General features: G+C 67.0%; 43 protein-coding genes, 2 pseudogenes and 2 riboswitches (2 of these 47 cut by a window edge). Of the genes and pseudogenes, 20 read left to right on the forward strand and 25 right to left on the reverse strand.

Translation table 11 applies throughout. From position 1 onward, the window contains the following. From murJ to coq7, 5 genes are all read right to left on the reverse strand, one after another. Positions 1 to 1,138, reverse strand: partial view of a murein biosynthesis integral membrane protein MurJ gene (gene murJ / locus ACN6PJ_RS04285; protein ID WP_427994663.1) — the 5' portion only. Its footprint begins 212 nt before the window's first position; only the first 1,138 of its 1,350 coding nucleotides appear in the window; its start codon is at positions 1,136 to 1,138; its stop codon lies beyond the left edge, outside the window. A 1-nt stretch (position 1,139) separates the two neighbouring features. After that, positions 1,140 to 2,165 (reverse strand): SDR family oxidoreductase, encoded by a 1,026-nt coding sequence (locus ACN6PJ_RS04290; RefSeq protein ID WP_427994664.1) that lies wholly within the window; start codon positions 2,163 to 2,165, stop codon positions 1,140 to 1,142. 8 nt (positions 2,166 to 2,173) lie between these two features. Beyond that, positions 2,174 to 3,451, reverse strand: a complete 1,278-nt coding sequence (tviB, locus tag ACN6PJ_RS04295; RefSeq protein ID WP_427994665.1) for a Vi polysaccharide biosynthesis UDP-N-acetylglucosamine C-6 dehydrogenase TviB — start codon at positions 3,449 to 3,451, stop codon at positions 2,174 to 2,176. Positions 3,452 to 3,546: 95 nt separating this feature from the next. After that, positions 3,547 to 4,653: an MraY family glycosyltransferase gene (locus ACN6PJ_RS04300; RefSeq protein WP_056325286.1), complete on the reverse strand. Its 1,107-nt coding sequence runs from the start codon at positions 4,651 to 4,653 to the stop codon at positions 3,547 to 3,549. Positions 4,654 to 5,432: 779 nt separating this feature from the next. Further along, complete coding sequence (gene coq7, locus ACN6PJ_RS04305) at positions 5,433 to 6,110, reverse strand: 2-polyprenyl-3-methyl-6-methoxy-1,4-benzoquinone monooxygenase (RefSeq protein WP_427994666.1); 678 nt, start codon at positions 6,108 to 6,110, stop codon at positions 5,433 to 5,435. A gap of 122 nt (positions 6,111 to 6,232) precedes the next feature. On the opposite strand from coq7, the gene ACN6PJ_RS04310 reads away from it, so the two are divergent. The 4 genes from ACN6PJ_RS04310 (at position 6,233) to ACN6PJ_RS04325 (ending at position 10,717) form a co-directional block, all read left to right on the forward strand. After that, positions 6,233 to 6,676: an OsmC family protein gene (locus ACN6PJ_RS04310; protein ID WP_043546297.1), complete on the forward strand. Its 444-nt coding sequence runs from the start codon at positions 6,233 to 6,235 to the stop codon at positions 6,674 to 6,676. 6 nt (positions 6,677 to 6,682) lie between these two features. After that, positions 6,683 to 7,654 carry a thymidylate synthase gene (locus ACN6PJ_RS04315; protein WP_427994667.1) on the forward strand — a complete coding sequence of 324 codons (972 nt, stop codon included), beginning with the start codon at positions 6,683 to 6,685 and terminating at the stop codon, positions 7,652 to 7,654. Positions 7,655 to 8,089: 435 nt separating this feature from the next. Continuing rightward, positions 8,090 to 10,153: a putative bifunctional diguanylate cyclase/phosphodiesterase gene (locus ACN6PJ_RS04320; protein WP_427994668.1), complete on the forward strand. Its 2,064-nt coding sequence runs from the start codon at positions 8,090 to 8,092 to the stop codon at positions 10,151 to 10,153. Between the two features lie 78 nt (positions 10,154 to 10,231). Next, positions 10,232 to 10,717 carry a dihydrofolate reductase gene (locus ACN6PJ_RS04325; RefSeq protein ID WP_427994669.1) on the forward strand — a complete coding sequence of 162 codons (486 nt, stop codon included), beginning with the start codon at positions 10,232 to 10,234 and terminating at the stop codon, positions 10,715 to 10,717. A gap of 12 nt (positions 10,718 to 10,729) precedes the next feature. Here ACN6PJ_RS04325 and ACN6PJ_RS04330 read toward each other — a convergent pair whose 3' ends face one another. Then, a complete protein-coding gene (locus tag ACN6PJ_RS04330) occupies positions 10,730 to 12,145 on the reverse strand; it encodes a PLP-dependent aminotransferase family protein (protein WP_427994670.1) in 1,416 nt (471 codons plus the stop codon). A gap of 160 nt (positions 12,146 to 12,305) precedes the next feature. Between ACN6PJ_RS04330 and ACN6PJ_RS04335 the strand changes: the two genes are divergently transcribed. The 10 genes from ACN6PJ_RS04335 to ACN6PJ_RS04380 all read left to right on the forward strand — a co-directional run bounded on the left by ACN6PJ_RS04335 (position 12,306) and on the right by ACN6PJ_RS04380 (position 27,189). Next, positions 12,306 to 13,631 carry an aspartate aminotransferase family protein gene (locus tag ACN6PJ_RS04335; RefSeq protein ID WP_427994671.1) on the forward strand — a complete coding sequence of 442 codons (1,326 nt, stop codon included), beginning with the start codon at positions 12,306 to 12,308 and terminating at the stop codon, positions 13,629 to 13,631. Beyond that, the gene (locus ACN6PJ_RS04340) at positions 13,628 to 15,121 is read left to right on the forward strand and encodes a CoA-acylating methylmalonate-semialdehyde dehydrogenase (protein ID WP_427994672.1); all 1,494 of its coding nucleotides are present in this window, start codon (positions 13,628 to 13,630) and stop codon (positions 15,119 to 15,121) included. The genes ACN6PJ_RS04335 and ACN6PJ_RS04340 overlap by 4 nt, the downstream gene beginning before the upstream one ends. Before the next feature lie 219 nt (positions 15,122 to 15,340). Further along, positions 15,341 to 16,849, forward strand: coding sequence for a M81 family metallopeptidase (locus ACN6PJ_RS04345; RefSeq protein WP_427994673.1), 1,509 nt, complete (start codon positions 15,341 to 15,343; stop codon positions 16,847 to 16,849). A gap of 81 nt (positions 16,850 to 16,930) precedes the next feature. Beyond that, the gene (locus ACN6PJ_RS04350; RefSeq protein ID WP_427994674.1) at positions 16,931 to 18,496 is read left to right on the forward strand and encodes an ABC transporter substrate-binding protein; all 1,566 of its coding nucleotides are present in this window, start codon (positions 16,931 to 16,933) and stop codon (positions 18,494 to 18,496) included. A gap of 29 nt (positions 18,497 to 18,525) precedes the next feature. Further along, positions 18,526 to 19,467 carry an ABC transporter permease gene (locus tag ACN6PJ_RS04355; protein ID WP_427994675.1) on the forward strand — a complete coding sequence of 314 codons (942 nt, stop codon included), beginning with the start codon at positions 18,526 to 18,528 and terminating at the stop codon, positions 19,465 to 19,467. A gap of 10 nt (positions 19,468 to 19,477) precedes the next feature. Then, the gene (locus ACN6PJ_RS04360; protein ID WP_427994676.1) at positions 19,478 to 20,368 is read left to right on the forward strand and encodes an ABC transporter permease; all 891 of its coding nucleotides are present in this window, start codon (positions 19,478 to 19,480) and stop codon (positions 20,366 to 20,368) included. Next, positions 20,368 to 22,065, forward strand: a complete 1,698-nt coding sequence (locus ACN6PJ_RS04365) for an ABC transporter ATP-binding protein (protein WP_427994677.1) — start codon at positions 20,368 to 20,370, stop codon at positions 22,063 to 22,065. Before ACN6PJ_RS04360 ends, ACN6PJ_RS04365 begins: the two co-directional genes overlap by 1 nt. 27 nt (positions 22,066 to 22,092) lie before the next feature. After that, a complete protein-coding gene (locus ACN6PJ_RS04370; protein WP_427994678.1) occupies positions 22,093 to 23,502 on the forward strand; it encodes an amidase in 1,410 nt (469 codons plus the stop codon). 29 nt (positions 23,503 to 23,531) lie between these two features. Further along, entirely contained in the window at positions 23,532 to 25,007 is a 1,476-nt protein-coding gene (locus ACN6PJ_RS04375; protein WP_427994679.1) for a M81 family metallopeptidase, read from the forward strand. A 235-nt stretch (positions 25,008 to 25,242) separates the two neighbouring features. After that, on the forward strand, positions 25,243 to 27,189 hold the full coding sequence (locus tag ACN6PJ_RS04380) for a DUF945 family protein (protein ID WP_427994680.1): 1,947 nt from the start codon (positions 25,243 to 25,245) through the stop codon (positions 27,187 to 27,189). 110 nt (positions 27,190 to 27,299) lie between these two features. Here ACN6PJ_RS04380 and gcvP read toward each other — a convergent pair whose 3' ends face one another. The 8 genes from gcvP to ACN6PJ_RS04420 all read right to left on the reverse strand — a co-directional run bounded on the left by gcvP (position 27,300) and on the right by ACN6PJ_RS04420 (position 38,140). Beyond that, the gene (gcvP, locus tag ACN6PJ_RS04385) at positions 27,300 to 30,173 is read right to left on the reverse strand and encodes an aminomethyl-transferring glycine dehydrogenase (protein ID WP_427994681.1); all 2,874 of its coding nucleotides are present in this window, start codon (positions 30,171 to 30,173) and stop codon (positions 27,300 to 27,302) included. Positions 30,174 to 30,272: 99 nt separating this feature from the next. Continuing rightward, positions 30,273 to 30,650 (reverse strand): glycine cleavage system protein GcvH, encoded by a 378-nt coding sequence (gene gcvH, locus ACN6PJ_RS04390; RefSeq protein WP_042795177.1) that lies wholly within the window; start codon positions 30,648 to 30,650, stop codon positions 30,273 to 30,275. 101 nt (positions 30,651 to 30,751) lie between these two features. Continuing rightward, positions 30,752 to 31,852, reverse strand: coding sequence for a glycine cleavage system aminomethyltransferase GcvT (gcvT, locus tag ACN6PJ_RS04395; RefSeq protein ID WP_427994682.1), 1,101 nt, complete (start codon positions 31,850 to 31,852; stop codon positions 30,752 to 30,754). A gap of 86 nt (positions 31,853 to 31,938) precedes the next feature. Then, positions 31,939 to 32,062: riboswitch (glycine riboswitch) on the reverse strand. A gap of 32 nt (positions 32,063 to 32,094) precedes the next feature. Beyond that, positions 32,095 to 32,190, reverse strand: a riboswitch (glycine riboswitch). Between the two features lie 98 nt (positions 32,191 to 32,288). Further along, positions 32,289 to 33,182, reverse strand: coding sequence for a ZIP family metal transporter (locus tag ACN6PJ_RS04400; RefSeq protein WP_427994683.1), 894 nt, complete (start codon positions 33,180 to 33,182; stop codon positions 32,289 to 32,291). Positions 33,183 to 33,212: 30 nt separating this feature from the next. Beyond that, complete coding sequence (locus ACN6PJ_RS04405; protein WP_427994684.1) at positions 33,213 to 33,827, reverse strand: superoxide dismutase; 615 nt, start codon at positions 33,825 to 33,827, stop codon at positions 33,213 to 33,215. Positions 33,828 to 33,969: 142 nt separating this feature from the next. Beyond that, positions 33,970 to 35,172, reverse strand: coding sequence for an NAD(P)/FAD-dependent oxidoreductase (locus tag ACN6PJ_RS04410; protein WP_427994685.1), 1,203 nt, complete (start codon positions 35,170 to 35,172; stop codon positions 33,970 to 33,972). 23 nt (positions 35,173 to 35,195) lie between these two features. Then, positions 35,196 to 37,457 (reverse strand): Orn/Lys/Arg decarboxylase N-terminal domain-containing protein, encoded by a 2,262-nt coding sequence (locus ACN6PJ_RS04415; RefSeq protein WP_427994686.1) that lies wholly within the window; start codon positions 37,455 to 37,457, stop codon positions 35,196 to 35,198. Between the two features lie 230 nt (positions 37,458 to 37,687). Further along, positions 37,688 to 38,140: a hypothetical protein gene (locus ACN6PJ_RS04420; protein WP_427994687.1), complete on the reverse strand. Its 453-nt coding sequence runs from the start codon at positions 38,138 to 38,140 to the stop codon at positions 37,688 to 37,690. A 114-nt stretch (positions 38,141 to 38,254) separates the two neighbouring features. On the opposite strand from ACN6PJ_RS04420, the gene ACN6PJ_RS04425 reads away from it, so the two are divergent. After that, entirely contained in the window at positions 38,255 to 38,773 is a 519-nt protein-coding gene (locus tag ACN6PJ_RS04425) for an N-acetyltransferase family protein (RefSeq protein WP_427994688.1), read from the forward strand. Positions 38,774 to 38,782: 9 nt separating this feature from the next. Here the strand turns inward: ACN6PJ_RS04425 and ACN6PJ_RS04430 are convergent, their stop codons facing one another. Further along, positions 38,783 to 40,027, reverse strand: a complete 1,245-nt coding sequence (locus tag ACN6PJ_RS04430; RefSeq protein ID WP_427994689.1) for a GGDEF domain-containing protein — start codon at positions 40,025 to 40,027, stop codon at positions 38,783 to 38,785. Between the two features lie 160 nt (positions 40,028 to 40,187). Between ACN6PJ_RS04430 and ACN6PJ_RS04435 the strand changes: the two genes are divergently transcribed. Next, positions 40,188 to 41,039, forward strand: coding sequence for a GNAT family N-acetyltransferase (locus ACN6PJ_RS04435; RefSeq protein WP_427994691.1), 852 nt, complete (start codon positions 40,188 to 40,190; stop codon positions 41,037 to 41,039). A 4-nt stretch (positions 41,040 to 41,043) separates the two neighbouring features. Here the strand turns inward: ACN6PJ_RS04435 and dcd are convergent, their stop codons facing one another. The 4 genes from dcd to apbC form a co-directional block, all read right to left on the reverse strand. Next, the gene (gene dcd, locus ACN6PJ_RS04440; RefSeq protein ID WP_043546327.1) at positions 41,044 to 41,607 is read right to left on the reverse strand and encodes a dCTP deaminase; all 564 of its coding nucleotides are present in this window, start codon (positions 41,605 to 41,607) and stop codon (positions 41,044 to 41,046) included. 88 nt (positions 41,608 to 41,695) lie between these two features. Then, positions 41,696 to 45,352 carry a translocation/assembly module TamB domain-containing protein gene (locus tag ACN6PJ_RS04445; RefSeq protein WP_427994692.1) on the reverse strand — a complete coding sequence of 1,219 codons (3,657 nt, stop codon included), beginning with the start codon at positions 45,350 to 45,352 and terminating at the stop codon, positions 41,696 to 41,698. Further along, positions 45,349 to 47,241 carry an autotransporter assembly complex protein TamA gene (locus ACN6PJ_RS04450; RefSeq protein WP_427994693.1) on the reverse strand — a complete coding sequence of 631 codons (1,893 nt, stop codon included), beginning with the start codon at positions 47,239 to 47,241 and terminating at the stop codon, positions 45,349 to 45,351. The genes ACN6PJ_RS04445 and ACN6PJ_RS04450 overlap by 4 nt, the downstream gene beginning before the upstream one ends. Before the next feature lie 3 nt (positions 47,242 to 47,244). Continuing rightward, positions 47,245 to 48,333 (reverse strand): iron-sulfur cluster carrier protein ApbC, encoded by a 1,089-nt coding sequence (apbC, locus tag ACN6PJ_RS04455; RefSeq protein ID WP_427994694.1) that lies wholly within the window; start codon positions 48,331 to 48,333, stop codon positions 47,245 to 47,247. A 101-nt stretch (positions 48,334 to 48,434) separates the two neighbouring features. Here apbC and ACN6PJ_RS04460 point away from each other — a divergent pair, with 101 nt between their 5' ends. Next, complete coding sequence (locus ACN6PJ_RS04460) at positions 48,435 to 48,710, forward strand: hypothetical protein (RefSeq protein WP_043547098.1); 276 nt, start codon at positions 48,435 to 48,437, stop codon at positions 48,708 to 48,710. A 201-nt stretch (positions 48,711 to 48,911) separates the two neighbouring features. Continuing rightward, positions 48,912 to 51,014: pseudogene (gene metG, locus ACN6PJ_RS04465) on the forward strand (methionine--tRNA ligase); the annotation flags it as partial. Between the two features lie 69 nt (positions 51,015 to 51,083). On the opposite strand, the gene ACN6PJ_RS04470 reads toward metG, so the two are convergent. From ACN6PJ_RS04470 to ACN6PJ_RS04480, 3 genes are all read right to left on the reverse strand, one after another. Continuing rightward, positions 51,084 to 51,821: a sulfurtransferase gene (locus tag ACN6PJ_RS04470; protein ID WP_427994695.1), complete on the reverse strand. Its 738-nt coding sequence runs from the start codon at positions 51,819 to 51,821 to the stop codon at positions 51,084 to 51,086. An 84-nt stretch (positions 51,822 to 51,905) separates the two neighbouring features. Then, positions 51,906 to 52,700 carry a DUF4377 domain-containing protein gene (locus ACN6PJ_RS04475; RefSeq protein ID WP_427994696.1) on the reverse strand — a complete coding sequence of 265 codons (795 nt, stop codon included), beginning with the start codon at positions 52,698 to 52,700 and terminating at the stop codon, positions 51,906 to 51,908. A gap of 17 nt (positions 52,701 to 52,717) precedes the next feature. Continuing rightward, complete coding sequence (locus ACN6PJ_RS04480) at positions 52,718 to 53,248, reverse strand: META domain-containing protein (protein WP_427994697.1); 531 nt, start codon at positions 53,246 to 53,248, stop codon at positions 52,718 to 52,720. 322 nt (positions 53,249 to 53,570) lie between these two features. Here ACN6PJ_RS04480 and ACN6PJ_RS04485 point away from each other — a divergent pair, with 322 nt between their 5' ends. After that, positions 53,571 to 54,710, forward strand: coding sequence for an acyltransferase family protein (locus ACN6PJ_RS04485; RefSeq protein WP_427994698.1), 1,140 nt, complete (start codon positions 53,571 to 53,573; stop codon positions 54,708 to 54,710). On the opposite strand, the gene ACN6PJ_RS04490 is transcribed toward ACN6PJ_RS04485, so the two are convergent. The 3 genes and pseudogenes from ACN6PJ_RS04490 to ACN6PJ_RS04500 form a co-directional block, all read right to left on the reverse strand. Continuing rightward, positions 54,691 to 55,077 carry a helix-turn-helix domain-containing protein gene (locus ACN6PJ_RS04490; RefSeq protein WP_427994699.1) on the reverse strand — a complete coding sequence of 129 codons (387 nt, stop codon included), beginning with the start codon at positions 55,075 to 55,077 and terminating at the stop codon, positions 54,691 to 54,693. The two genes, ACN6PJ_RS04485 and ACN6PJ_RS04490, sit on opposite strands and share 20 nt — an antisense overlap. 591 nt (positions 55,078 to 55,668) lie before the next feature. Beyond that, positions 55,669 to 55,887, reverse strand: a pseudogene (locus tag ACN6PJ_RS04495) (hypothetical protein); the annotation flags it as partial. A gap of 152 nt (positions 55,888 to 56,039) precedes the next feature. Then, positions 56,040 to 56,450 (reverse strand): Tox-REase-5 domain-containing protein, encoded by a 411-nt coding sequence (locus tag ACN6PJ_RS04500; RefSeq protein ID WP_427994700.1) that lies wholly within the window; start codon positions 56,448 to 56,450, stop codon positions 56,040 to 56,042. A 482-nt stretch (positions 56,451 to 56,932) separates the two neighbouring features. Here ACN6PJ_RS04500 and ACN6PJ_RS04505 point away from each other — a divergent pair, with 482 nt between their 5' ends. After that, positions 56,933 to 57,671, forward strand: the 5' portion of a protein-coding gene (locus tag ACN6PJ_RS04505; RefSeq protein ID WP_427994701.1) for a response regulator transcription factor. The gene runs 71 nt beyond the window's last position; only the first 739 of its 810 coding nucleotides appear in the window; the start codon lies at positions 56,933 to 56,935; the stop codon falls past the right edge of the window.

A 57,671-nucleotide genomic window follows, 5' to 3' on the forward strand; every position in this document is an offset into this window, starting at 1 on the left:
GGATCAGCACGCCGAAATAGAACGGCAGCTGCAGCAGCCCCCAGCGCAGCACGTGCGCGACGGCCTGGGTATTCTCCGCCGTGAAGGCGCCGCGCTGGAACAGCAGCGACACGCCCCACGGCGCCAGCACCCAGCCGGCCAGCACCACCGCGCCGCCCGCGGCCAGCATCAGCACGGACCACTTCAAGGCCATGGCGCGGGCGCGCGCGGTGTCGCCCCGCGCCTGCACGTCGGCCAGCACGGGCAGCGCCGCGCGGCCCACCGACACCGCCCCGATGCCCAGCAGCAGGGACAGCAACCGGCTGGCGTAACCCAGGGTGGCGTTGGCGTTCGCGCCGAGGTTGGCGGCGGCGTACTGGTCCAAGGGCCCGACGAAGCTCATTGCCACCTGGCCGATCAGCATCACGCCGGCGGCGCTCATCAGTTCAGGCCAGTGCGGCGAGCGCAGCGACAGGCGCGGCGCCCCCCAGAATCCGCCGTCGGCGCGCGCCGCCAGCCAGGCGAGCCAGACGGTCTGGATGACATAGCCCACCAGCGTGCCCCACAACAGGGGTCCCACCCCGTCGGCGCTGACCGCCAGCATGACCCAGGCCAGCGTCGCCACGGCGGGCACGCTGTCCAGCAAGGTGTTGACATGCCTTTCCTGCGCGCGCAGGCGGGCGGCGCTGATGCCGGCGACAAGCAGCAGGGCAGATACGGGCGCGAACGCGACGAGCAGCTGGCCGGTCATGTCGCCCACGCGGGCGGACAGCCCTTTCCCCAGCATGCCGAGCACTTGCGGCCAGGCGAGCCACGTCAGCAGGGCCAGGGCGACTCCCGCCGCCGCGACCCAGCCCTGCAACTCGCCGATAAACAGATTTCTTTCGGATGCTTCCGCGCGGCGCAATCGCACCAGCACCGGAATCAGGACCACCGACAGCACGCCCACGATCGTCACGGGCAGCCAGGTGGCCATCGTCATCGTGAATTGATAGGCGTCCACGGCGTCGCTGACGCCGTAGCGGTACGCCACCGCCATCTCCTTGATGGCGCCGGCGGCCTTGCCCAGCAGCAGGAACACCGCCACCCGGAACGCGCCCTTGAAAATGCGCTGGTGGTCCGGGTGGATGCTGCCGAGTTTTCTGACGAGTGCTTTCAAATCAACGCAGGAATTGCGTGTACCAGGGCATGGCGACTTCCAGGCCCTCCAGCACGGTGTGCGTCGGGGCGTAGCCCAGCAGCCGGCCCGCCTTGCTGACGTCCGCCTGCGAATGGCGCACGTCGCCCGGGCGGAAATCGGCGTAGACCGGCTTCTTGGCGTAGGGCACGCCCTGCTTGCCCAGGGCCTGCGCCAGGAAGTCGAACAGCTGGTTCAGCGTGCTGCGGCCGCTGACGGCCACGTTGTAGACCTGGTTACGGCCTTCCGCCGGCGCCATGGCCGCCAGGATGTTGGCCTGCACGGCGTTTTCGACGAAGCAGAAATCGCGGCTGGTCTCGCCGTCGCCGTTGATGGTGACGTCTTCGCCCTGGATCATCGCGGCGGTCCACTTGGGGATCACGGCCGCATAGGCGCCGTTGGGATCCTGCCGCTTGCCGAACACGTTGAAGTAACGCAGGCCCACGGTCTCGAAGCCGTAGGCGCGCGCGAACACGTCCGCGTACAGCTCGTTGACGTACTTGGTCACCGCGTACGGCGACAAGGGATTGCCGATGTTCTCTTCGACCTTGGGCAGCGCGGGATGGTCGCCGTAGGTGGAGCTGGAGGCCGCGTACACGAAGGACTTCACCTCGGCGTCGCGCGCCGCCACCAGCATGTTCAGGAACCCGCCGATATTCACCTCGTTGGTGGTGATCGGATCCTTCAGCGAGCGCGGCACGGAGCCCAGCGCCGCCTGGTGCAGCACGAAATCGACGCCCTGCACGGCACGGCGGCAGGCTTCCAGATCGCGGATGTCGCCTTCGATGAAAGAGAAGCGCGCCCATTGCTCGGGCGTCACCGAGCCCTGGACTTCATCCAGGTTGCGCTGGTGGCCGGTGGCGAAATTGTCCAGGCCGGTAACGGTCTGGCCCAGCTTCAGCAGGGTCTCCAGCAGGTTCGAGCCGATGAAGCCCGCGCAGCCGGTCACCAGCCACTTGCGGGGAGCCGCCGACAGTTCATTCTTGACGTTTTCAAAGCGTGTAGTCATGGTCTTCCTTACAGGCGCAGATCGGACTCGGCAGGCGACAACACGTACTTCAGGTCATAAAGTATGTGTTCCGGCTTGCCCAGTTTGCGGATACCTGCCGCGCCCATCGTTTTGAACTGGTTGTGCGCCACCGCCAGGATCACGGCGTCGTACTTGCCTTCCTCGGGCTTGTCCACCGGCGTCAGGCCGTACTCGTGCACGGCCTCCGCGGGGTCGACCCACGGGTCGTAGACGTCCACGTCCACGTTGTAGTCGCCCAGCTCCTTCACGATGTCCACGATGCGGGTGTTGCGCAGGTCCGGGCAGTTCTCCTTGAACGTCAGGCCCATCACCAGCACGCGCGCGCCCTGCACATGGATGCGGCGCTTGGTCATCGCCTTCACCAGCTGCGACACCACGTAACCGCCCATCGAGTCGTTCAGGCGGCGGCCCGCCAGGATGATCTCCGGGTGGTAGCCGATAGACTGCGCCTTGTGGGTCAGGTAGTACGGATCCACGCCGATGCAGTGCCCGCCCACCAGGCCTGGACGGAACGGCAGGAAGTTCCACTTGGTGCCGGCCGCCTGCAGCACGGCCTCGGTGTCGATGCCCATCTTGTTGAAGATCAGGGCCAGTTCGTTGATCAGCGCGATGTTCACGTCGCGCTGCGTGTTCTCGATCACCTTGGCGGCCTCGGCCACGCGGATGCTGGACGCCTTGTGCGTGCCGGCGGTGATGATCTGCTTGTACAGCTGGTCGACCAGCTCGGCCACCTCGGGCGTGGAGCCCGAAGTCACCTTCTTGATCGTGCTGACGCGGTGCTCCTTGTCGCCCGGATTGATGCGCTCGGGGCTGTAGCCGGCGTAGAAGTCCACGTTGAACTTCAGGCCCGACACCCGCTCCAGCACCGGCACGCAGTCCTCTTCCGTGGCGCCCGGATAGACCGTGGATTCGTAGATGACGATGTCGCCGCGCTTGAGCACCGCGCCGATCGTTTCGCTGGCCTTGACCAGCGGGGTCAGGTCGGGCTGCTTGTATTCGTCGATGGGGGTCGGCACGGTCACGATGAACACGTTGGCCTTGCCCAGTTCCGCGCGGTCGGCGGTGTACGTCAGCTGCGCGGCCTCGGCCAGTTCGGCGTCGCTGACTTCCAGCGTATGGTCGTGACCCGCCTTCAGGGCCTCGATGCGGCGCGCATTGATATCGAAACCGATGACCGGACGCTTCTTGCCGAATTCCACCGCAAGCGGCAGGCCCACATAGCCCAGGCCGACGACAGCGAGTTTCACATCCTGGATTCGCAACATAACTCTCCCTTCACCGTAGAACGATTACGGCATTTTAAATATGGTCGGGTGATGGATAACCGAGCCCCCGGCGGAGATCGCCGGGGCGCTCAACACTAATCGGTGGTCCGCAAGACGGAGGGCAGCAGCAGCCAGCCGGGGCGGCGCCAGGATACGAGGCGCGCGTAGAGCCAGATATACACGCTGGCGAACACCACCAGGCTGGCGCTCAGCGCCCAGGCGTTGTCCCACCAGATGGTGGCCGGCACCAGGCCGATCAGGGCCAGCACCCACATGTAAGGCGAGGCCAGCGCATTGCACAGCGCCGGCACGGCATGGCGGCGGCCGCGGCTGAACGTGACGCGGACCAGGCGGCGGAACACCAGCTGGTGCAGGTGCAGGGCGTCCGGCTGGTCCACCGGCACGCCGCGCTTGAAGCGGCGGCGCCAGATCGAGAAGCCGGTTTCGAAAACGGGGTAGAACAGCACGGCCAAGGCGTAGAACGGCGACACCGACGGATTGCGCACCACCAGCAGCACGGCCAGCTCGGCCAGCATGAAGCCCAGGAAATACGCGCCGCCGTCGCCCAGGAACACCCGGCCGAACGGGAAGTTCCAGACCAGGAAGCCCAGCGTGGCCGACGCCAGGGCCGCGGCCACCAGGAAGATCGGCACATCGCCCACTTGCAGCGCCACCAGGCTGATCGACACCGCCATCAAGGTGGCCACCATGCCCGCCAGGCCGTTCATGCCGTCCACGATATTCAGCGCATGGGTACAGCCCCCTACCGCGAACATGGTGAACAGCAGCGACACCGGCCAGAAAGACAGCACGTAATCCACCGGGGCCATGCCGACGCGGCTGACGCCGCCCAGCAGCCACCAGGCGATCGCGGCCGACAGGAAAGCGGCCAGCAGGCGCTTGCTGGCGCCGATGTCCTTGGTGATGTCTTCGAGCAGGCCGGCCACGAAAACGGGCAGCGCCGCGACGAACAGGGCGGGCCACAGCCAGGTCAGCGTCATGTTGCTGGGACCGAGCACCAGCAGGCCCGCGAGCGTGCCCGCAAGCACGGCCAGGCCGCCAACCCGGGGCGTGGCCCGCGAATGGTTGGCCTGAGGCTTGTTGAGATCGCTGTCGCCAGTGAAAGCGCCATGCCAGCGCTCCGACGCCACGATGAGTCCCCCCACCATGAATGCGACCACGCAAATGTACAGCCAGGTCACAGAATCACCTCTGGTTGGTCTATCGAGACAGGCCCGCCATTATCGGAGGCAGGTGTAACGCCCATATATGGGAGGAATAAGGAAGTGCAATTCCCAGGCACAGAACGTAACTCCCTGGGCCGGGCCGTTCGCCCGCATCCCGGCCGCCGGCCCGGACGTATCGCCGCGGTCGTACCGCGGACGCACGGAAATACAGGTTTCATGGAGCAATTGTAGAACTTTCCGCCCTGGCGCACCCGAAATATCCCAGGGAAAACGCGAAGCGCGCTCCTGGGCGGACAACCGCCCTGTCCCGGCGCGGCAGGCCGCTCTTCCCACTAATTAGGGACGCATTAAATCCAGGCAAAAAAAAAGCCCGAGATCGTGAGATCTCGGGCTAAATCCACCAAAGGAGGAGGGTGGAGGAGACAACCTTGGCATGTTGGGAGCGGGGTTTCCGCTCGCTGCGCTTTCGGGGTTTTGCACCGCGCCGACTGCGTTTCAACATCCGATGAGTGAATAGTACAGAGGTTTTTTGTGCGATGCAAGATTTTTTTTGATCCGCAAGCCTGACGGTTTTTTTCGTTGCGTTTTTGCGTCAGGGCTACCGCCCTCCCCCTGGAAACCCGCGCCGATCTTCGGTTTGTCCAAAAAAAGGGTTTTTGCCGAATGGGTAAACCCGTTTCGGATTAACCCTAGATGGCATCGGGTAATCCCGCGCTATCTTTTGCACCAGAACGGTGCGTCGAGCACCATCTTGCCGCTTTTTTGCGCATCGCAACATTTTGATGCGGGCCGCCTCAGATCCAGTAAGCCGTGGTCGTCATGACCTTCGACATGGCCTTCATCGCCGTCCGCACGGGCAGCGGCAGGGGGACGCCCCCGGCCTCCTCCGCGCTGGCCCGGTGCTGCGCTTCGTCTTCCTTCATCTTCTGGACGATCTGGCGCGAGCGCTCGTCCTGCACCGGCAAGGTGCGCAGATGGCTTTCGAGATGGGCCTCGACCTGCTTTTCGGTCTCGGCCATGAAGCCCAGGTTGCGGGGCACGCCGGCGTAGCTGGCCAGCACGCCAAGGGCAAACGACCCCGCGTACCAGACCGGATTCAACAGGCTGGCGCGGCTGCCGAGCTCCGTCAGGCGCTGATTGCACCAGACCAGGTGGTCCACTTCTTCCGAGGCGGCGTTCAGCAGCAACGCGCGCGGCGCCGGCTCGCGGCACACGGAGGCTTGGCCGCGGTATAGCGCCTGGGCGCAAACCTCTCCGACGTGGTTCACGCGCATCAGCCCGGCCGCGTGGCGCTTCTCCTGGGCCGACAGGGCTTGCGGCGCCTCGTCGGCGGTCGCCGGATAGGGCCGCCCGGCGGTGGCGCTGCCGCTCAGCACCCGCAAGGCGCGGTCCGCTTCGGCCAGCAAGGCGTCCAGCGGATTGGTGCGGCGCAGGAAAGAAACAGGGCCGGGTCGGGACAGGGCGGTGGACATAAACGACTCCTTGGCAAGGCAGGCGCCCCGCCCCTGAGGCTGGGCGGGGCTCTCATGCCTGGAATTGTACGCAACAGGTATCATCAACCATTGACTGCGCTCAAGCTCAAGGACACGACAAAATGGAATGCACGATCGACTGGGGCGGCCCGAACGGCATGCTCTTCACCGCCAGCACCGGCAGCGGCCACGTGGCCGTCATGGACGGCGCCGTGGACGGCGGCGGCCACAACCTTGCCCCCCGCCCGATGGAAATGCTGCTGGCCGGCACCGGCGGCTGCACCGCGTACGACGTGGTGCTCATCCTCAAGCGCGGCCGCCACGCGGTCAGCGGCTGCAGCGTCAAGCTGCAGGCAGAACGCGCCGACAGCGATCCTAAGGTCTTCACGCGCATCCATTTCGCTTTCACCGTCACCGGCCGCAACCTGCCGCGCGCCGCGGTCGAGCGCGCCGTGCAGCTCTCCCACGAAAAATACTGTTCCGCCTCGGCCATGCTGGAAAAGACGGCGACCTTGACGTTCTCGGTCGATATCGTCGACACGCAGGAAACACCCGCGGCAGCCTGAACCACCATGAAACAATATCTGGACCTCGTTCAAACCATCCTGGACACCGGCGCGTGGCAGGAAAACCGCACCGGCATACGCACCCTGAGCATGCCGGGCGCATCGCTGCGCTTCGACCTGCAGCAAGGTTTTCCCGCGGTGACCACCAAGAAGCTGGCGTTCAAATCGGCCATCGGCGAAATGGTGGGCTTCCTGCGCGCCTCCCGCAGCGCGGCGGAATTCCGCGAACTCGGCTGCAAGGTCTGGGACCAGAACGCCAACGAAAACAGCCAATGGCTGGCCAACCCGTACCGCGAAGGGGCCGACGACCTCGGTCCGGTCTACGGCGTGCAGTGGCGCCAGTGGCCCGCGTACAAGATGCTGGACGCCGGCCGCGGCGACCAGATCGCCGACGCCCTCTCGCGCGGGTACGCCAAGGTGGCCGACCTGGAAGAAGGCGGCCAGCCGAAGGTGCTGCTGTACAAGGCGGTGGACCAGTTGCGGCAATGCCTGGACACCATCCACGAGCGTCCCGGCGACCGCCGCATTCTGTTCCACGGCTGGAATTGGGCGCAGATCGAGGAAATGGCGCTGCCGCCCTGCCACCTGCTGTATCAGTTCCTGCCGAACGCGACGACCCGCGAAATCTCGCTGTGCCTGTACATCCGGTCCAATGACGTCGGCCTGGGCACGCCGTTCAACCTGACCGAAGGCGCGGCGCTGCTGCATCTGGTGGGCCGGCTGACGGGCTACACGCCGCGCTGGTTCTCCTACTTCATCGGCGACGCCCACATCTATGAAAACCACCTGCCGATGCTGCGCGAGCAACTGACGCGCGAACCCTACGAGGCGCCCCGGCTGATCCTGTCGGACCGCATCCCGGACTTCGCGGCCACCGGGCGCTACGAACCCGAATGGCTGGAAAAGGTGGAGCCCGGAGACTTCTCGCTTTCCGGCTACCGGCACCACGCCCCCCTCACGGCGGCCATGGCCGTCTAAGCGTCCTCGTCGGGCCACGGGCCCACGGCTCCTGGAATGGATTGTCACGGGCATTGCCCCGGGGCGCGGCCCCCGGGCCGCGCCCGGGTGCGCTCCTTCGGCCACAAGTGAAGATTGGTGAGCTTCTGGAAGCGCGATTTCGGTATAACCCATCCCTTAGTCACGGACGCGCGTCCGGCATGTTTCGCGCGCCGTTGGCTCCGACCGGCCCATGCCGCGCCATGCCCGTCGCTCGCCGCGAAACTGGGCACTCCGCCTGGCAACGCCGACCGCCGGCGTTACCCAACCGCCTTCCCCTTCCCGACTAGAGAGTACCGATATCGCCAAACTCGGCAGCAGGACTTGCCCTGCGATCGAATTGCAACCGTTGACTACCAATTGATTTGAGTTGAAGCCCGCGCGGCGGCGGTATGCGCTAAGGACAGGACCCCACAAATGCTCGTTGGAACTTATAACCCTTCGCTCGTCCTCGTATCCCTAGGGGTCGCCATCCTGGCGTCATACACAGCGTTGGGCATGGCCAACCGCGTCAGGGCGGCGAACGGACTGCCCGCCGCCCGCTATTGGCTGGCAGGCGGAGCCTTCGCCATGGGAGTCGGCGTCTGGTCCATGCATTTCGTCGGCATGCTGGCCTTCTCCCTTCCCATCCCGATGGGCTATGACCTGCCGCTGACCGTCCTGTCGCTGGGCATCGCCATCGGCTGCTCCGCATTCGCGCTGTGGACCGTGAGCAAGGACGAACTGCCGGGCCGGCGGCTGGCGTTCGGCGCCCTGTTGATGGGCGCGGGAATCGCGGCGATGCATTACCTCGGCATGGCCGCCATGCGCATGGCGCCCGGGATCGCCTACGACGCGAAATGGTTCGCGCTGTCCATCCTCATCGCCGTGGCTGCCTCGGGCGCGGCGCTGTGGATCACCTACCGCCTGCGCCAGGACGGCCCCCGGATGGCCCTGTCGCGCCCGCTCGCCGCCGTCGTCATGGGCCTCGCCATCGTGGGCATGCACTATACGGGCATGGAAGCCGCCGGCTTCCCGGAGGGCAGCATCTGCATGGCGGCGGATGGCGGCATTTCGGCCGGCTGGCTGGCCATCGCCGTCACCGCGGTGACCTTGAGCGTGCTGGCCATCGCCCTGCTGGTCGCGGTGCTGGACAACCGGCTGGAGGCTCGCACCTCGGCCCTCGCCTCCTCGCTGGCCGAGGCCAACGAGGAACTGGTGCAGCTGGCGCTGCACGACACCCTCACCAAGCTGCCCAACCGCATCCTGCTGGAAGACCGGATGGAGCAGGCCATCGAGAGCGCCAGCCGGCGCAAGGGCTATTTCGCCGTGCTGTTCTTCGACCTTGACGGCTTCAAGGCGGTCAACGACGCCTACGGGCACCACACGGGCGACGCCCTGCTGGTCGACCTGGCGCAGCGCATCCGCCAGACCCTGCGCACCCAGGACACGGTGGCGCGCCTGGGCGGCGACGAATTCATCGTGCTCAGCGAAGTGATCGAACCCACCGACGCGGCCAACGTGGCCGATCGCCTGATCGACGCGATCGCCCGCCCGGTCACGGTATACGGGCACGAAGTGCTGGTCACTTCCAGCGTCGGCATCGCCATCTATCCGAACGACGGCGAAGACACCCACGCCCTGCTGACCAACGCCGACGCCGCGATGTATCACGCCAAGCGCCTGGGCGGCACCGGCTACAGCTTCTTCGAGCCGTCCATGAACGCGGACGCGCACGAACAGATCGAACTGCTGCACGATCTGCGCCTGGCACAGGAACGCAACCAGTTCGTCCTGCACTACCAGCCCAAGTACGAGGCGCCCTCCGGCCCCATCGTCGGCGCCGAGGCGCTGCTGCGCTGGAACCATCCCACACGCGGTCTGGTGGGCCCGGACCAGTTCATTCCGACGGCCGAAAAGACCGGCCTGATCCTGTCCATCGGCGAATGGGTCGTCAACGAGGCCTGCCGGCAGATGCGGGAATGGATAGACGCCGGCCAGGGCCACTGGACCATCGCCGTCAACATCTCGGCGCTGCAGTTCGCCCACGCCAGCCTGGTGGAGACGGTGCGCTCCGCGCTGCTGCGGCACAACGTTCCGCCGGCCTGCCTGACCCTGGAAGTGACCGAGTCCACCGCGATGCGCGACGCCGAGGCCAGCCTGGCGGTGCTCAAGCGCCTGTCGGCCCTGGGCGTGACGATTTCGATCGACGATTTCGGCACCGGCTATTCCAGCCTGCTCTATCTGAAACGCCTGCCGGCGACCGAACTGAAGATAGACCGCGGCTTCGTGAACCAGCTGGAGAACGACAACGAGGACGCCGCCATCGTGTCGGCCATCGTCGCGCTGGCGCAGCAGCTCAACCTGCGCATCGTGGCCGAGGGCGTGGAAACGACGGCGCAGCAGAAATTCCTGACCGGGCTGGGCTGCGACTCCCTGCAAGGCTTCCTCCTGGGCAGGCCCATGCCGGCCACCGAATTCCTGGAACACGCCGCGGACTGAGCCGCCCGCGCGGCGCCGGGCGGCGCAAATTTGCTACGCTAGGCGCATCCTACCGAATCACCAACGCAGCCTATCCGCATGTCCGCCCGCCTCACCCTGATCGTCGCCTATTCCACCAACCGCGCCATCGGCCGCGACAACGCCCTGCCCTGGAAGCTGCCGGGCGACCTGGCGCACTTCAAGCGCAGCACGCTGGGCCGCCCCATCATCATGGGCCGCAAGACCTGGGATTCCCTGGGCCGTCCGCTGCCCGGCCGCAGCAATATCGTGATCAGCCGCAACCCCGGCTTCGCCGCCGAGGGCGCGACCGTGGTCCCGACCCTGCAGGCGGCCATCGACGCCTGCGGCGGCGTCGATGAAGCCTTCGTGATCGGCGGCGCCCAGATCTATGCGCAGGCCCTGCCGCTGGCGCGGCGCGTGCTGGCCACCGAAGTCCGCGCCGACGTCGAGGGCGACGCCTTTTTCCCGCTGCTGCCGTCCTTCCAATGGAAGGAAACGGCGCGCGAACCGCAGCCCGCGGAAAACGGCTACGACTACGACTTCGTCACGTACGAACGCGCGTAGCCCCTCCCCGACCTACGCGCCTGCGTTGCGCATGAATCGCCAGAGTTCCGGGGCTTCGGAATAGGCGACGTTAAAGCGGATCCAGGGGGTGTCGGCCTCGTCCACCTCGAAGTATGAGCCCGGCGCCAGCCAGATGCCATCCTTGAGCGCGAGCTCCGCCAGGCCATTGGCGCCGCGCTCGCGCCACTGCCCCCCGGCCTTCGCCCACAGGAACAGGCCGCCCTGGGGCCGCCCGTAGATCTCGAAGCCGTGCTGCTCCATCAGCAGGCCGACGCTGGCATGGGCCTGGGCCAGCCGCTCGCGGGTGCGGGCGATGTGGGCTCGGTAGCGCCCTTCGCGGATGACCTGGTGCACGATGCGCTCCATGATCTCCGGCGACGTCAGGCCCACCGCCATCTTGGTGCGCGCGATGTCGCGGATGAGATCCCGGTGCGCGACCACGTAGCCCACGCGCACCGAGGGGCTGATGACCTTGGAATAACCGCCCAGATAGACCACCCTCCGGGCGCCGTCCAGCGCGGCCAGCATCGGCGTCACGCCGGGCGCGAGCTCGCGGGAAATATCGTCCTCTATTACCCACAGGCCGTGGCGTTCCGCCGCCTGCAGGATGCGGAACGCGTTGGCCATGCCGATACTGGCGCCCGACGGATTCTGCAGGGCGGTATTGACGAACAGCGCGCGGGGCCGGTGCCGGGCCACGGCGGCGTCCAGCGCATCGCAATCCAGGCCCTCCAGCGTGCGCGGCACGGCCACCGCCCGCAAGCCCGCCAAGCGCAGCATCTGCAGGAGATTGGCGTAGGCCGGCTGCTCCACGAGCACCGTATCGCCCGGCCGCAGCAGGGTACGGATCACCATGTCCAGGCCGTGCGTCACGCCTTGCGTCAGCAGGACCTGCGACGCCTCGACCTCCATGCCCTGCGCGCTGAGACTGGCCGCGATGGTCTCGCGCAGCGGCGCATAGCCATAGGGATGCCCATAGTTCGCGATCCGCATCGCCGGCACCCGCCCCATGTGGCGCAGCGCCATGTGCAGCCCCTCTTCGTTCAGCCATTCGCCCGGCAGCCATCCGCATCCCGACTTGATGGGAATCGAGTGGTCCGCGAAGATATCCGACAGCAGCCACCCCGCGTTCAGCCGGGGCGGCTCCCAGGAGAGCGGCTGGCGAGGACGCGCGGGCGCGTCCGGCATGGCGACCCGGTATCCCGCGCCTGGCCGCGCCGCCAGCCAGCCCAGCGACACGAGCCGGCTGTAGGCGCTGGCCACGGTAAACGTGCTTACACCGTACTGGCGCGCGAACTCGCGCACCGAGGGCAGCGGCATGCCCGGGCGCAGCGTGTGCGCCTCGATGGCCTGCAAGATGGCGCCGACCAGTTGCTCGACCAGGGTCGGCGCATGGCCGCGGGCGCGGGTGGGCTGGAAATCGATCACGAAGATAACTGTACAGTTGTGCTGCCCACAACTATACAGTTAGCGGCATTTGCGCGGATCGTATATTTGCATTCCCCTCCGGACGCACCAGAATCGTCTGCATGCCGCTGGCTGCGCGATCGTCGCGCGAGCCCGGCGCCCGTCCTACCCTGGAGCCGCCATGAACGCCCCCGCCGCCTTGCCCGATCTGTCCCATCTCTGGATGCCTTTTACCGCCAACAAGCAGTTCAAGGCCCATCCGCGCATGCTGGCCACGGCCAAAGGCATGTACTACACCTCGGCCGACGGGCGCCAGGTCCTGGACGGCACCGCCGGCCTGTGGTGCGTCAATGCCGGCCATGGCCGCGAGGAAATCGTTGCCGCGATCGCCAACCAGGCGGGCACCATGGACTACGCCCCGGGCTTCCAGCTGGGCCATCCGCTGGCCTTCGAAGCCGCCACGGCCGTCGCCGGCCTGATGCCCCAGGGGCTGGATCGCGTCTTCTTCACGAACTCGGGCTCCGAGTCCGTCGACACGTCCCTGAAAATCGCCCTGGCCTATCACCGCGCGCGCGGCGAAGGCCAGCGCACCCGCCTGATCGGCCGCGAGCGCGGCTACCACGGCGTAGGCTTCGGCGGCATCTCGGTCGGCGGCATTTCCGCCAACCGCAAGACCTTCTCCGGCGCGCTTCTGCCCGCCGTCGACCACCTGCCGCACACCCACAACCTGGAGCAGAACGCCTACTCCAAGGGCCAGCCTGCGTGGGGCGCCCAACTGGCCGACGAGCTCGAGCGCATCATCGCCCTGCACGACGCGTCCACTATCGCCGCCGTGATCGTCGAACCCATGGCCGGCTCCACCGGCGTGCTGATCCCGCCCAAGGGCTACCTGGAAAAGCTGCGCGAAATCACCGCCAAGCACGGCATCCTGCTGATTTTCGACGAAGTGATCACCGCCTACGGCCGCCTGGGCGCCGCCACCGCCTCGGGATTCTTCGGCGTGACGCCGGACATCATCGCCATGGCCAAGGGCGTCAGCAACGCCGCGGTGCCCGCCGGCGCGGTGGCCGTCAAGCGCGAAGTGCATGACGCCATCGTCAACGGCCCCGCCGGCGGCATCGAGTTCTTCCACGGCTACACCTATTCGGCGCACCCGCTCGCGGCCGCCGCCATCCTCGCGACCCTGGACATCTACCGCCGCGAGGACCTGTTCGGCCGCGCGCGCAAGCTGTCCGGCGCCTTCGAGGCCGCCGCGCACTCCCTGAAGGGCGCGCCCCACGTGATCGACGTGCGCAATCTGGGCCTGGTCTGCGGCATCGAACTGGCGCCGCGCGCGGGGGCGCCGGGCGCGCGCGCCGCCGAGGTCTTCCAGAAGTGCTTCGACAGCGGCCTGATGGTGCGCTACACCGGCGACATCATCGCCATCTCTCCCCCGCTGATCATCGAAGAGGCCCAGATCGGGCAGATCTTCGAACAGATCGGCAAGGTCCTGAAGGAAGTTGCATGAAGACGATCCCCCATTTCATCAACGGCCAGCGTTACGACGGCAGCAGCAGCCGTTACGCCGACGGCTTCAACCCCGCCACCGGCGAAGTCACGACTTCGATCCCGCTGGCCTCCAACGAGGACGTGGCGCTGGCCGTGGCCGCCGCCAAGGCCGCCTTTCCGGCGTGGTCCGAAACCCCCGCGCTCAAGCGCGCCCGCGTCCTGTTCAACTTCAAGGCGCTGCTGGACAAGCATCAGGACGAACTGGCCGAACTGATCACGCGCGAACACGGCAAGGTCTTCTCCGACGCCAAGGGCGAAGTCACGCGCGGCATCGAGGTCGTCGAATTCGCCTGCGGCATTCCCCAACTGCTCAAGGGTCAGTACTCCGACCAGATCGGCGGCGGCATCGACAACTGGAGCATGCGCCAGGCCCTGGGCGTGGTTGCCGGCATCACGCCGTTCAATTTCCCCATGATGGTGCCGTGCTGGATGTTCCCCGTGGCCATCGCCTGCGGCAACACCTTCGTGCTCAAGCCCTCCGAGCGCGACCCGTCGGCGTCGCTGCGCCTGGCCGAGCTGCTGACCGAGGCCGGCCTGCCTCCCGGCGTCTTCAACGTCGTGCACGGCGACAAGCAGGCCGTGGACGCGCTGATCGCGCACCAGGACGTGGAAGCCCTGTCCTTCGTCGGCTCCACCCCCATCGCCGAATACATCTACGCGGAAGGCACGCGCCGCGGCAAGCGCGTGCAGGCGCTGGGCGGCGCCAAGAACCATCTCGTCGTCATGCCCGACGCGGACCTGGACCAGGTCACCGACGCCTTGATGGGCGCGGCCTATGGCTCCGCCGGCGAACGCTGCATGGCCATCTCGGTCGCCGTGGCGGTGGGCGACGTGGCCGACAAGGTGATCGAGCGCCTGACCCCGCGGGTGAAGTCGCTGATCGTCAAGGACGGCATGCAGGCCGACGCTGAAATGGGACCGCTGGTAACCGCCCAGCATCGCAAGAAGGTCATGGGCTACATCGAAGACGGCATCGCCGCCGGCGCCGACCTGGTGGTGGACGGGCGCGGCCTGAGCGTGCCCGGCAACGAGCGCGGCTTCTTCCTGGGCGGCACGCTGTTCGACAACGTGAAGCCGTCGATGAACATTTACCGCGAAGAGATCTTCGGGCCGGTGCTGTGCATCGTGCGCGTCCCGGATTTCGCCTCGGCGGTGGACCTGATCAATGCCCACGAATTCGGCAACGGCGTGGCCTGCTTCACGTCCGACGGCGGCGTGGCCCGCGCCTTCGCCCGCCAGATCAAGGTGGGCATGGTCGGCATCAACGTGCCGATCCCCGTGCCCATGGCCTGGCATTCCTTCGGCGGCTGGAAGCGTTCGCTGTTCGGCGACCACCATGCCTACGGCGAGGAAGGCATCCGCTTCTATTCGCGCTACAAGAGCGTGATGCAGCGCTGGCCCGACAGCATCGCCAAGGGCGCGGAATTCACCATGCCCGTGGCTAAGTGAGGCCCCCCCCCGAAGCGCTTCGCGCTTCCCCCCCAGGGGGGCGTCGCGGCGGACCGGCGGAGCCCGGATCCGCGCGACCCCGCTTGGGGACGGCCTTGCCTGATTGTGGCGTTGTGCCTGTTTTATGCGTGGTTGGGGGTACGGCAGCGCCATTTCAGAACTGACTCGGGCGCGGCGTAGCCGCGCCTTCCTCACATCAAAACGATAAGGGGAATCCTGATGCGCATCGGGATAGGCGGCTTTCAGCACGAAACCAATACCTTCGCGCCGTCGCGCGCCGCTTGGGAGGACTTCGCCGAGAAAGGCGGCGGCTGGCCCAGGCTCGTCAGCGGGCCCGCGATGTTCCAGGCGGTCGCGGGCGCCAACATCCCGGTGGCGGGCTTCATCGAGGCCATGGGCCGGCACACGCTGCTGCCCACCACCTGGGCCGCGGCCAGCCCCTCCGGCCCGGTCACCCAGGACGCGTTCGAGCGCATCAGCGCCATGATCCTGCAGGGCCTGTCGCAGGCGGCGCCGCTGGACGGCGTCTACCTGGACCTGCACGGCGCGATGGTGACCGAACACCTGGACGACGGCGAGGGCGAATTGCTCAAGCGCGTGCGCGAACTGGTGGGGCCGGACGTGCCCGTGGTGGCCAGCCTGGATCTGCACGCCAATGTCACGCGCGACATGGTCCGCTACGCCGACGCCCTGGTCTGCTATCGGACCTATCCCCACATCGATATGGCCGAAACCGGGCAGCGCGCCGCGGAACTGCTGCAAAAACGGCTGGCCGGCATGCGGCGGCCCTGCGTGGCGCTGCGCTCCCTGCCGTACCTGATCTCCCTGTGCTGGCAGTCCACCGATATCGAGCCGTCCCGCAGCCTGTACCAGCTGGTGGGCGACATCGAAGCGCGCGGCGCGGCCAGCCTGTCGTTCGCCACGGGATTTCCCGCGGCGGACTTCCCCGAATGCGCGCCCACGGTGTGGGCCTATGGCGCCACCCAGGCCGAGGCCGACGCCGCGGCCGACGAAATGACGCGCGCCGTCCTCAACGCCGAGCGCGATTTCGGCGGCAGGCTGTACACGCCCGACGAGGCCGTGCAAGAGGCCATGCGCCTGGCGCGCGACGCCGCCGGGCCCATCGTCATCGCCGATGCGCAGGACAACCCCGGCGCGGGCGGCAGCTCGGACACCACCGGCGTGCTGCGCGCGCTGATCCGCCACGACGCGCGCGATGCGGCCATCGGACTGATCGTGGATCCCGGGGCGGCGTTGGCCGCCCACCACGCCGGCGTAGGGAAAAAGGTCCGAATTGCACTGGGTGGACATTCGGGTATTCCCGACGACGAACCGCTGGACACCGAATTCATTGTCGAGAAAACTTCGGATGGGCGTTTCGATACGCACGGCGCGTTCTACCGCGGATTCCACATGGACCTGGGCCCCAGCGCCTGCCTGCGCATCGGCGGCGTGCGCATCGTCGTTGCTTCCAACAAGGTGCAGATGGCCGACCAGGAGATGTTCCGCTTCGCGGGCGTGGAGCCGCGGCGCGCGGCCATCCTGGTCGTCAAGAGTTCCGCGCACTTCCGCGCCGATTTCTCTCCGATCGCGCAAACGATCCTGGTGTGCGCGGCCCCCGGCTCGATGCTGATGGATGCGGCAAAACAACCATGGACACGGTTGCGCCCGGGCATCAGAATGGCGCCTTGCGGACCGGTCTTTTCCGGCCAGTCGGCTACCGCCTGAAACCTCGCACGCCGCTTCGCGCGGCGGGTTAACGACGCAGCGGCGCATCGCGCCGCTCATTACGCATCAAGGGGAAGATTCATGCTGAAGTTCGTCCGAGCCGCCGCGTTGGCGGGCGCAACCCTCATGATGGCTCACGGCGCCTACGCCGACACCGTCATAAAGGCGGTGATGCACTCGCCTCTGCGGCTGACCGATCCGCATGCCACCACCGCGTACATCACGACGTGGCACGGCTACATGATCTACGACACCCTGCTGGCCACCGACGCCGACAACAAGATCCAGCCGCAGATGCTGGAAAAGTGGGAAGTCTCGCCCGACGGCAAGACCTACACCATGACGCTGCGCGACGGCCAGAAATGGCATGACGGCAAGCCCGTCACCTCGGAAGACTGCGTGGCCTCGATCAAGCGCTGGGCCGCCGGCGACGGCATGGGCCGCACGCTGATGAAGTTCACCGACAAGATCGAAGTCATCGACGACAAGAACTTCCGCATCGTCATGAAGGAGCCCACCGACCTGGCGCTGCGCGCCCTGTCCAAGCCCACGGGCACCGCGCCCTTCATGATGCCCAAGCGCATCGCGGACCTAGCCATCGGCCAGCCTATCACCGACATGACCGGCTCGGGCCCGTTCAAGGTCGTCGAATTCAAGCCGGGCGTGAAGACGGTCTACGCCAAGAACGCCGACTACGTGCCGCGCAAGGAGCCCGCCAGCGGCCTGGCCGGCGGCAAGGTCGTGAACGTGGACAAGGTCGAATGGGATGTCATGCCCGACGCCCTGACCACCGCCAATGCGCTGCTGGGCGGCGAGATCGACTTCGTCGAGCAGTTCCCCTACGACCTGCTGCCGATGGTCGAAGGCAACAAGGACCTGAAGGAAGAGTCGCTCAGCCCGGTCGGCTACTTCACGATGTACCGCTTCAACTTCAAGTACCCGCCCTTCAACAACAAGAAGATCCGCCAGGCCGCGATGTACGCCATCGGCCAGGAAGACGTGATGAAGGCGCTGGTCGGCAATCCCAAGTACTGGAAGACCTGCGCCTCGCTGTGGGGCTGCGGCACGCCCCTGGAAAGCGACATCGGCAAGGACATGGTGGTGCCTTCCAACATCGAGAAGGCGAAGGCCCTCCTGAAGGAAGCGGGCTACGACAACACGCCCATCCTGGTCATGCACGCGACCGACGTGGGCACGCTGTCGGCCCAGCCGGTCGTGATGGCCCAGGCCCTGCGCAAGGCCGGGTTCAACGTCAACCTGGCCGCGATGGACTGGCAGAGCGTGGCCACCCGCCGCGCCTCCAAGGCGGCGCCCGCGGAAGGCGGCTGGAACGTCCACAACACCAACTGGTACGCGACCGACGTGATGGATCCGGTCCGTTCCGCCCCGGCCGCCGCCAACGGCGACAATGCCTGGTTCGGCTGGCCCGACTTCCCGCAGATCGAGGAACTGCGCACGAAGATGGCGCTGACCTCCGACCCGGCCGAACAGAAGAAGATCGCCGAGGAAGTGCAGCGCATCGGCATCGACGAGGGCCTGTACGTGCCGCTGGGCCAGATGTCGGTGCCCACGGTGTACTCGACCAAGCTCTCGGGCCTGGTCCATGCGCCCGTCTTCGCGTTCTGGAACGTCAAGAAAGCCCCTTGACGGGCAACAAGTTGTTGAGGGGGAATTACATGCTGGCATTTGTCTCACGCCGGCTCCTCGCGACCATCCCCGTTCTGGTGATGGTCGCGGTGGTGGTCTTCGCGATATTGCGTTTCAGCCCGGGGGATCCGGCCATCATCATGGCGGGCGATGGCGCCACGCCCGAGCGTATCGAACAGATACGGCAGACGATGGGCCTGGACCAGCCGGTCATCAAACAGTTTTTCATCTGGGGCGGCAGGCTCCTGCAAGGCGACCTGGGCACGTCGCTGATGTCCGGCGTGCCGGTCACCAAGCTGATAGGCCAACGGCTGGAGCCCTCGCTGGGTCTGGCCGTCCTGACCCTCGCCTTCACCCTGGTCGTCGCCATCCCTCTGGGGATCCTCGCGGCCTGGCGCCAGGGCAAGCTGCTGGACCGCGCGGTGATGGGCTTTTCGGTGCTGGGGTTCTCCGTGCCGGTGTTCGTCACGGGCTACCTGCTCATCTGGCTCTTCGCCATCAAGCTGGGCTGGTTCAACGTGCAGGGGTACTCGCCGCTGGCCAACGGCTTGTGGCCGTTCCTGCACCGGCTCATCCTGCCGTCGCTGGCGCTGTCCACGGTCTACGTGGCGCTGATCGCGCGCATCACGCGCACCAGCGTGATCGAGGTCATGGGCGAGGACTTCATCCGCACCGCCCGATCCAAGGGCCTGGGCGAGACCGGCGTCCTGCTGGGGCACGCGCTGCGCAACGCGGCCGTGCCGATCGCCACCGTCGTGGGCCTGGGCATCGCGCTGCTGATCAGCGGCGTCGTCGTGACGGAATCGGTGTTCAACATTCCCGGCCTGGGCCGGCTGGTGGTGGAAGCCGTGCTCGCCCGCGACTATCCGGTCATCCAGGGCCTGACGCTCTTCTTCGCGTTCGTCTACGTGTTCATCAACCTGGTTGTCGATTGCGCCTACATGGTGTTCGACCCGCGGATCAGATACTAGGGGCCGGCCCATGCAAACGCCAACCGAAGTCGCCGATCTTCCCGGCGGCGGAAATCCTCAAGTCACGGCCTGGCGGCAGGTGCGCCAGGGCCTCAAGAGCTGGCCCGTCATGCTGGCGCTGGTGGTGCTGGCGGCGATCGTCGTCATCGCGCTGTTCGCGCCCCTGCTGGGCACGGTCGACCCCACCCTCATCAACCCGGGCTCGCGCCTGAAGCAGCCCTTCACCGACTATCTGCTCGGCACGGACGCCTTCGGCCGCGACGTCTGGTCGCGCGTGGCCTACGGCGCCCGCGTCTCGCTCATCGCGGGCCTGGGCGCGGCGGTCGTCAGCGTCGCCATCGGGCTGGTCATCGGCGTGATCGCGGGCTGGTTCCGTTCGCTGGACGGGCTGATCATGCGCACGATGGACGCCATCATGGCCATTCCCGGCATCCTGCTGGCGATCGCCCTGGTGTCCGTCACGGGGGCCAGCCTCATGACCGTGCTGGTGGCCATCACCATCCCGGAAATCCCCCGGGTGGTCCGGCTGGTGCGCGGCCAGATCCTGACCGTGCGCGGCGAGCCCTACGTGGAAGCCGCGCTGGCGCTGGGCACGCCGCTGCCGCTGCTGCTGTGGCGCCACATGGTGCCCAGCACGATCGCGCCGCTGACGGTGCAGGGCACCTATGTCTTCGCATCCGCGATGCTGACCGAGGCCATCCTCAGCTTCTTGGGCGCGGGGATCCCTCCCGAGATCGCCTCCTGGGGCAACATCATGTCCGAGGGCCGCATGTATTTCCGCATGCTGCCCGGGCTGATTCTCTTTCCCGGCCTGTTCCTGTCGCTGACGGTGCTCAGCGTGAACATCCTGGGAGACGCCTTGCGCGACGCGCTGGACCCGAAAATGGTGCGCAGAATCTGATGTCGACAACCTATACCCCCACTCCCCCTGCGGGCGACACCTCGTCCGCCATCCTGGCCATCCGCAATCTGTCGGTGGAAGTCGCGGGCGCGGGCAACCGCGTCGTGCGCAATCTCAGCCTGGACGTGCATGCGGGCGAAACCGTGTGCGTCGTCGGCGAGTCCGGCTCGGGCAAGTCCGTCACGTCATTGGCGGTCATGGGCCTGCTGCCTCCGGGCGTGCTGTCCGTCAACGCCGGTTCGATCCGCGTGGAGGGCGAAGACGTGGTCACGGCCACCCAGCGCCGCCTGCGAGAGATGCGCGCCACCCGCATGGCCATGGTGTTCCAGGAACCCATGACCGCGCTGAACCCCGTGCATACGGTGGGCAAGCAGGTCGACGAAGTCCTGCGCCTGCACCGCAAGAAGATGTCGGCCGCCGAACGCCGCGCCAAGGTGCTGGACATGTTCCGGTCCGTGCACCTGCCGGACGTCGAGCGCATCTTCGACTCCTATCCCCACCAGCTGTCGGGCGGACAGCGCCAGCGCATCGTCATCGCGATGGCGCTGATCCTCGAGCCCAAGCTGCTCATTGCGGACGAACCCACCACCGCGCTGGACGTCACGACCCAGAAGCAGATCCTGGCGCTCATCAAGGAGCTGCAGGTCAAGCACCAGACGGCCGTGCTGTTCATCACGCACGACTTCGGCGTCGTGGCCGAGATCTCCGACCGCATCATCGTCATGAACCGCGGAGACCTGGTCGAAAGCGGCACCCGCGACGAGATCCTGGCCCAGCCCAAGCAGTCCTACACCCGGCGCCTGGTGTCCTCCGTGCCCAGCCTGGTGCCTTCGCGCCGCGAGGCGCCCTCGGGCATGCCGGTGCTGCACGTCAAGGGGCTGGGCCGCACCTACGGCGGCAAGCATTCGGTGCTGTCGCGCAAGGCCTCGCACAACATCATCGCGGCCGCCGACGTGAACCTCACGCTGCGCAAGGGTGAAATCCTGGGCATCGTGGGCGAATCCGGCTCGGGCAAGTCCACGGTGGCGCGCTGCATCGTGCGCCTGATCGAACCCACCGCCGGCCACATGATGATGGGCGGCGAAGACCTCAGCACGCTGTCCGGCTCGGCCCTGCGCCCCGTGCGCCGCCGGATCCAGATCGTGTTCCAGGATCCCTACCGTTCGCTGAACCCCCGCCGCACCGTCGGCGAATCCATCATCGAAGGCCTGCTCAATTTCGGCGTGCCGCGCGAGCAGGCCTTGAAGCGCGCCGGCGAAACCCTCGCCGTGGTCGGCTTGAGCCCGGACGCCATGCAGCGCTATCCGCACCAGTTCTCCGGCGGTCAGCGCCAGCGCATCTGCATCGCGCGCGCCCTGGTCATGGATCCGGAAATCCTGGTGGCCGACGAGGCCGTGTCCGCGCTGGACGTATCCGTGCAGGCACAGGTGCTGGAATTGCTGGAGCAGGTGCGCCAGCGCACCGGCGTGGGCGTGCTGTTCATCACGCACGATCTGCGCGTGGCCGCCCAGATCTGCGACACCATCATGGTCATGCAGCGCGGCAAGGTCGTCGAGACCGGCTCGGCGGAGACCGTGCTGACCGAGCCGCGCCACGAATACACCCGGGCCCTGATCGACGCGGCGCCCGGGCGGGACTGGGACTTCCGCAACTTCCGGCCCATCTCGGCCGGCCTGGCGCCGGCCTCCGCGCCGTGACGCAACGATCCGCATACAGGAACCGAAATGCCGCAACCGCATGAAATGTCCGCCGTGGAGCTTCTTCAGGCATACCGCGACAAAACGCTGTCGCCCGTCGAAGCCACCCGCTCCGTGCTGGAGCACATCGCGCGCTGGGAACCGCGACTGAAGGCCACCTATGCGCTGGATCCGGAAGGCGCGTTGGAGATGGCCCGCGCCTCCGAGGCCCGCTGGATGAGGGGCGAGCCCCAATCGGCCGGCGGCCACACGCTGGACGGCGTGCCCGCCACCATCAAGGAGAACATCGCCACGCGAGGCGTGCCCGTGCCCCTGGGCACCGCCGCGACCGATCTCACGCCGGCGGCCGCCGACGCGCCGCCGGCCGCCCGCATGCGCGAGGCCGGCGCCGTGCTGCTGGGCAAGACCACCATGCCCGACTACGGCATGCTGTCGTCCGGGCTGTCCAGCTTCCATGAATTGACCCGCAACCCCTGGGACTTGTCCAAGAACCCGGGCGGTTCCAGCGCCGGGGCCGGCGCCGCCGCGGCCGCAGGCTACGGCCCCTTGCACATCGGCACCGACATCGGCGGCTCCGTGCGGCTGCCCGCCGCATGGTGCGGCATCGCCACGCTCAAGCCCAGCCTGGGCCGCATCCCCATCGATCCGCCCTTCATGGGCCGCTGCGCCGGTCCGATGACCCGCAGCGTGGCCGACGCGGCGCTCATGATGGGCGTGCTGTCGCTGCCTGACGCGCGCGACCACATGAGCCTGCCCTACCAGGAATTCGACTGGCGGGACCTGGCGTGCGATGTGCGCGGCCTGCGCATCGGCCTCCTGACGGATGCGGGCTGCGGCCTGCCCGTGGATCCCGAGATCCTCGACGCGGTGCAGGCCGCGGCGCGCGCCTTCGAGGCCGCGGGCGCCATCGTGACGCCCATGCAACCCTGGATGAGCCCGGACATGCTGGACGGCGTGGACCGCTTCTGGCGCACCCGTTCGGCCCTGGACCTGGCGGCCCTGCCCGAAGCGCGCCGCGCCAGGATCCTGCCCTTCATCCGCGCCTGGGCGGAAAGCGGCGGCGGCCAGTCAGGCGAAGCCGTGTTCCGCAGCTACTACGAAACCCTTAACGTGCGCGCCAGGACGGTCGCGGCCTGCGCGCCGTACGACTACGTGCTCTCGCCCGTGGCGCCCGTGGTCGCCTACAACGCCGAATGGCCGTCGCCCACCAACGAGGTCGCGACCACGATGCACCACATCGGCTTCACCCTGCCCTTCAACATGAGCGAGCAGCCCGCGGCCTCCGTCAATTGCGGCTACACCAGGGCCGGCCTGCCCATCGGCCTGCAGATCGCCGGCCAGCGCTTCGACGACCTGGGCGTGCTGCGCCTGGCGCGGGCCTGGGAGCTGATGCGTCCCGAGCAGCATCCTTGGCCGCAGCCTCCCAAGGCAGCCTGACTTTTCCCCGCAGACCCAGAGGAATTCCCATGCGTTGGCTTTTGGCAATGATCAAGCACGAGACGAACACCTTCTCGCCCGTGCCGACTCCGCTCGAACGTTTCTTCCGCGGCAATCCCGAGATCCTGGCTGGCGAACGCGCCATCAAGGCCTACGAAAACACCGATAGCGGCCTGGGCGGCTATATCGAGGTGGCGCGCCGCGAGGGCGCCGAGATGGTCGTTCCCGTGGCGGCCGAGTCCTGGCCCAGCGGGCCGGCCAGCGCGGAGACGCACGAGCGCCTGTGCAAGCTGGTGCTGGACGAAGTCCGGCGCGGCGGTTTCGACGCCATCCTGCTGGACCTGCACGGCGCCATGGTGGCGCAGGGCGTGGACGACGCCGAGGGCGACCTGCTGCGCCGCCTGCGCGAAATCGATCCCACGACGCCCGTGGCCGTCACGCTGGACATGCACGCCAACATCTACGACGACATCGTCAGGAACGCCACCGTCATCAGCGGCTTCCATACCTATCCCCACGTGGACATCCGTGAGTCGGGCGTGCGCGCCGCGAACGTGATCGTGCGCACCCTGAAGGGCGAGATCAAACCCGTCATGTCCTGGGCCAACAAGCCCATGCTGCCCCACATCATGTGCCAGGGCACCCATGCCGCCCCCAACAAGCCGCTGCAGGAGCGCTGCCGGGAGCTGGAAGCCGCCGGCGTGCTGGCCGCCTCGGTGTTCGTGGGCTTTCCCCATGCCGATATCCGCGAAGCCGGGCTGAGCGCCGTGGTCTGTACGGATGGCAAGCTGGCCGAAGCGGAAAAATACCGCGACGAGCTGCTGGAGCGGGCCTGGGCGGGGCGCGCCGACTGGGTGTTCCATCCGGAACCGCTGGCGCCCACCATCGCGCGCGCCAAGGCCATCGGGCAAGGCCCCGTCGTGCTGTTGGACCACTACGACAACACGGGCTCGGGCGGCACGATGGACACCACTGCCGTGTTGGCCGAAGTGCTGCGCCAGGAACTGGAGAACGCGGTCTTCTACGCCATCTGCGACCCCGAAGCGGCGCAGGAGGCCGCCGCGGCCGGCGTGGGCCGGACCATCACGCTCAAACTGGGCGGCAAAGTGCCCATGCCCGCCATCCAGGAGCCGAGCGAGCCGCTGGAAGTCACCGGCCGCGTCAAGCTGGTGTTCGACGGCGTCTACCTGAACCGCGGCCCCATGTATCGGGGCGTGCGCAACGATACCGGGCTGACCGTCGTGATCGACACGGGCCGCGTCGAGATCGTGGTGGTGTCGCGGCACCAGGAGCCCTTCGACGTCAACTGCCTGCTGTCGGCCGGCATCGACCCGCTGCAAAAGCGCTATGTGGTGCTGAAGAGCCGCGTGCATTGGCGCGCGGGCTTCTCCGACATGGCCACGGAAGTCATCGAATGCACGGGCGTGGGCGTCACCACGTCCGATTACGGGCAGCTGGAGTTCAAGAAGGTACGCCGCCCGATCTATCCGCTGGACGCGCTGTAGATCCTTTTCGCGTTTCCCCGCCTGAAAAGCCGGCGCAAGAGCGCCGGCTTTCATTTGGAAAACTTCTGTAACTGCGAGCACGCTCGGGCGGCCTGCCGCCTCGGTATACTCGCCGCGGGCCTTACAGGCCGATGAATACGCGTATTCCGATGAAGACGGTTCTCAGGGCCGCCTCGCGGCAAAAGCCGCCTCGGGCATCGGATATGACTCGATAATCAACGATACAAACTGAACGATGAAAAAGAGCGTAGCGATCACCCTCGGCGTGGTCATAGTGGGAGCAGGAAGCTGGGTCGGCGCCACGTGGTACACCGGCAAACGCATCGAGGAGAGCTCGCAGCGCCACCTGGCGGAAGCCAACGAGAAGCTGGCCAAGATCACGCCGCTGTTCGGCCTGCGCATCGACCAGTTGAAGTATGAACGCGGCCTGTTCTCGACGCAGGCGCGCTATGGCCTGTCCTTCGTCAAGAGCGACAACTCCCCGGACGGCATGCCCGCCGGCATGGTCGAGTTCGACGCCACCATCGAGCACGGCCCCTTCCCCAAGAGCGCCCTGGCGCGCGGCGCGATCGCGCCCAAGCTGGCCTTCGTCCACAGCGAGATCGCCAAGACGGACAACATCAAGGAACTGTTCGAGCTCACCAAGGACGTCTCCCCCCTGGCCGGCGACGCCGTCATCAGCTTCGGCGGCTTCGCCACCTCCAGCGCCAGGATCGCGCCGGTCAAGATCGAGCATGAGGGCAACACGGTCGACTTCAGCGGCATGACGGTCAACGGCACGTTCGACCGCAAGCTGCAGGCCGTCACCGCGAACGCGCTGGTGGAAACGCTGTCGGTGAACGGCGCGAAGTCGGACGACCCCATCACGATGGCGATGTCGGGCCTGACGATGGACGTGAACAGCCGCATGGGCAAGTTCGGCCTGTCCGTCGGCGACTCGAACATCAAGATCAAGCGCATCGACGTCGTCAAGCCCGATGAAGAGGTCAAGGTCTCGCTGGACAACCTGGGCTATGGCGTCAAGCTGTCCGAAGACGACAAGACCATCAACGCCGAGGCGACCTACCAGACCGGCGACATCGTTCTGAACGATGTCGCGCTGGGCAACGGCCAGGCCGTGGTCAAGCTCGCCAGGCTGGACGGCGACGCCGTCAAGCAACTGTCCGACACCTACAACCAGATCGTGCGCCAGTACATGATGGGCGCCAGCGACGAAGGCCTGAAGGACGAACAGTTCGACGTGCTGCTGGACAACGCCGGCAAGCTGCTCAACGGCAATCCCTCGTTCAGCATCGACCCGATCAGCTGGAAGACCGCCAAGGGCGAAAGCAAGCTGACGTTCACGCTGGACCTCGCCAATCCGCCCAACGTGAAGGAACTGACCCCGCAGGAAATCCTGGTCAAGGCCATCAAGCAGATCGACGCCACCCTGATCATCTCCAAGCCCATGGTCCGCGACCTGATGGTGCAGTACGCCGTCAAGAAGGAAGGCCTGGACGTCACGGCGGCCGGCGCCCAGGCCGACGAGCAGATGCGCTCCGTGTCGGGCATGGCCGAGATGTTCAACGTCGGCAAGAACGACGGCGACAACATCGTCGGCAAGTTCCACTTCGCCGACGGCATGGGCGACCTGAACGGCCAGAAGATCCCCGCCGAGGAACTGTTCGCCGGCCTGCTGGGCGCGACCGGCATGGACGACGAAGGCGAGCCCGAAGACATGGACATGGATCCGGAAGCGCCCGCCGCGGCGGCGGCTCCCGCCGACCTGATGGAGGACTTCGACTTCGACACCGTCAACGCCATGCTCTCGGACATGTCGTACTCCCCCCGCAAGGAAGACGGCGAGGAAGGTCCCGTGCTGATCCTGGATGCCGCCAACACGGGCGCCAGCGACCTGCGCGTCGAATTCATGTGCAACGACTTCACGGAAAAGTGCCACGACCTCGTGGTGACCGCTACGTACAGCGGCAAGAAGCCGGTTTCGCTCAAGGCGATCAACGCCTGGAACCAGGAATACCGCTGGACGCGCGCCTACCTGGACGACAAGAACCAGGCGGTGCTGCAGATGGACATGAACTCGGAAGGCGGCATCGGCAAGGAAAACCTGCAGATCATGCTGAACACGTTCTTCAGCATTGCGGAAGACTTCTCCGTCGCCAGCAAGGCCGCGCCGGCGAAATAAGCCCCGGACGCGCATGAAAAAATCCCCCCATCGTTGCGATGGGGGGATTTTTTTTGCCGGGTGTTCCCGGAAAAAAGGCCCGGCGCGAGCCGGGCCCTCAAGCCATGCGTTTACGCGTAGGCTTCGACCGGCAGGCAGGCGCACACCAGGTTGCGGTCGCCGTAGGCATTGTCCACGCGGGCGACCGGCGGCCAGTACTTCGCATCGCGCAGCGAAGCCACCGGATAGGCGGCCTGCTGGCGCGGATAGTCGTGCAGCCATTCTTCGGCCAGCAGCATCTGCGCGGTGTGCGGGGCGTTCTTCAGGACGTTGTCCTCGCGGTCGCGCTCGCCGCGCTCGATCTGGGCGATTTCTTCGCGGATCGAGATCATCGCGTCGATGAAGCGGTCGAGCTCGGCGATGCTTTCCGATTCGGTCGGCTCGACCATCAGCGTGCCCGCGACCGGGAAGCTCATGGTGGGCGCGTGGAAACCGTAGTCCATCAGGCGCTTGGCGATGTCCTCGGCGCTGACGCCGCTGGTTTCCTTCAGCGGACGCACGTCCAGGATGCATTCGTGCGCCACGCGGCCATGGCGGCCCGCGTACAGCACCGGATAGTGGTCGCGCAGGCGCGTCGCGATGTAGTTGGCGTTCAGGATGGCCACTTCGGTGGCGCGGCGCAGGCCGTCGGCGCCCATCAGCGCGATGTACACGTACGGGATCGGCAGGATGCCCGCGGAGCCGAAGGGCGCGGCCGACACGGGACCGACCTTGGCGTCGCCCGGCAGCTTGCCCTGTTCGTTCACCACGCCCGGCAGGTACGGAGCCAGGTGCGCTCGCACCGCCACGGGGCCCACGCCGGGTCCGCCGCCGCCGTGCGGGATGCAGAAGGTCTTGTGCAGGTTCAGGTGGGACACATCCGAACCGAACTTGCCCGGCTGCGCCACGCCGACCATGGCGTTCATGTTGGCGCCGTCCAGGTAGACCTGGCCGCCGGCCCGATGCACCAGATCGCAGATCTCGGTCACGGCTTCCTCGAAGACACCGTGCGTGGACGGATAGGTGATCATCAGGGCGGCCAGCTTGTCGCCCACCTGTTCGATCTTGGCGCGCAGGTCGGCCAAGTCCACGTTGCCATTCGCGTCGGAAGCCACCACCACCACGTCCATGCCGGCCAGCTGGGCCGAGGCGGGGTTGGTGCCGTGCGCCGACGAGGGGATCAGGCAGATATTGCGCTGGTGCTGGCCATTGGCCTGGTGGTAGCCGCGGATCGCCAGCAGGCCGGCGTATTCGCCCTGCGCGCCCGAGTTGGGCTGCAGGCTGATGTTGTCGTAGCCGGTGATTTCGCACAGCGCGGCCGACAGGCGGTCGATCAGTTCGACGTAGCCCTGGCTTTGCGAGGCGGGCGCGAACGGGTGGATCAGCGCGAATTCGGGCCAGGTGATGGGGATCATCTCGGCCGTGGCGTTCAGCTTCATGGTGCACGAACCCAGCGGGATCATCGTGCGGTCCAGCGCCAGGTCCTTGTCGGCCAGCTTGCGCAGGTAGCGCAGCATGTCGGTCTCGGACTGCACGCTGGAGAATACCGGATGCTTCAGGATCGCGCTCTCGCGCGCCACGCTCGGCGGAATGCCGCTGGCGGCGGCCGCGTCCAGGGCGTCGAGGTCGAGCTCGACGTCATCGCGTTCCAGGCCGGCGGCGAACACATTGACCAGCGCCTGCAGATCGTCCGCGGTCACCGTTTCGTCGAGCGAAACCGCCAGGCGGGCGCCGTCCACGCGGCGCAGGTTGATGCGGGCGCAGTCTGCCGCCGTCAGGATGGCGGGCGTGGCCGCGCCGGTTTCCAGCAGCAGCGTGTCGAAGAAGGTGTCGTTGGCGACCTTCACGCCCAGCTTGACCAGCTCGGCGCGCAGGATGGCGGTGCCGCGCTGCACGCGCTCGGCGATGCGGCGGATGCCCGCCGGACCGTGCCACACGGCGTACATGCCCGCCATCACGGCCAGCAGCACTTGCGCGGTGCAGATGTTGGAAGTGGCTTTTTCGCGGCGGATGTGCTGTTCGCGCGTCTGCAGCGCCAGGCGCATCGCCGGGTTGCCCTGCGCATCCTTGGACACGCCCACCAGGCGGCCGGCCATGTTGCGCTTGAAGGCGTCCTTGCAGGCCATGAAACCGGCATGCGGGCCGCCGAAGCCGAACGGCACGCCAAAGCGCTGGGCCGAGCCGATCGCGATGTCGGCGCCCCACTCGCCCGGGGCGGCCAGCAGGGCCAGCGCCAGCAGGTCGGTGGCCACGGCCACGACCGCGCCTTGCGCGTGCGCGGCTTCGGCCAGCTGGCGGTAGTCGGAAATGGAGCCGGTGCTGTGCGGGTACTGGAGCAGCACGCCGAAGCACTCGGGCAGGCCTTCGGCCTCGTCGCCCACGGCGATCTCGATGTCCAGGCCTTCGGCGCGCGTGCGCACGACTTCGAGGGTCTGGGGGTGCACGTGGCGCGAAACGAAGAACACCGGGCTCTTGGACTTGGCGCTGCGGCGCGCCAGCGTCATGGCTTCGGCCGCGGCGGTGCCTTCGTCCAGCAGCGAGGCGTTGGAGATGTCCAGCCCGGTCAGGTCGGCGACCATGGTCTGGTAATTCAGCAGGGCCTCGAGGCGGCCCTGCGAGATTTCGGGCTGGTACGGCGTGTAGGCCGTGTACCAGGCGGGGTTTTCGAGGATGTTGCGCAACACGACATTGGGCGTGTGCGTGCCGTAATACCCCTGGCCGATGTAGCTGCGGTAGACCTGGTTGCGGCCCGCGATCTGCTTGAGTTCGCCCAGCACGTCCGTCTCGCTGCGCGATTGCGGCAGCGCCAACGGAGCCTGGCTGCGGATCTTGGGCGGCACGACTTCTTCGATCAGGGCGTCCAGGCTGGCGCTGCCGATGACGGCGAGCATGGCGGCCTGGTCGGCGTCGGAGGGGCCGATGTGGCGGGGAATGAAGTCGGTATGGGTGTCTAGGGCGCGCGACATGGGGAGATCTCGGGGTAGCGGGTGCCGTCGGAGGACGGACGGTATTGCATCTTGCGGGGCGGGCGGCCGCTCGGGCCATGCCCGCCCCGGAGGACCGGCTTAGCCGTTGGCGACGGCTTCGTAGCCGGCAGCGTCCAGCAGCTTGTCGGCATCGGCGGCGTTGACCGGCTTGATCTTGAAGATCCAGGCGGTGAAAGCCGATTCGTTGATCAGGTTGGGGTTGTTTTCCAGCTCTTCGTTGAAAGCGACGATCTCGCCGGCCACGGGCGCGTAGATGTCGGAGGCGGCCTTCACCGACTCGACCACGCCGGCGGTTTCGCCTGCGTTCAGCTTGGCGCCGACCTTCACGTCGCCGACGAAGACCAGGTCGCCCAACTGGTCCTGGGCGGTATCGGTGATGCCGACGACGAACACGTCGCCTTCGGCTTTGACCCATTCATGGGACTCGGTGTACTTGCGATCGGTGGGCAGACTCATGGGAACTCCTGAGGGAATGCGGGTAGATGAATGGTGTTGCGCGCCTCGCGCGGGCGGCCAGGTCGCCCCGAAGGGGCCGCCAGCCGCGCGAAGCTTCGAGTTTACGAGTGTTCGACCGCTTTGCCGTTACGGACAAACGGCAATTTGCATGCCAGCGCGGGCACCCACTTGCCGCGGATATCGACTTCGACCGTATCGCCGGGGCGCACGCCTTGCGGCAGCCGGGCGAAGCCGATCGACACGCCCAGGGTGGGCGACATGGTGCCGCTGGTGAGTTCGCCCATGCCTTCCTTGGTGCGCACGGCCATGTGAGCGCGCATGACGCCGCGCTCCTGGAGCTTCAGGCCGAGGAACGCGGCCGGCGTGGCGAACTGTTCCAGCGCCTCGCGGCCGATGAAACGGCGCTCGGCGTCCTTCAGGGAAACCGTCCAGGTCAGGCCGGCCTGGCTAGGCTGGATCAGCTCGTCCATGTCCTGGCCGTAGAGGTTCATGCCGGCCTCCAGGCGCAGCGTATCGCGCGCGCCCAGGCCGCAGGGGCGCACGCCCTGCGCGGCCAGGTCGCGCCACAGCTGCACGACCTCCGTGGCGGGAAGCACGATCTCGAAACCGTCTTCGCCGGTGTAGCCCGTGCGGGCCACCAGCGTGTCGTCGCCGACCACGGCCGCGACGAAGGGAGTCAGCGGTTCGGTGGCGGCCTTCCAGGCCGGGCGCGCGGCCCAGACCTTGGCGCGCGCGTTCGGGCCCTGCACGGCGACCATGGCCAGGTCGCGGCGCGCCGTAATGGCGACGTCGAAACCGCCAGCCTGCTTCACGCGCTGCATCCAGGCGATGTCCTTGTCGGCCGTGCCGGCATTGACGACCACGCGCCATTCGTCGGAGGCGAAGAAGTAGATGATCAGGTCGTCGATCACGCCGCCCTGCGGGTTCAGCATGCAGCTGTACAGCGCCTTGCCGGGCACGGTCAGCTTGGCCACGTCGTTGGCCACCAGGCGTTGCAGGAAAGCGAAGGAGTCCGGGCCGGCGACGTCGACGTTCAGCATGTGCGAAACGTCGAACATGCCTGCGTCCTGGCGCACGGCATGGTGCTCTTCCAGTTGCGAGCCGTAGGCCAGGGGCATGTCCCAGCCGCCGAAGTCGACCATTCGGGCGCCAGAGGCGATGTGTTCTTCGGCCAGCGGGGTGCGTTTGAGGGGTGCGGACATGCGCGGGAACTCCGGGACGGCATTGTTGCCAGGGTTACGGAATGCCGGTGGTGCCAGGCGGGCTGCGCCTGCACACCGGCTGAATCTTCCGCCCCTCTGTCCTTTTGCCTGAGAGTTGCCCCGCAGCGCGGGTTTGCACCTTCGGCGCCTGGGCTGCTCGCTGTGTCCCTTGTTTCAGGGGCGGCGCCAGGTCTCTCCAGAGTGCTGTTTTGCCGCGTCCGCGCGGTAAAACCGGGACAGGGCAAGCATGGGCGGTATGGGTTACCTGAGCGATTCCGGGCGAATTGCGCCTTCGGCGGCGGCCGGGCAAACAGGCCGCTCTCTCCCGCAACATGCGTGACAGCGGCGAAAGCATACAACGAAAGCCGCCGGCAGGGAATGCCCGTGCGGCGCGGGCCCGGGGCTCGCGCGAAGCTCCGGTTAGCGCGAACGGCCCCTAGCCCAGGGCGGTGTCCAGCAACATCATCAGCACGAAGCCCAGCATCAGGCCGCAGGTGGCATAGACCTCGTGCCCCTTGCGGTGCGACTCCGGGATGATCTCGTGGCTGATCACGAAGAGCATCGCCCCCGCGGCGAAACCCAGGCCCCAGGGCAGCATCGGCTCCGACCAGCCGACCACGGCCGCGCCCAGCACGGCTCCCAGGGGCTCGACCAGCCCCGACAGCATCCCCAGCGCCACCGCGAACGCGCGCTGGTAGCCGGCCGCCAGCAGCGCCACCGCCACGACCAGCCCCTCGGGAATGTCCTGGATGGCGATGCCCGTCGCCAGCGCCGTGCCGCGCACGGGGTCATTGCCCGCATAGCCCACGCCGATGGCCAGGCCTTCCGGCAGGTTGTGCAGCGTAATCGCGAACACGAACAACCAGGTGCGGCGCAGCCGGTGCGCCTCGATCCCTTCCCTGCCCTTGATGAAATGCTCGTGCGGCAGCGTGCGGTCCATGACCAGCAGAACGGCCGCCCCCAACAGCACGGCCGCCCCCACCGTCAGGCCAGCGCCCCAAGGGCCGTAGCCCAGGTCGCGGCCCGCGGCGATGCCCGGCGCCACCAGCGAAAAAGCGCTGGCCGCCAGCATCACGCCCGCCCCGAAGCCGAACATGCTGTCCTGCATTTTCTGAGGAATGCTGCGGGCGAACAGGATGGGCACGGTCCCCAGCGCCGTCGCGCCGGCCGCGACCAGGCCGCCCAGCAGCGCGTCCGCGACGTGCGGCGCGCGCACGTCCAGGTACGCCCACAACTGGTGCAGCCCCAGGCAAGACACCAGCACGGCCAGCGTCCACACGCTGATGCTGGTGGCCGCCGGCCGCACGCGATGACGGCTGAAGGTATTCATATGCCGCAGCCCTCCTTGCGAAAGACGCGTTCAGCGCTTTGCCGCTGCGTAGCGGCGCGCCACTTCCGGCCAGTTCACGACATTGTAGAAGGCGGCTATGTATTCCGGCCGGCGGTTCTGGTACTTCAGGTAGTAGGCGTGCTCCCAGACGTCCAGCCCCAGGATAGGCGTGTTGCCGTGCATCAGCGGGCTGTCCTGGTTGGCGCTGCTTTCCACGGTGAGCTTGCCGCCCGGCGTCACCGACAGCCAGGCCCAGCCGCTGCCGAAGCGGGTCAGCGCGGCCTTGGTGAAGGCGTCCTGGAAAGCGGCCATCCCGCCCAGGTCGGACTCGATGGCCCCAGCCAGGACGCCATCTGGCTCACCTCCGCCCTCCGGGGACATGACGGACCAGAACAGGCTGTGGTTGGCGTGTCCGCCCCCGTGGTTGCGCACCGCGCCGCGCACGGCCTCGGGCAATTGGTCCAGGCGCGACACGAGGGCCTCGACGGACTCGCCCGCGGCGATGCCCGCCGCCTCCAGCGCGGCGTTCAGGCTGTTGACGTAGGTCTGGTGATGCTTGCTGTAGTGGATCTCCATCGTCATGGCGTCGATGTGGGGCTCCAGGGCGTCATAGGCGTACGGCAGGGGCGGAAGGGTGTAGGCCATGCGTGTCTCCGTAGGATCGCCCCTCCAAAGGAAGGGCCTTGATCAATATCGAAAACATAAATGATATTTATTTTTATTTAATATCACAATGGCAGGATCCCGATCCCTGCCATCGCCTCGCGCTAGAGCCCTTCCGTCCCGGCTACAGGGCCTTGCCGCAAGCCACGCCCGAGGCCCAGGCCCATTGGAAGTTGTAGCCGCCCAGCCAGCCCGTCACATCCACGGCTTCGCCGATGAAGTAAAGGCCGGGCGTGGTCTTGGCCTGCATGGATTTCTGGTCCAGGCCGCGCGTGTCCACGCCGCCGCGCATGACCTCGGCCTTCTTGTAGCCGGCGGTTCCGCTGGGCACCAGCGTCCATTGATGGATGTCCTGCGCCAGCCCCCGCAAGGTCTTGTCCGGCGCGTCGGCCAGACGCAGCGCCGCCAGCCCGGGCTTGCCCTTCTGCTCCGCCAGGTGCAGCCAGCGGTCGGCCAGGCGCTTGGGCCAGAGGCCGCCCAGCACCGTGTGCAGCTGCTGCCGGTTGCCGGACTTCGACTGCAGCAGTTCCTCGGCCATGTTGCGGCCCGGCGCCAGGTCCACCACGATGGGTTCGCCCGGTTTCCAGAAACTGGATATCTGGAGAATGGCCGGCCCCGATAGGCCGCGGTGCGTGAACAGCAGGTCTTCCAGGAACTCGCCGCGGGCCTTGCCCTGTCCGGTGTGCAGGTTGACTTCCAGCGCCACGCCCGACAGTTCGGACAAGGCCTGCCACTGCGCGGGGTCGAAGGTCAGGGGCACCAGCGCGGGACGAGGCTCCACGACCTTGAGGCCGAACTGCCGGGCGATCTTCAGGCCGAAGTCGGTGGCGCCCAGCTGGGGAATCGCCATGCCGCCCGTGGCGACCACCAGCTTGGCCGCGCGGATCGGCCCCTGCGCGGTGCGCAGTTCAAAGCCCTGTTCGCCGTGCCCGATCTCGGCCACCGGGCAATTCATGCGCCACTGCACGCCGCCCGCATCGCATTCGACGCGCAGCATATCGATGATGGATTCGCTGGAATCGTCGCAGAACAGCTGGCCGCGATGCTTCTCGTGCCAGGCGATGCGATGGCGCTTCAGGAGCGCCAGGAAATCCTGCGGCGTATAGCCCGACAGGGCCGAGCGGCAGAAATGCGGGTTGTCGGAAAGAAAGTTGGCGGGCCCCGCCCCGATGTTGGTGAAATTGCAGCGGCCGCCGCCCGAAATGCGGATCTTCTCCGCCAGGCGGCTGGCGTGGTCGACCAGCACCACGCGCAGGCCGCGCTGGCCGGCCACCGCAGCACACATCATGCCAGCGGCGCCGGCGCCGAGTACGGCTACATCGAACATCAGGACTCCAGGCCCGCCGGGCCTCACTCTTCGATCAGGCAGTCAACGTAGTAGCGCTTTTCGCCGTCCGGGCCCACTTCATCGGCCAGGCCGTGGATGTAGGTCTCGAAGCCGGGGAAGCGCTGGTTGAACTCGCGCGCGAACTGCAGGTACTGGACGATGGTGCGGTTGAAGCGCTCGCCCGGAATCAGCAGGGGAATGCCGGGGGGGTACGGGGTCAGCAGCACGCCCGTGACGCGGCCTTCCAGCTTGTCGATATCGACGCGCTCGACCTCGCGGTGCGCCATGCGGGCGAACGCGTCCGACGGTTTCAGCGCCGGGACCATGTCGCTCAGGTACATCTCGGTCGTCAGGCGCGCGACGTCGCGCTCGCGATAGGCTTCGTGGATCTGCTGGCAGAGGTCGCGCAGGCCCATGCGCTCGTAGCGGCGATGGTCGCGGCAGAATTCCGGCAGGATGCGCCACAGCGGCTGGTTGCGGTCGTAGTCGTCCTTGAACTGCTGCAGGGCGGTCAGCAGCGTGTTCCAGCGGCCCTTGGTGATGCCGATGGTGAACAGGATGAAGAACGAATACAGGCCCGTCTTCTCGACCACCACGCCGTGCTCGGTCAGGTACTTGGAGACCAGGGCGGCGGGGATGCCGGTTTCGCCGAAGCTGCCCGACATGTCCAGGCCCGGGGTGATGACCGTGGCCTTGATCGGATCCAGCATATTGAAGCCTTCGGCCAGGTCGCCGAAGCCGTGCCAGTGGTCGTTGGACTCGAGGATCCACTCGTCGCGGTTGCCGATGCCTTCCGGCACCAGGCGGTTCGGGCCCCAGACCTTGAACCACCAGTCGTTCTTGCCGAACTCCGATTCCACCTTGCGCATGGCGCGGCGGAAGTCCATGGCTTCGCGGATGCTCTCCTCGACCAGCGCGGTGCCTCCGGGCGGCTCCATCATGGCGGCCGCCACGTCGCAGGACGCGATGATCGCGTACTGGGGCGAGGTGGACGTGTGCATCAGGTAGGCTTCGTTGAAGACGTTGCGGTCCAGCTTGCGGGTCTCGGACTCCTGCACGATGATCTGCGAGGCCTGCGAAATGCCGGCCAGCAGCTTGTGCGTGGAGTGCGTGGCGAACACCATGGCGTCCTGGCTGCGCGGGCGGTCCTGGCCGATGGCGTGCATGTCCTGGTAGAACTCGTGGAACGAGGCGTGCGGCAGCCAGGCTTCGTCAAAGTGCAGCGTGTCGACATAGCTGCCGAGCTGTTCCTTGATCATTTCCACGTTGTAGATGACGCCGTCGTACGTGCTTTGCGTCAGCGTCAGAATGCGCGGATTCTTGTTCACCGCTTCGCGCGCGAAGGGGTTGGCTTCGATCTTCTTGCGGATGTTGTCCGGGTGGAACTCTTCCAGCGGGATCGGGCCGATGATGCCCAGGTGGTTGCGCGTGGGGCGCAGGAACACCGGGATCGCGCCCGTCATCGTGATGGCGTGCAGGATGGACTTGTGGCAGTTGCGGTCCACCACGACCACGTCGCCGGCGGCGACGTTGGCGTGCCACACCACCTTGTTCGAGGTGGACGTGCCGTTGGTCACGAAGAAGCAATGGTCGGCATGGAAGATCCGCGCCGCGTTCAATTCGGATTCGGCCACGGGGCCGGTGTGGTCCAGCAGCTGGCCCAGTTCGTCGACGGCGTTGCAGACGTCGGCGCGCAGCATGTTCTCGCCGAAGAACTGGTGGAACATCTGGCCCACCGGGCTCTTCAGGAACGCCACGCCGCCCGAGTGGCCGGGGCAGTGCCAGGAGTACGAGCCGTCCTGCGCGTACTTCACCAGCTCGCGGAAGAACGGCGGCGGCAGGCTGTCGACGTAGCTGCGGGCTTCGCGGATGATGTGGCGCGCCACGAATTCGGGCGTGTCCTCGAACATGTGGATGAAGCCGTGCAGTTCGCGCAGGATGTCGTTCGGAATGTGCTCCGAGGTGCGCGTCTCGCCGTACAGGTAGATGGGGATGTCGGCGTTGCGGAAGCGCAGTTCGCCGATGAACGCGCGCAGGTTCTTGATGGCGCTGGCCACGTCCTCGGGCGAATCCACGTCGAACTCTTCATCGTCGATCGACAGGATGAAGGCGCTGGCGCGGCTCTGCTGCTGGGCAAACGAACTCAGGTCGCCATAACTGGTCACCCCGATCACCTCGACGCCCTCGGCCTCGATCGCGGCAGAAAGGGCGCGGATGCCCAGGCCGGACGCGTTCTCGGAACGGTAGTCCTCGTCGATGATGAAAATGGGGAAGCGGAATTTCATGCGGGCGCTCCTGGGGGCAAGGCGGAATCGGACGCGTATCGCGGCGCGAGTGTACAGCTAGTAAAAATCCGCCTGATGACAGACGGCGCGAGCACCCGCCGGGGAGGCGGGAATGGCGGAATTGTAGGGCTGTTTTTCTTACAGTCCTACGGGAAATCCCCAGAAGGGATGCGCGGCCGTTGTCATCGCGCCAAAAAGCGCGCTTCCCGGCGGCGGCGACGGCCCGGACGCTAACGGATCGTGCGGGCCTCGCCCGCCTGCAGCGCCGCCACGAACTGCTCGAAATAAGGCGGAATCGCCTCGGCGGCCCCGTAGCGGATCCGGCGTTCGACCTTGGCGATCGCGCCGAAGCAGACTTCGGTTCCCGGCTGGCCGCAAACCAGCACCACCGGGTCTTCGTCGTCGCAAACTTCGTACAGGCCGCCGTGCGCGCGGCGTCCCACCTCGTAGAGGTAGGCGGCGGCGCCGACGGTCTGCATGGGGGTCAGAGGCAGGGTCCCGAGGTGGGCGGCCTCCAGCGCTTCATCCAGCGCATGGACGCTGGAAGGCGAGTAGTCCAGCACGGCGCCGGTCTGGCCGGCTGCCTGGACAAAGTCCTGCGCGGCATCCGCCACGCGCGCCACGAACTCTTCCTGGACTTCGTTGCGCTTGGCGTCCTGGTTTATCTTGAGGAAACCGAACATCAGTGGCTCCTTTGTGAAAACCGCAAGCGGCATTGGAACCATTATAGGCAAGCCCCCCCTCTATACTGTCCCAAGCGCCCCCAAAACGTTACCTATTCCCAACACTTGCTCCCCATGCCCTCCCCCCAGGTCAGACGCCTCGTGCCCTCGGACGCCGCAGCCTTGCGCCAATTGCGCCTCGACGCCCTTGTGGAAACGCCAGAATCGTTCGGATCGAGTTACGAAGAGGAACACACCCTGACATTGGAGGACATCCGCGCCTGGATCGCGCCGGCGGACGATGGCGCGATGTTCGGCGTCTTCCATGGCGACACGCTGGCCGGCATGGTCGGCGTGGGCCGGCAGCGCAAGCTCAAGATGCGGCACAAGGCCCATATCTGGAGCATGTACGTGGCGCCCGCCCAGCGCGGCCAGGGCCTGGCGAAATTGCTGATGCATGCTGCCATCGCGCACGCCGCGGCCATGCGCGGCATCCGCCACGTGCAATTGAGCGTGACCTCGAACAATACGGCGGCCAGCGCCCTGTATCTGGGCCTGGGTTTCACCGAGTACGGGTGCGAACGCGAAGCGCTGTGCGTGAACGGCAGGTTCTACGACGAAACGCTGATGTCGTTGCCGCTGTCCGGCAAATAGCGACGAGGCTCAAATCGCGCCGGCCCGCCGCCGCACGGTGTATATGCATACCTGGTTGCGGCCGCCGTCCTTGGCCCGGTAGAGCGCCTGGTCGGCCGCCTTGATCACCGCTTCCGGCCCGCGCAGCGCTTCGCTTCGCTCGGCCACGCCCATGCTGACGGTCACGCGCAATGGCCGCGCATTGCGCCCGTCGCGCCCGCCGCGCCGGCGCATGCCGAGCTGGTCGGCCTTGGGACGGGCCGGCTTGTCGCGCAGGCGCATCTGGTAGGCCTCGATGGCGCGCCTGACGCTTTCCAGGTGCGGCTTGCATTCCGCCGCGGTCTTGCCGGGAAACACCAGCGTGAACTCCTCGCCCCCGAAACGGTAGGCATGCCCCCCGCCCGGCACGCGCCGCATTTGCGCCGCAACCATGCGCAGGACCTGATCGCCCACGTCATGGCCGTGGGTATCGTTGAACGCCTTGAAGTGGTCCACGTCGGCCATCGCCAGCGCGTAGACGCGCCCTCCCATGCGCTGCAGCCTTTCGTTCAACGCGCGCCTGCCCGGCAGGCCGGTCAGCTCGTCGAGAAAGGCCATGTGGAAACCTTCGTGGGCCAGCGACACGCACAGCGCCGTCAGGGCGGCGGTGGACATCAACGCCAGCTCGACGGGATGCTGCGCGCCGCGCGGCAAGGCCCAGGCCATGCATACGAAGCCCAGCCATTGCCCGGCCTGCTGCGGACGACCGTAGCGCAGGAGCAGCAGGGTCAGCGCCAGCCCCGTGGCCAGCAGGGCGACCAGCCCCTCGATGGGCACGCTGAGGTGGGCGAGCTGCCCCTGGACGGACAACGCGCCGAGCGCGGCGGTCATTCCTTCCTTGCCGGCCAGCGCGATAGCCGCCGCGCCCAGCGCCATCAGCCCCAGGCGCGCCGCGGTGTCCATCAGCATGCTGGAACGCTCGGACCACAAGGCATTGATCGCGTAGGCCAGCGACCACCAGGCCATGGCGGGCCCCAGCGCCCAGGGCGCGTCCTGCGCCAGCGCCGGCCAGGCCGCCGTGGCGGCCAGCACGCAAAGCGTCAACGCGAGCGTCTGCGAACGCTGGTACATGAAACAGGTGGCCGCGCAGATCAGGGCCATCGTCCAAGGCATGAACGGCACGATCAGCGTCAGCGTCGGCGGCCATTCCCGCCACAACAGCAGCGCCACCGCGGCGGCCACCGGCAGGGCGGGATAGAACAACAGGGGCAGCCAGGGGACATGGGGGTAACGCACGGATCGGGGCCTTGCTCACGCTTGCGGAAATGACGTCGCCAGATCGGCAAACACATATAAAGTCATTTACGGACGCGGCGATGGGTTCTTTAGCATTCGCGGCGCACACCGGGCCTGGCGCCCGTGCTATGTTTTCCGCCCTATCCGAAGGAAAACTCCCATGCGTATCCTGGTCAATATCGATGTGCCCGATCTGGAACATGCCATCGACTTCTACCGCCGGGCCTTCGGCCTGAGGCTGCAGCGCCGGCTGGGGCCCAAGGCCGCCGAAATGCGTGGCGCCGAGGCGCCCATCTACCTGCTGGAAAAAGCGGCCGGAACGCCCGCCGCGGGCGCCACGCGGCAGCCGCGCGACTATGCCAGGCATTGGACGCCCGTCCACCTGGACGTGGTGGTGGAAGACGCGGACCTGGCGGTCGAGCGGGCCGTGGCCGCGGGCGCGCGGCTGGAGGACCCTGCCGTATCGCACGAATGGGGCCGCATTGCGCACCTGAGCGATCCCTATGGGCACGGCATCTGCATCCTGCAATTCCTGGGCCGGGGCTACGACGCGCTGGCGGAGCCCGACATCCGGTACGAACCCGTCGAGGAAGCGGACTTCGAGGCGCTGCTGGCGCTGCGCCTCGAAGCCATGCGGGAAAGCCTGGAACGCCTGGGGCGCTTCGATCCGGAACGCGCGCGCTCACGCCTGCGCGGCACGTTCCGGCCGGAACACACCTGGTCCATCGAACTGGACGGCCAGCGGCTGGGCTTCTACGCGCTGCGCCCGGATGGCGACGGCCTGCGCCTGGATCACCTGTACCTGCGGCCCTGCGCGCAAGGAGAGGGCCTGGGCGGGCAGGTCCTGCGGCGGATCCTGGCCGAGGCCGACCGCCTCGGCTTGCCGGTGCGGGTGGGAGCGCTGCGCGGCAGCGACTCGAACCGATTCTATCGCCGGCATGGATTCGTCCAGACCGCGGAAAGCGAATGGGATATCGATTACCTGCGGCCGGCGCGGACGCCGGCCGCCTGAGGCCTCAGGTGCGCGGCAGCGTCACGCCGCGCTGGCCCTGGTACTTGCCGCCGCGGTCGCGGTAGGAGGTCTCGCAGATCTCGTCGCTTTCCAGGAACAGCATCTGCGCGCAGCCTTCGCCGGCGTAGATCTTGGCCGGCAGCGGCGTGGTGTTCGAGAATTCCAGCGTCACGTGGCCTTCCCATTCGGGTTCCAGCGGCGTCACGTTGACGATGATGCCGCAGCGCGCGTAGGTGCTCTTGCCCAGGCAGACCGTCAGGACGCTGCGCGGAATGCGGAAGTACTCCACCGTGCGCGCCAGCGCGAACGAGTTGGGCGGGATGATGCAGACGTCGCCCTTGAAATCCACGAACGAGCCTTCGTCGAAATTCTTGGGATCGACGATCGTGGAATTGATGTTGGTGAAGATCTTGAATTCGTCGGCGCAGCGCACGTCGTAGCCGTAGCTGCTGGTGCCGTAGCTGACGATGCGCCCGCCATTGGCCGTGCGGACCTGCCCCGGTTCAAAGGGTTCGATCATGCCAGCTTCGGCCTGGCGGCGGATCCAGCGGTCGCTCTTGATGCTCATGGTGGGAATGGTGCTAGGGAATGGAATGGACACCATTTTATCCCGAGCGCGGGCGCGCTGCCGGGCGGGGCCGCCGCCCGGCTTCGCTTCAGTTGCCCCAGAAGGTCCGGTAGACCAGCGCAATACCGTTGACCGCCCCGCCCTTCAGGTCCACCGACAGCCCGCGCGCCAGCCGGTAACTGGCCCGGCCCACGGTGTCGGTGCCGGAAAGCGCCTGCTCGACGCTCAGGGTGATGCCGTTGGCGAAGGTCTTGCTTGCCACCAGGAATTGCGTGGCAAGTTGGCTGTCGCTGTCGCGGTTCACGTCGCCGGCCACCGTGCGGTCGGGCAGGATGCTGCCCGAACTGCCGATGTTGCCCGTCTTGATGCTGACGTCGTCCAGCCCGAACTGCTTGTAGAACGGCTGCCCGCCCCCCAGCAGCGCCGTGCCCACCGACATCAGCAACGCCGCGTCGCCGCCGCTTTCGTCGGGGCCGCGGCCCAGCAGCAGCCAGGACAGTTTTTCCACGTCGCTGACGTCCGGATAGGACACCAGGTCGATGCGCGGCCGCTGCGCGGTGCCGACCACCTTGACGCCCGCCTCGACCTGTTCACCGGTGCGCAGCGCCTCGATGTCCAGCAGCGGATTGTCCAGGCGGCCCTGGAAGGTCAGCGTGCCGCGGCTCAGGCGCAGCTTCTGGCCGTAGGCCTCGATGCCGCCGCCGCGGGTGCGCAGCGCGCCCACGCCGGTCAGGCGGCCGTCCTGCAGCAGGATCTGGATGGAGCCCAGCAGGCCGGCGTCCAGCCCCATGCCGGTGATGTAGAAGCGCGGCCCCATGTCGAACTTCAGGTTCATGCTGGTCTGCAGCGGGGTGGAGACCGTGCCGGGGTCGTCGCCTGGCCGGCGCACCTTGACGTCGTCGTCCAGCGACGGCACGCCCTGGAGGATCTCCAGGCTGAACCAGCCCGCATCCGCCTTCAGGTCGCCCACGATGTCGATGCGCGGCATGGCCGCCTTCACGTCGATGACGCCGGACACCATGGCGTAGCGGTCCGAACGCTGCAAGGCCGGGAAGCGGTGCAGCGTCAGCCGGATATCGCCGCCGCCGTCGATGAAATTCCATTGGCCCTTGGCCTCGGCGTAGCCGCCCTTGGCCTCGGGATTGGTCGTGATCCACTCCTTGGTGCGCCATTCGGCCGGCATCACCCGCAGCGAAGCCGGGAAACGCAGGCTCTCCAGCACCACCCGGTCGCTGTCCAGGCGCGCGGACAACGTGCCGTCGATCAGCCGCACGCCGTCGTCGATGCGCACCACGCGCAGCTTGTCGCCGCGGATATTGCCGCTGGCCGACCATTTCCCCGCCAGCGTGCCCTGGGCTTCCAGATTGGCCTTGAGCGTGCCGCCCACCTCCATCGAATCGCCCACGAACAGCCCGACCCAGGCCAGGTCGGCGATGTCGGCGTCGAGCTTGGCGCGCAGCGGTTGCCGCGGGTCCAGCGCCATGCCGCCCTTGGCGTCCACCAACAGCACGGCAGTGCCGGTGCCGTTGATGAGGCCCATCTTGTCGGTCGCCAGATTGATCCTGGCATCCAGGCGGCTGGCATTGGCGGACGTCGGCGTGGCGGTCAGGTCCAGCACCAGCGCCTTCAGCCCCAGCGCAATGGGAGGATCGCCCGGTATCAGCAGGTCGCCTTCGCGGCGCGCGATGCGCGCCTTGCCGCCCAGCCGGCCGTCGAACTTCAGGTCCCACAGCACGTCCAGCGCGATGCGGCGCTGGCCCTCCGGCACCATCGCGTTGACGCGGGTCGGCCGCTTGCCCAGCTTGGCCGCGGCCTCGGGATCGACCGCGGCGATCACCTGGCGCGCCATGGCCGCCGTGATCACCAGGTTGTCGGCCTGGCCCGCGGTCTCCCAACGCTTGCCGCCGCCGCGCGACCCTTTGTGCGCCAGAACCACCCGCTCCTTGCCGGGCAGGGTCAGGCTCAGCGCCGTCTGGCCGACCTGCCACTGCCATTGCGGCGCCACGGCGGAAGGCACATAGGCCAGCGTGACCGGCCGGTCCACCGCCACGGCAAAACCGGCGGTTTCGGCCGTGAGCCGCGAGAACGAGCCGCGCCAACCCGGCAGGGCGGCATCGGGCGTGCCCGCCGGCCCCTTGCCCCAGGCGCCGGCGAAAGCGATGCTGGCCTTGGCGGGAGCCTCTCCCAGCACGCCCGCGCGCGGCTTGGGCGGCGTGTAGGCGGCCGCCAGCTCGCCGCGGTGCGCGGCCAGCGTGCCCGCCAGCTTGCCCTTCAGTTCCGCGCCCCCGGGGATGCCGGGCCAGAATGCGTCCAGCTGCGGCGCCTTGGCATCCAGGTTCAGCGCGCCATCCTTGGCGTCCAGCTCGCCCGTGGCCTGGATGCGGTTGCGGCCCAGCTTCAGGTCCACGTCCAGGCCGTGGATGCGCAGACCGGCCAGCGGATCGGCGGCGGCGGTTGCCGCGGCATCGGCCGCCGCGGTATCGGCCGCCGCGGCACCGGCTGCTGCCTCGGCGATGTCGACCTGGGCCTTGAGCGCGCCGGTCAAGGGCTGCCTGTTCCAGCGCGTGCCCTCTTCGAAGCGCAGGTCCACCGCGGCATGGCGCAGCTGGCTCAGGTTCTCGATGCCGGCCTGCACGTCGCCGCGCACGGTCAGCACCGCGGGCGGGAGATCCTTGCCCAGCCAGGGCGACAGGTCCAGGCGCTGGGCGCTTATGGTGCCCGCGATGCGGTCGCGGCCCGCCCCCTGGGCAGTGTCGGATTGCAGGTCGAGCTGCGCGGATAGCGTGGATTTGTCCGGCAATTGCGCCCGCGCCCGGGCACTGCGCAGCACCAGCGCCGTGCGCGGCGCCAGATCGGCCGTCACATCCAGCAGCAGGCCGGAACCTTCGCCGTCCAGCTTGGCCTGGATGCCATCCAGCGAACCCGCCGCATCCGCGCGCAGCACCACCTGGCAGGCGGGCCGTGGCGGCTCATCCGGCTTGGCGCCCGATGTGGGATCGGCCTTGGGATCGGCTTTCTTGCCACCCCCCGCCGGGCGATCATAGACGCTGCTCAGCTTGTCGGCCTCGCACAGCGGGGAATCGGGGCCGGTTCCGCGCGCAGTCACGTCCAGCCGCGCGGTGAACGGCCAGGGGTCGGCCATGCCTTGCAGGTCGGCTTGGCCGGAAATGTCCGCCTGCCCGGCCTCGTGGCCCACGCTCAGGCTGGCGATACGCAGCTGCGCGCCCTGCCTGCCCGCGGCGAACGTGGCGCCGAGATTGCCCAGGCTCACCGGCAGTGGCTGGCCGTCCTGTTCCAGCTGGAAATCGCCCAACGCGATCCGGTCCACGGCGATGTCCACCGGCAGCGCGGGCAGCGTGAACGGCTCGCCGTCGTCTTGCGCCGGCTCCGTGTCGGGCGAGGATGCCAGGGCGACGCGCGCCGAGCCCGCCGACACCTCGCGCACGTGCAGCAGGCGATCGCCCAGCGCGCGCCAGCGCACATCCAGCCGCAGATCGGTGAGATCGATGCGCGTGGCGCCCACTTCCAGGTCCAGCTTGCCTACCGAAACGCCGCGCAGCAGCGAGCCCTGCACATCGAGCGCCTGGCCGTTCAATTGCTGCGCGGCCGTGGTCAGCAGCAGCCGCGTCCCGTTCTGCGAGCCGACGAGCCAGAACAGGAAACCGCCCGCCAGCACGGCCAGCATGGCCAGGCCCGGCAACCACCACACCAGCACATGGCGCAGGAATTTGCGCAGGCCCTTCAAAACGCGATCCCCAGGGAAAAATGCAGGCGCAGGTCGCGGTCGCGCTGGCCGTACGCAACGTCCAGGAACAAGGGTCCGGCCGGCGTGCGCACCCGCGCGCCGACACCGTAGCCCACCGCCATCGACATGTCGCCGAACGATTCCGCGGCGTCGCCCGCGTCCACGAACACCCCCATGCCCCAGCGTTCATTGAAGTAATGGTCGTACTCGATGCTGCCGACCAGCAGCGTGGGCGCGCCCACCACGGCGTCATCGCGCTGCACGCCGATGCTCTGGTACTTGTAGCCGCGGATCGAACGCGCGCCGCCCGTGCGGAAGCCGAAGTCATCCGGCACCCTCACCCTGCTGTTGGACCATACCCGGCCCACCTCGCCGCGCACGGTCAGCACGTCGAGCTTGCCGATAGGCCACCATTTCTGTGCCCGCAGCCGGGCGCGGGTATAGGGTTCGCCGGTGTCCAGGGTCACGCCCACGCCGCCGCCCACCGCGATCAGGTTGCCTTCGCGCGGGTCGTACTTGTTGTCTACGTCGCGGCGCAGCCACTCGGCCGTCGCGGTCAGGGTCGGCAGCGTGTATTGGTCGCCGCCATCGATTTTCACGTGGTCCTGCGCCAGCAGCAGGCCCCAGCGGGTTTCGTATTCGACCCGGCTGTCGCCCGCGCCCTTGCGTTCCTGCAGGCGCGTCGCGCCCAGGGCGTAACGCGTGACATCCAGGCCCTGGATGTCGGAGTGGTCGAACAGCAGGCCGAAGGAATCCTTGTAGCCCCGCTCGTTCGGCGGCAACAGGAAGTCCGTGTAGGCGCGCTGCTGCAGCCGGTCCACGCTGAAGCCCGCCTCCATGGTGACGGGCTGGCCGAACACCACGTTCTGCCGGTACAGCGACTCCACGCGCAGGCCGGCCTCGTCGTCCACGCCGATCGACCCGGTGAAACGCTTGGGCGGCGCTTCCACTACCCGCACCTGCACGGGCAAGGTCACCTCGCCGTTCGAATCGTAGGCGGGCGGCGGCGGCGGCATGGCGCCGGACACGGAGGGATCGCCCGCCGGCGTGGAAGCGGCCAGGTCCGTGGACCCCGGCGCCCGCGCCCGGTCGGCATTGGGCGCGGGCGCCGGCTGCGCGTTGCCCGGCTGCTCCAGCGACACGAAGGCACCGCGGAAGAAAGCGGTGGATTGCAGGTCCTGCTGCCAGGTGTCCAGCTTGTTCTGGTCATAGGCGGCGCCCGGCGAGTAACGCACATAGCGCTCGACCAGCTTCTCCGGCACCCGCTTCAGGCCTTCGGTGGTGAGTTCCCCCATGCGGACCTGGGGGCCGCTGTCTATCGTGACGCGCAAGGCGGCCGACGCCGCGTCGGCCTCGATTTCGGCCTCCGACGCGGTCATGCGCGCCAGCATGAAGTCACGCGAAGATACCGCGTCCAGCAGATTCGACTTGGCCTTGTTCCAGTCGCTGTTGATGAAGGGCTGCCCCGTCTTGAGCTGCCAGTCGTCGCGCAGCTTCTGCACCCGCGGGGCGAACTCGGGCCGGGTGATGCGGCCGGTGAACTTGAGGTCCACGGACGAGATGGTGGTGCGCTTGCCGGAAACGATGCCGATGTCCCAGGTTTCCCCGCCGATATCGGTGCCGGCCTCTAGCGTGACGGTGGGCGAAAAATAGCCTTGGGTGGCCAGGGCCGCCAGCGTCGCGTCGCGCGCGCGCCGGCGCAGGCGGTTGATTTCACCGCCGTCCTGGTCCTCCGCCAGCCGCGCAATCGCATCGACGGCCTCGGTAATCGCCTGCAAGGCGGCCGGCGGCACGCCGCCGGGATCCACGATGATTTCCGGGCGTTTGGCCAATGCCTCGCCCGTCATCATGAAAAGTCCTGCCAAGAAGGCGCGGGCTGCCCACCGCATGCTTCAGGTCGGTTGCTGCACGACGATGGACGGAAACTTGCCGGCCATGTCGCGGGGGAGCGCGGCGACACCAGCCGCCAGTTTCCTGGCGATGCCGCGGTACAGCGCCGCGGCCTCGCTGCCCGGGTCCGACACCACGGTCGGCGCGCCCGTATCCGTCTGTTCGCGGATCGCCAGGGTCAGCGGCAGGCTTCCCAGCCAGGGCGTGTGATACTGCTCGGCCATGCGCTGGCCGCCGCCTTCCCCGAAAATGTGCTCGGCGTGCCCGCACTGCGAGCAGATGTGGATGGCCATGTTTTCGACGACGCCAAGGATCGGCACTTCGACCTTCTGGAACATGCGCAAGCCCTTGCGCGCGTCCGCCAGGGCCAGGTCCTGCGGCGTGGTGACGATGACGGCGCCCACGACCGGTACCTTCTGCGCCAGGGTCAGGGCCACGTCGCCCGTGCCCGGCGGCATGTCGACGATCAGGTAGTCGAGATCCTGCCAGTTGGTCTGGCGCAGCAGCTGTTCCAGGGCCTGCGTCACCATTGGGCCGCGCCAGATGGCGGGCGAATCGGCGTCGATCAGGAAACCGATGGAATTGGCCTGCAGGCCGTGGCCCGTCAGCGGCTCCATGGTTTTGTTGTCGCGGCTCTCGGGACGGCCCGAGATGCCCAGCATGGTCGGCACGCTGGGACCGTAGATGTCGGCGTCCAGCAGGCCGACCTTGGCCCCTTCCGCCGCCAGGGCCAGGGCCAGGTTCACCGCCGTGGTGCTCTTGCCCACGCCGCCCTTGCCGGAAGCCACCGCAATAATGTTGCGCACGTTGGGCAGCGGCTTCAGCCCCTTCTGCACCGCGTGGGCCGCCACCTTCCAGGTGACGGAGACCTGCGCGCCCTGCACGCCGGCGGCGGCGAGCGCCGCCTCGGCGATTTCGCGCACCGAGTCCTTGGCGCGCTCGGCGGGATAACCCAGTTCCAGCGACACCGCGACGCGGCCGCCGTCCAGCTGAATGTCACGATCTTTTACAGAAACGCCCAAATCCAAACCGGTATTCGGGTCTTGCGCGGCACGCAGCGCGGCGCGGATGTGTTCTATCGTTATACTCATATCACTGTGGTTCCGTAGGCGGCGCGGCTTCTGCGCGCCGCCATCCCCTAAAGGATAGCGGATACCCGGGAACCTTTCGCTGCGTTTTGCATCCCAACTTCATGACCAACACACTTATCCGCTTCTTTCGTGCCGTCCTATTCGCCGCCCTGGCCTTGATCGGCATGGCGATGGCGCTGGTGTTCATGCTTTCCACGGCCATCGCCGTGGCGATCCTGTACGTGGTCGCCAAGGTGCGCGGCAAGCCTTTCGGCGTCCGCGCCTATTGGAGCCAGCGCCAGGGCGCCCGCCCCGGCCCGTTCCAGTCGGCCGCAGCCCCGTTCGCCGCGCAGCCGCGCGGCGACGTGATCGACGTCGAAGCCCGCGAAATCCGCTGACGGCGGCTTTCCCGATGCCCGCGGCGCCGTGCGGGCCGCGGTTTCATGCGTCCGCCAGGCGGCATCGCCGCCGCTCCCGCTATCCTCCGCCCCTCCTGAACCCCGCCTGATCCGCCCCCTGCGGCAGGCGCGCCGCGCCGTGGATGGGCCCGTCCCCGGCGCCCCGCCAGGCAAGTCTCCGCCGTTGCCCTAAAATGGCCGGCCAACTCCCTTTTCCCTCAACCTCCATCGACAACCATGTCTCGCACCCTTTTTGTCACCACTGCGCTGCCTTACGCCAACGGATCTTTCCACATCGGCCACATCATGGAGTACATCCAGGCCGATATCTGGGTTCGTTCGATGCGAATGGCGGGCCACACGGTGCACTTCGTGGGTGCGGATGACGCGCACGGCGCGCCCATCATGCTGAAGGCGGAAAAGGAAGGCATCACGCCTCAGGCGCTGGTGGCCCGCTACGCCGCGGAACGCCCGCAGTACCTGGACGGCTTCCACATCCGTTTCGACCACTGGCATTCCACGGACTCCGCCGAGAACGTCGCGCTGTCGCACGACATCTACCGCGCGCTGAAGGCCCAGGGCCTGATCGAGACCCGCTCCATCGAGCAGTTCTACGACCCGGTCAAGGGCATGTTCCTGGCCGATCGCTACATCAAGGGCGAATGCCCCAAGTGCCACGCCAAGGACCAGTACGGCGATTCCTGCGAGGTCTGCGGCGCGGTCTACGCGCCCACGGATCTGATCAACCCGTACTCGGCCCTGACCGGCGCCACGCCGGTGCTGAAATCGTCGGACCACTTTTTCTTCAAGCTGTCCGATCCGCGCTGCGTGGAGTTCCTCCAGCAATGGACCACCGGATCGAACGCCGCCGGCGGCAAGCACCTGCAGCCCGAAATGCTGGCCAAGACGCGTGAATGGCTGGGCGCCGACGACGGCGAGGCCAAGCTGGGCGACTGGGACATTTCCCGCGACGCCCCCTATTTCGGCATCGAGATCCCGGACGCGCCAGGCAAGTATTTCTACGTATGGCTGGACGCGCCGGTGGGCTACCTGGCTTCGCTGAAGTCGTATTGCGCGCTCAAGGGCCTGGATTTCGACGCGCTGCTCGACCCCGAAGGCAGCACGGAACAGGTCCATTTCATCGGCAAGGACATCGTCTACTTCCACGCGCTGTTCTGGCCCGCGATGCTGAAGTTCGCCGGCCGCAAGACGCCGGACGCCGTGAACGTGCATGGCTTCATCACCGTCAGCGGCGAAAAGATGTCCAAGAGCCGCGGCACCGGCATTTCGCCGCTGCGCTACCTCGAACTCGGCATGAACGCCGAATGGATGCGCTACTACATCGCCGCCAAGCTGAACGCGCGGGTCGAAGACATGGACTTCAACCCCGATGACTTCATCGCCCGCGTCAACAGCGACCTTGTCGGCAAGTACGTCAATATCGCCAGCCGGGCCGCCAGCTTCATCACCAAGCATTTCGACGGCGCCCTGGCCTATTCGGGCGACACCGCCGCGCTGGCCGCGGAATACGCCGAACAGGCGGAATCCATCCGCGCCGCATTCGAGGCCCGCGAGTACAACCGCGCCATCCGCGAGATCATGGCCTACGCCGACCGCATCAACCAGGCATTCGACACGGCCCAGCCGTGGATCCTGGCCAAGGGCATCGCCACGGCCGGCGACGAGCAGAAGGCCGCGCTGCAGGACATCTGCTCGCGCTCGCTGGCTGGCTTCAAGGCCCTGTCCGTCATGCTGGCGCCGGTGCTGCCGGCCCTGGCCGAACGCGTGGCGCTGGAGCTTTTCGGCGCGCCGGGCCCATTTACGTGGGCCGACGCCTCGGTGCTGCCGCAGCGCGTGGCGCCGTTCAAGCACCTGATGCAGCGGGTCGAACCGCAGATGCTGGAAGACCTGTTCGAGCCGCCCGCCGCCCCCGCGGTGGTGCCCGGCGGCGAACCCATCGCCGAAACCATCTCCATCGACGACTTCGCCCGCGTCGACCTGCGGATCGCGCAGATCGTCAACTGCGAGCACGTGGAGGGTTCGACCAAGCTGCTGCGCCTTACTCTGGACGTGGGCGAAGGCCGCCATCGCAACGTGTTCTCCGGCATCAAGTCGGCCTACCAGCCCGAAGACCTGATCGGCAAGCTGACCGTCATGGTGGCCAACCTGGCCCCGCGCAAGATGAAGTTCGGCGTGTCGGAAGGCATGGTGCTGGCCGCCAGCCACGCGGACGAGTCCGTCGACGCCGGCATCTACGTGCTGGAACCGTTCCCCGGCGCCAAGCCCGGCATGCGCGTACGCTGATCCCGGCTCTGGCCCGTGGAATGCAAAGAGCCCGCCGACAGGCGGGCTCTTTGTCATTGAAGCCCTTGCCTACGCCTTGCTGGGCGCCAGCGCCGGATCCAGCGAGATGCGCTCGTCGAACACGAAGCACTTGCCCTCGTAGCCCGGGCCGCCGGTTTCCTCGAAGTACTTGAGAATGCCGCCATCGAGCTGATAGACGTTCTGGATGCCGGCTTCGTTCATGTAGATGGCCGCCTTTTCGCAACGGATGCCGCCGGTGCAGAAGCTGACCACGGTCTTGCCCTCGAGTTCGGCGCGATGCGCCTGCACCGCCTCGGGGAACTGCGTAAAGCGCTCGATGCGCCAGTCGATGGCGTTCTTGAACGTGCCCTCATCCACCTCGAACGCGTTGCGCGTGTCGAGCATGACCACCGGCCGTCCCGCGTCGTCCACGCCCTGCTCCAGCCAGCGCGCCAGGGTATGCGCGTCCACGCCCGGCGCCCTGCCCGCCTCTGGGCGGATGGCCGGATGGTTCATGCGGATGATCTCTCGCTTGATCTTCACCAGCAGCTTGCGGAACGGCACGGCGGCGCTGCGGCTGAACTTCACTTCGAGGTCCGCGAAGCGCGCATCGGCGCGCAGGAACCGCAAAAAGGCTTCGATGCCTTCCGCCGAACCGGCCAAAAACAGATTGATGCCCTCTTCGGCCAACAGGATCGTGCCCTTGAGCGCGGCCCGGGCCGCCTCGTCCAGCAGTCTCTGGCGCAGTTCGGGCAGGCTGTCCAGGGAAACGAATTTGTAGGCGGCGATATTGACGACGGAAGTCATGGAAAAGCGGGGAAGACAGGCGGCGAAACCCGTAATAGTAATCGCTGGCCGGCCCTCGCCGCCTCGGCCGCCCCCAGCCCCCGCTCAACGGGAAACGATTTCCTGCTCGACCACCGCGTCCAGCACCCACCGCAAGGACGAGGCGCCGGCCGGCGGATTCGGGTCCTGGACCTCGACCACGCGCAGGCGGTAACGGATACCGGGCTGGAAATGGAACCCGGTGATCTGCCCATGCCAGAGCTGCCAGGGCTGGGCGGCGCTGTCCCGCACCTGGTAACACAGGGCGCGGCCCGCTCCGTCGCTGCACGGCGCCTGCTGCGAATCCACATAGACCAGCTTGGTCGGCCCCTGCTGGCCGCCGGCGATGGGATCGGTCCGACGGCCGAAGTCCAGCGTGTCTCCCGAAGCGAGGATCCAGGTCATGCGCTGCGGATTATTGGTGTTGTCCACGGAACTGGCCGTGATGCGCGTCATCCCCGCCAGGAAGTCCTGCTCCAGCTTCATGCTGGCGGGCGCGCAAGCCATCATGGTCGCCACGGGATGATCCCGCACGATCAGCAGGCCGTTGGCGATCGTATAGGAGGCGCGGTATTGGTTACAGCCGCCGAAACCCGCGATGCGCGGCGCGCCCTGGTCGTGGATGAAGCTGACCGTGAGCGGGCGCGACTGCGTGGAGGGGTGCGGCACCGGCCGCAAGGCGCCGCCCGGTTTCGTCCAGCGCGCCAGGTCCCAGCGGGTCTGCGCCAGGAAGTCCGATGCCGAGGCGGGCTGGTAGCGGGGATCCTGGCCGCCCGCGTGCCTGGACGGCGAGGAGCACGCGGCCAGGCCGATGGACAGCAGGCACGGCGCCAGCCAGCGCAGGGAAGTCGAGCGGGGCATAGAGGTCTCCTGGCCGCTTACGGCGTCGGCGGGTCCTGGCGCCGCGCGAACTCCAGCACGTCGCCGCCGCGCAGGTTGAAGGTCAGGTGACGCGGCGCTCCGCCGTTATCCAGCGTGAACGTGTCGATGACGGTCAGGCCGCGCAGGTAATCGGCTTCCAGGCGCGCGCGCTCGGGCGATGCGCAGGCCATGCGCGTCATGGCGGGCGCGTCGATGTAAAGCTTGCCGCCTTCCAGCTTGTACGACCCCATGTAGCGATTGCACCCCGCGAACCCATTGACGCGATACTGCTTGCCCTGCGCCAGGAAGGTCAGGCGCACGGGTTCGCCGTTGTCGCCATGGGGAATATCGCGCAGCGCGCCGCCGGGCTGCGCCCAGCGCACCAGTTCCCAACTGGTCTGCGCCAGCGAGTCCGCGCTGCTGGCGGCATTGGCCGCGGCCGCGCCTTGCGGCCGCGCGCCGCCGGTGGATCCGGCGCAGCCCGCCAATACCGCCGCCAGAAGGCTCAGGCAAAGCAGCCGGCAACGCGTAGACATCAGAGTAGGCATGAACGGGCTCCAAAGAATTGCATACCCCAACTGTAACCGCCCTTGGGGCGAGACAGCCGTCGTCTCCGCCCAACAGCCGTATCCAAAAGCAGCACGGCCGGCCTTGCCGCCTCGCTCCGATGTCGGGCCTTGCTGCATCGTAAGCCGCATGGCGGCGGCCCTGCTCGACGCGCAGAATCAGTACGGGTCCCCCTCCGGCAGGACCTGGCGGCTTCAGGAAATGGGGAGTCGCCCATCCGTACCGCAGGCGCAGCAGCCCCGCTCCCGCAGGGCCAAAAACAATACTCCTGGAGACACGGCGATGGGCTTCTTGAGAACCTTGTTGGCATTATCGGTAGTGCTCGACCACCTGGGCGGCGGCAATGCCGACCATCTGGTCGGCGGCAGGCTGGCGGTGCAGCTGTTCTACGTCATTTCAGGCTTTCTGATTTCCTATGTGCTGACGGCCACCGACCACTACCAGGGCGCAACGGGCAAGTTCTACGCGAACCGCTTCCTGCGCCTCTTCCCCATCTACCTGGCCGTGGCCGCCATGACCCTGCTGGCGCACGTAATCAGCGGCGGGGCATTTTTCCGCTTCTACGACGCCTTGCCCTTCAGCGCGGAACTCTTCCTGATTCTTTCCAATATTTTCATCATGGGCCAGGACTGGCTGATGTTCTTCGGCATCGAGCACTCCGCGCTGGCGTTCACGGGCAGCTTTGCCCGCAGCGAAGTACCGCTGTACCAGGGCCTGCTGGTGCCCCAGGCCTGGACCCTGGGAGTCGAAATGAGCTTCTACCTGGTGGCGCCGTTCGTGCTGCGGTCGCCACGCCGGCTGCTGATCCTGCTGGCCGCCTCGCTCGCGCTGCGCGCGGTGCTGATCGTCGCCGGCATCGGCCGGAGCGATCCCTGGACCTATCGCTTCTTTCCAACGGAGCTGGCGCTGTTCCTGATCGGCTCGCTGTCGCACCAGGTCCTGCTGCCGCGCTACAAGGCCTGGGCCCAGAAGGCGAAGCGCCTGCCCGAGCTGGGCACGGCCGCGCTGTTCGCCTACTGCCTGCTGCACTTCTCGATCGGCATCAACCCCACCGTGCGCGACGGCCTAGCGGTGCTGATCTTCGCCGCGCTGCTGCCGCTGGCCTTCCTGTTCCAATCGCGCCATCGGCTGGACAAGGCGATCGGCGAATTGAGCTATCCGATCTACATCTGCCATTCGCTGGTGATCATGTTCTTCACCTGGCTGTTCGATGAGGTCAACCTGCACCAGCCGATGCTGTTCGCCGCCTTGGTCATAACGGGCTGCATCGGTTTCTCGGCGCTGCTCAACGGGCTGATCGCGGACCCGGTGGAACGCCTGCGCAGCCGTCTGCGCACGGATGCCGGCGGCGCCGACGACAGCGCGCTGGCGCCCTCGGCAAGCGTCCGCCGGCGGCGCCCCGCCGCGGCCCAGCCGCTGGGGTCTATTCGCCGCGTGCCTTGATGTAGGCGGCCAGCACCTGTTCGATCTGGCGCTTTTCCTGCGAACTCAGGCGCGCGTACGTGGCGTAGGAGACGGTTTCAAAAGGCCAGGCGGCCGGCGCGCGCATCTCGCCCGCGCCGTCCTCCGGCGCCGGGTTCAGCATGGGCCCCTCGCCTGCGCTGAGCCACGTGGGATTGACGCGCAGCGCGCGCGTCAGCTTGATGAGGGCATCGCTGGACGGCCGCTGGCGCTGCCCGCTTTCATAGTTGCCGATGGCGCTTTGCGACAGGTTGCTCGCGACCGCCAAGTCCTTTTGAGTCCATCCCTGAAGCATTCTTGCGTTGCGCAGACGATGGCTAAACGTGTCCAATCGATCAACCTGAGGCATTATTAATTCGGATTATTGTTTTTGATTAAAGCATTCCGGCACCGACACCAAATAAACGGACTGCGCCCCAATTTCCAGGCTAATCCGCACATAGCGGCAGCGGTCCGCCGCAAGGCATTCAGGTCCGTGCACGGGCAGGGGCGCCCGCCCGGAGCGCCTATCAAAACCCATGTCTATCATTGACTTATGCCCGACACCCACGTCGGATCGTGCCTGCATCTGCCCGCGCCGGCGGGCGCGGGATATGAAAAACTGCGCAAGTTTAGGCCCTCGATGTATCTGAACTAGAAAATAATGTATCGACCACACTTAAGATGTCGTCGCGCACGAGTTTGAAACACACATTATTTCAAGCGTAATTGCGGCTAAAGATGAGCATGAATGATGCAAATCGCTACGCGAAAATTCTCGGACTGCGCAAGCCTTGGCAGGTGCTGAACGTGACGTGCGACTGAAGGCCCATGGCTACCGAAACAAGAACCGGTTCGTGCAGGGCATCCTATTCCACTACGGCAAATTGGATGTCTCCCATTGACGGTGAGATTCCGCTTCGTCACAACCCTGCTCCCGGCAGCACAGCTGCGCCTGGCGTCATAGGTCTACGTAGCACGGCAACAGATCCTGGTCTACCAGACGCATCTCGATATGATTCGCCAACTCGACGTGGCTGGGATTGTCGAGCGAAAACACCTCATCGGCGACACTGACGATGATGGTACCCGTCTGCTTCTTTCCGGCGGCAGGGACGGGGATCAGCGCCTGGGCCTCCGGCACTTGCTGGGCGGTAATCACTTGCGGGAGGTATAGCACCTTCAAAGGCAGGATATAACTTGGAATCGTCGACCGACTCACCCTGCGAGAACCAGTGTGTCAACCCCTCTGACTTCTGCGCCAGTAGTTGCGTGATGGCGTGCATTCGACGCAGCATCTCCGGGAAATCGCCCGACTGATGCGTTGGATCTTTAAATTGCCGATATGAAGCCGTCGAAATCGATATCAGGTACCCCCACCGCAATGCCCTGCCAACTCCACTCACCACTCCATTGGCAATACTCAGTATCGTAGGCAAATCCTGTTATCCGAGCCTGGTACTCGTAGGCGTTCCAATTCACGCCATGTCGGCGTCTAACGATCCTCCCCAGATCAGGCGGGCACTTCTTACATGGCTCCCCGGGTCTAGGCAAGGCGGGGGCAGTGGGCTTGACTTCGCCATCCTCCCGCGGCGTATCGCCTGGCAGGGCGGCCACGCCGCCCAGTACCGCGCCCGCCGCAGCGCTTGCGGCGGCGCGAGCGAGCGCCGCCGCAATGGCCTCTGCGATCCAACCCGTCTGCTGTTGATGAGTAGCCAGGTATTCCTCTACTTGAGCCGTCACCCTGCTACCCTCGTGCCACAGCCGTTGCGGCCGTGCGAGCGGCGGACTCTAGGCATTCCTGACAGAGCGTCTCACTTTGCGGCGTTGGGCTACCAGCGGGCTCAGGCAATCCCTCTGCCTCGCCGACACGCGCCACCATCTGCGAGGCGATCAATACCGCACCGCATGCGGTGCGCATCCCTTCTACTTAGCCTTCCTGGAAACGTGTCGCTGCCACTGGGGGTCTGATTATTCGAATCCTGGCGTTTCCCATACCCGCACAGATCGGCGAAGAGCCGCATTTTCCATATTTGAGCTTGCGCATCGGTTACCATTAGATACCACAGAAACGTATCTTCACAAAAAAACACGCCCGTGTTTAAATGAAACACGGGCGTGAATTCCGTGCGGCGTCGACGCGCGCATCCGCCGCGAGCCGGCGGCAGCATGGCCGCGCGCCCATTCGAACAACACCGCCGGACGGCTTCGTCCTGGAAGCATCAATGAACAACACGCTGGATGTCATTTTCCTCGGCTACGACAACGCCAGACATGCCAGACTCGCCGACGCCCTGTCCCACCTGGGCTTCAACGTCCGCCACTGCCACGACCTCGCCAAGCTCTACGAGCGATATTTCCACGCCCCCAGCCCCTTGATCGTCCTGGAAGCTCCGCTGCCGGACATCCACAACGCCGCGGTGCGGCTGCGCGCGGCGGACCGCGGCCTGGGCATAGTCGCCATCTCCGCGTTTCCCGACGCCGAGAGCCGCATCCGCACGCTGCTTTGCGGCGCCGACGCCTGCCTGCCCCCGGACGTCACCGGGCTGGAGCTGGCCGCGGCGCTGCAGGCCCTGGTGCGCCGGGCGGCGGTCCAGGAAAGCCCGGACGCGGCATCCGAGGCCTCCCTGGCGGGAGAGTCCTCCCAGGAAACCTGGCGCCTGGCGAACAAGGGCTGGACGCTGGTCAGCCCGGGAGGCCGGACCCTGGGCCTGACCACCGGAGAACGCGACTTTCTTTCCCGGCTGGTGAACTCCCCGGATCGCAAGGTGAGCCGCGAGGCATTTCACGCGGACGGCATGGACGATGCGGATAGCGGCATCACCCGGCGGCGCTTCGTGGATGTCATGATCAGCCGCCTGCGGCGCAAGGCCGCCGCCAAACAGATGGCGCTGCCGATCCGCGCCGTACATGGCTGGGGCTATATGTTCGCCGCGGACATCGCGTTCGACCTGGATTTCCGGG

This window comes from Achromobacter sp. (genome assembly GCF_050285585.1).
Classification (GTDB): Bacteria; Pseudomonadota; Gammaproteobacteria; order Burkholderiales; family Burkholderiaceae_B; genus Achromobacter.

Excerpts from the sequence above, each read along its gene's own strand:
- dcd (WP_043546327.1), bottom strand. The coding sequence starts at position 41,607 with ATGAGCATCAAGAGCGACCGCTGGATCCGCCGCCAGGCCGAAGCTGGC.
- ACN6PJ_RS04460 (WP_043547098.1), top strand. The coding sequence starts at position 48,435 with ATGACCAACACACTTATCCGCTTCTTTCGTGCCGTCCTATTCGCCGCC.
- ACN6PJ_RS04320 (WP_427994668.1), top strand. The coding sequence starts at position 8,090 with ATGCTCGTTGGAACTTATAACCCTTCGCTCGTCCTCGTATCCCTAGGG.
- ACN6PJ_RS04425 (WP_427994688.1), top strand. The coding sequence starts at position 38,255 with ATGCCCTCCCCCCAGGTCAGACGCCTCGTGCCCTCGGACGCCGCAGCC.
- gcvP (WP_427994681.1), bottom strand. The coding sequence starts at position 30,173 with ATGTCGCGCGCCCTAGACACCCATACCGACTTCATTCCCCGCCACATC.
- ACN6PJ_RS04450 (WP_427994693.1), bottom strand. The coding sequence starts at position 47,241 with ATGCGGTGGGCAGCCCGCGCCTTCTTGGCAGGACTTTTCATGATGACG.
- ACN6PJ_RS04480 (WP_427994697.1), bottom strand. The coding sequence starts at position 53,248 with ATGCCTACTCTGATGTCTACGCGTTGCCGGCTGCTTTGCCTGAGCCTT.
- ACN6PJ_RS04435 (WP_427994691.1), top strand. The coding sequence starts at position 40,188 with ATGCGTATCCTGGTCAATATCGATGTGCCCGATCTGGAACATGCCATC.
- gcvT (WP_427994682.1), bottom strand. The coding sequence starts at position 31,852 with ATGTCCGCACCCCTCAAACGCACCCCGCTGGCCGAAGAACACATCGCC.
- ACN6PJ_RS04345 (WP_427994673.1), top strand. The coding sequence starts at position 15,341 with ATGCGCATCGGGATAGGCGGCTTTCAGCACGAAACCAATACCTTCGCG.
- apbC (WP_427994694.1), bottom strand. The coding sequence starts at position 48,333 with ATGAGTATAACGATAGAACACATCCGCGCCGCGCTGCGTGCCGCGCAA.
- ACN6PJ_RS04310 (WP_043546297.1), top strand. The coding sequence starts at position 6,233 with ATGGAATGCACGATCGACTGGGGCGGCCCGAACGGCATGCTCTTCACC.
- ACN6PJ_RS04475 (WP_427994696.1), bottom strand. The coding sequence starts at position 52,700 with ATGCCCCGCTCGACTTCCCTGCGCTGGCTGGCGCCGTGCCTGCTGTCC.
- ACN6PJ_RS04490 (WP_427994699.1), bottom strand. The coding sequence starts at position 55,077 with ATGCCTCAGGTTGATCGATTGGACACGTTTAGCCATCGTCTGCGCAAC.
- ACN6PJ_RS04370 (WP_427994678.1), top strand. The coding sequence starts at position 22,093 with ATGCCGCAACCGCATGAAATGTCCGCCGTGGAGCTTCTTCAGGCATAC.
- gcvH (WP_042795177.1), bottom strand. The coding sequence starts at position 30,650 with ATGAGTCTGCCCACCGATCGCAAGTACACCGAGTCCCATGAATGGGTC.
- ACN6PJ_RS04355 (WP_427994675.1), top strand. The coding sequence starts at position 18,526 with ATGCTGGCATTTGTCTCACGCCGGCTCCTCGCGACCATCCCCGTTCTG.
- coq7 (WP_427994666.1), bottom strand. The coding sequence starts at position 6,110 with ATGTCCACCGCCCTGTCCCGACCCGGCCCTGTTTCTTTCCTGCGCCGC.
- ACN6PJ_RS04375 (WP_427994679.1), top strand. The coding sequence starts at position 23,532 with ATGCGTTGGCTTTTGGCAATGATCAAGCACGAGACGAACACCTTCTCG.
- tviB (WP_427994665.1), bottom strand. The coding sequence starts at position 3,451 with ATGTTGCGAATCCAGGATGTGAAACTCGCTGTCGTCGGCCTGGGCTAT.
- ACN6PJ_RS04360 (WP_427994676.1), top strand. The coding sequence starts at position 19,478 with ATGCAAACGCCAACCGAAGTCGCCGATCTTCCCGGCGGCGGAAATCCT.
- ACN6PJ_RS04335 (WP_427994671.1), top strand. The coding sequence starts at position 12,306 with ATGAACGCCCCCGCCGCCTTGCCCGATCTGTCCCATCTCTGGATGCCT.
- ACN6PJ_RS04420 (WP_427994687.1), bottom strand. The coding sequence starts at position 38,140 with ATGTTCGGTTTCCTCAAGATAAACCAGGACGCCAAGCGCAACGAAGTC.
- ACN6PJ_RS04380 (WP_427994680.1), top strand. The coding sequence starts at position 25,243 with ATGAAAAAGAGCGTAGCGATCACCCTCGGCGTGGTCATAGTGGGAGCA.
- ACN6PJ_RS04405 (WP_427994684.1), bottom strand. The coding sequence starts at position 33,827 with ATGGCCTACACCCTTCCGCCCCTGCCGTACGCCTATGACGCCCTGGAG.
- ACN6PJ_RS04365 (WP_427994677.1), top strand. The coding sequence starts at position 20,368 with ATGTCGACAACCTATACCCCCACTCCCCCTGCGGGCGACACCTCGTCC.
- ACN6PJ_RS04415 (WP_427994686.1), bottom strand. The coding sequence starts at position 37,457 with ATGAAATTCCGCTTCCCCATTTTCATCATCGACGAGGACTACCGTTCC.
- ACN6PJ_RS04290 (WP_427994664.1), bottom strand. The coding sequence starts at position 2,165 with ATGACTACACGCTTTGAAAACGTCAAGAATGAACTGTCGGCGGCTCCC.
- ACN6PJ_RS04470 (WP_427994695.1), bottom strand. The coding sequence starts at position 51,821 with ATGACTTCCGTCGTCAATATCGCCGCCTACAAATTCGTTTCCCTGGAC.
- ACN6PJ_RS04340 (WP_427994672.1), top strand. The coding sequence starts at position 13,628 with ATGAAGACGATCCCCCATTTCATCAACGGCCAGCGTTACGACGGCAGC.
- ACN6PJ_RS04400 (WP_427994683.1), bottom strand. The coding sequence starts at position 33,182 with ATGAATACCTTCAGCCGTCATCGCGTGCGGCCGGCGGCCACCAGCATC.
- ACN6PJ_RS04315 (WP_427994667.1), top strand. The coding sequence starts at position 6,683 with ATGAAACAATATCTGGACCTCGTTCAAACCATCCTGGACACCGGCGCG.
- ACN6PJ_RS04325 (WP_427994669.1), top strand. The coding sequence starts at position 10,232 with ATGTCCGCCCGCCTCACCCTGATCGTCGCCTATTCCACCAACCGCGCC.
- ACN6PJ_RS04410 (WP_427994685.1), bottom strand. The coding sequence starts at position 35,172 with ATGTTCGATGTAGCCGTACTCGGCGCCGGCGCCGCTGGCATGATGTGT.
- ACN6PJ_RS04350 (WP_427994674.1), top strand. The coding sequence starts at position 16,931 with ATGCTGAAGTTCGTCCGAGCCGCCGCGTTGGCGGGCGCAACCCTCATG.